Source organism: Trichocoleus sp. DQ-A3, assembly GCF_039961975.1.
Taxonomy (GTDB): Bacteria; Cyanobacteriota; Cyanobacteriia; order Cyanobacteriales; family FACHB-T130; genus FACHB-T130.
The window spans coordinates 1-48,587 of the sequence record NZ_JAMPKC010000033.1; the positions used below are offsets into that span (position 1 = coordinate 1).

General features: G+C 47.6%; 37 protein-coding genes and 1 pseudogene. 16 read left to right on the forward strand and 22 right to left on the reverse strand.

The window, feature by feature from the left end:
- Positions 1-252 precede the first annotated feature (252 nt).
- On the forward strand, positions 253-2,118 hold the full coding sequence (locus NDI44_RS25590) for a DUF3685 domain-containing protein (RefSeq protein ID WP_190410145.1): 1,866 nt from the start codon (positions 253-255) through the stop codon (positions 2,116-2,118).
- A gap of 237 nt (positions 2,119-2,355) precedes the next feature.
- Positions 2,356-5,118 carry an MHYT domain-containing protein gene (locus NDI44_RS25595; protein ID WP_190410146.1) on the forward strand — a complete coding sequence of 921 codons (2,763 nt, stop codon included), beginning with the start codon at positions 2,356-2,358 and terminating at the stop codon, positions 5,116-5,118.
- 163 nt (positions 5,119-5,281) lie between these two features.
- Here NDI44_RS25595 and NDI44_RS25600 read toward each other — a convergent pair whose 3' ends face one another.
- The 3 genes from NDI44_RS25600 to NDI44_RS25610 form a co-directional block, all read right to left on the reverse strand.
- Complete coding sequence (locus NDI44_RS25600; protein ID WP_190410147.1) at positions 5,282-6,106, reverse strand: type 1 glutamine amidotransferase; 825 nt, start codon at positions 6,104-6,106, stop codon at positions 5,282-5,284.
- A 103-nt stretch (positions 6,107-6,209) separates the two neighbouring features.
- Positions 6,210-7,550 carry a MurT ligase domain-containing protein gene (locus NDI44_RS25605; RefSeq protein ID WP_190410148.1) on the reverse strand — a complete coding sequence of 447 codons (1,341 nt, stop codon included), beginning with the start codon at positions 7,548-7,550 and terminating at the stop codon, positions 6,210-6,212.
- 273 nt (positions 7,551-7,823) lie between these two features.
- On the reverse strand, positions 7,824-9,668 hold the full coding sequence (locus NDI44_RS25610; protein WP_190410149.1) for a family 10 glycosylhydrolase: 1,845 nt from the start codon (positions 9,666-9,668) through the stop codon (positions 7,824-7,826).
- 369 nt (positions 9,669-10,037) lie between these two features.
- Between NDI44_RS25610 and NDI44_RS25615 the strand changes: the two are divergent.
- Positions 10,038-10,424: pseudogene (locus tag NDI44_RS25615) on the forward strand (SulP family inorganic anion transporter); the annotation flags it as partial.
- Between the two features lie 860 nt (positions 10,425-11,284).
- Entirely contained in the window at positions 11,285-11,812 is a 528-nt protein-coding gene (locus NDI44_RS25620) for a hypothetical protein (RefSeq protein WP_242036929.1), read from the forward strand.
- A 79-nt stretch (positions 11,813-11,891) separates the two neighbouring features.
- Here the strand turns inward: NDI44_RS25620 and NDI44_RS25625 are convergent, their stop codons facing one another.
- Both NDI44_RS25625 and NDI44_RS25630 read right to left on the reverse strand, forming a co-directional pair.
- Complete coding sequence (locus NDI44_RS25625) at positions 11,892-13,028, reverse strand: mechanosensitive ion channel domain-containing protein (RefSeq protein ID WP_190410151.1); 1,137 nt, start codon at positions 13,026-13,028, stop codon at positions 11,892-11,894.
- Entirely contained in the window at positions 13,003-14,001 is a 999-nt protein-coding gene (locus NDI44_RS25630) for a mechanosensitive ion channel domain-containing protein (protein ID WP_190410152.1), read from the reverse strand. The genes NDI44_RS25625 and NDI44_RS25630 overlap by 26 nt, the downstream gene beginning before the upstream one ends.
- A gap of 59 nt (positions 14,002-14,060) precedes the next feature.
- On the opposite strand from NDI44_RS25630, the gene mnmE reads away from it, so the two are divergent.
- Together mnmE and NDI44_RS25640 are read left to right on the forward strand one after the other, a co-directional pair.
- The gene (gene mnmE / locus NDI44_RS25635; protein ID WP_190410153.1) at positions 14,061-15,446 is read left to right on the forward strand and encodes a tRNA uridine-5-carboxymethylaminomethyl(34) synthesis GTPase MnmE; all 1,386 of its coding nucleotides are present in this window, start codon (positions 14,061-14,063) and stop codon (positions 15,444-15,446) included.
- A gap of 127 nt (positions 15,447-15,573) precedes the next feature.
- A complete protein-coding gene (locus NDI44_RS25640) occupies positions 15,574-16,167 on the forward strand; it encodes a class I SAM-dependent methyltransferase (RefSeq protein ID WP_190410154.1) in 594 nt (197 codons plus the stop codon).
- A gap of 24 nt (positions 16,168-16,191) precedes the next feature.
- Here NDI44_RS25640 and NDI44_RS25645 read toward each other — a convergent pair whose 3' ends face one another.
- Positions 16,192-16,572, reverse strand: a complete 381-nt coding sequence (locus NDI44_RS25645; protein ID WP_190410155.1) for a response regulator — start codon at positions 16,570-16,572, stop codon at positions 16,192-16,194.
- Between the two features lie 401 nt (positions 16,573-16,973).
- Between NDI44_RS25645 and NDI44_RS25650 the strand changes: the two genes are divergently transcribed.
- Positions 16,974-17,318 carry a hypothetical protein gene (locus NDI44_RS25650; RefSeq protein ID WP_190410156.1) on the forward strand — a complete coding sequence of 115 codons (345 nt, stop codon included), beginning with the start codon at positions 16,974-16,976 and terminating at the stop codon, positions 17,316-17,318.
- A complete protein-coding gene (locus NDI44_RS25655; protein WP_339380684.1) occupies positions 17,251-17,475 on the forward strand; it encodes a hypothetical protein in 225 nt (74 codons plus the stop codon). Before NDI44_RS25650 ends, NDI44_RS25655 begins: the two co-directional genes overlap by 68 nt.
- A 163-nt stretch (positions 17,476-17,638) precedes the next feature.
- Here the strand turns inward: NDI44_RS25655 and NDI44_RS25660 are convergent, their stop codons facing one another.
- The 3 genes from NDI44_RS25660 to NDI44_RS25670 all read right to left on the reverse strand — a co-directional run bounded on the left by NDI44_RS25660 (position 17,639) and on the right by NDI44_RS25670 (position 21,389).
- On the reverse strand, positions 17,639-18,580 hold the full coding sequence (locus NDI44_RS25660; protein ID WP_190410157.1) for a ribonuclease III domain-containing protein: 942 nt from the start codon (positions 18,578-18,580) through the stop codon (positions 17,639-17,641).
- A gap of 138 nt (positions 18,581-18,718) precedes the next feature.
- Positions 18,719-20,263 carry a SagB/ThcOx family dehydrogenase gene (locus NDI44_RS25665; RefSeq protein ID WP_190410178.1) on the reverse strand — a complete coding sequence of 515 codons (1,545 nt, stop codon included), beginning with the start codon at positions 20,261-20,263 and terminating at the stop codon, positions 18,719-18,721.
- A gap of 178 nt (positions 20,264-20,441) precedes the next feature.
- Positions 20,442-21,389 (reverse strand): DUF4349 domain-containing protein, encoded by a 948-nt coding sequence (locus tag NDI44_RS25670; RefSeq protein WP_190410158.1) that lies wholly within the window; start codon positions 21,387-21,389, stop codon positions 20,442-20,444.
- 228 nt (positions 21,390-21,617) lie between these two features.
- On the opposite strand from NDI44_RS25670, the gene NDI44_RS25675 reads away from it, so the two are divergent.
- Together NDI44_RS25675 and ilvC are read left to right on the forward strand one after the other, a co-directional pair.
- Positions 21,618-22,346, forward strand: a complete 729-nt coding sequence (locus NDI44_RS25675) for a DUF3891 family protein (RefSeq protein WP_190410159.1) — start codon at positions 21,618-21,620, stop codon at positions 22,344-22,346.
- 168 nt (positions 22,347-22,514) lie between these two features.
- Entirely contained in the window at positions 22,515-23,510 is a 996-nt protein-coding gene (ilvC, locus tag NDI44_RS25680; protein WP_190410160.1) for a ketol-acid reductoisomerase, read from the forward strand.
- A gap of 293 nt (positions 23,511-23,803) precedes the next feature.
- Here ilvC and NDI44_RS25685 read toward each other — a convergent pair whose 3' ends face one another.
- Entirely contained in the window at positions 23,804-24,022 is a 219-nt protein-coding gene (locus NDI44_RS25685) for a hypothetical protein (RefSeq protein WP_190410181.1), read from the reverse strand.
- A gap of 36 nt (positions 24,023-24,058) precedes the next feature.
- Between NDI44_RS25685 and NDI44_RS25690 the strand changes: the two genes are divergently transcribed.
- Entirely contained in the window at positions 24,059-26,719 is a 2,661-nt protein-coding gene (locus tag NDI44_RS25690; protein ID WP_190410161.1) for a CHAT domain-containing protein, read from the forward strand.
- Between the two features lie 116 nt (positions 26,720-26,835).
- Here NDI44_RS25690 and NDI44_RS25695 read toward each other — a convergent pair whose 3' ends face one another.
- Positions 26,836-27,657, reverse strand: coding sequence for an SDR family oxidoreductase (locus NDI44_RS25695; RefSeq protein ID WP_190410162.1), 822 nt, complete (start codon positions 27,655-27,657; stop codon positions 26,836-26,838).
- 266 nt (positions 27,658-27,923) lie between these two features.
- On the opposite strand from NDI44_RS25695, the gene NDI44_RS25700 reads away from it, so the two are divergent.
- The gene (locus tag NDI44_RS25700; RefSeq protein ID WP_190410163.1) at positions 27,924-28,130 is read left to right on the forward strand and encodes a chlorophyll a/b-binding protein; all 207 of its coding nucleotides are present in this window, start codon (positions 27,924-27,926) and stop codon (positions 28,128-28,130) included.
- A gap of 387 nt (positions 28,131-28,517) precedes the next feature.
- Positions 28,518-29,294 carry a beta-carotene ketolase CrtW gene (crtW, locus tag NDI44_RS25705; RefSeq protein WP_190410164.1) on the forward strand — a complete coding sequence of 259 codons (777 nt, stop codon included), beginning with the start codon at positions 28,518-28,520 and terminating at the stop codon, positions 29,292-29,294.
- A gap of 73 nt (positions 29,295-29,367) precedes the next feature.
- On the opposite strand, the gene NDI44_RS25710 is transcribed toward crtW, so the two are convergent.
- Entirely contained in the window at positions 29,368-31,176 is a 1,809-nt protein-coding gene (locus NDI44_RS25710) for a tetratricopeptide repeat protein (RefSeq protein WP_190410165.1), read from the reverse strand.
- Positions 31,177-31,470: 294 nt separating this feature from the next.
- Here NDI44_RS25710 and NDI44_RS25715 point away from each other — a divergent pair, with 294 nt between their 5' ends.
- From NDI44_RS25715 to NDI44_RS25725, 3 genes are all read left to right on the forward strand, one after another.
- Positions 31,471-32,523: an EndoU domain-containing protein gene (locus NDI44_RS25715; protein WP_190410166.1), complete on the forward strand. Its 1,053-nt coding sequence runs from the start codon at positions 31,471-31,473 to the stop codon at positions 32,521-32,523.
- Positions 32,524-32,949: 426 nt separating this feature from the next.
- The gene (locus NDI44_RS25720) at positions 32,950-33,561 is read left to right on the forward strand and encodes a DsbA family protein (protein WP_190410179.1); all 612 of its coding nucleotides are present in this window, start codon (positions 32,950-32,952) and stop codon (positions 33,559-33,561) included.
- A 112-nt stretch (positions 33,562-33,673) separates the two neighbouring features.
- On the forward strand, positions 33,674-34,426 hold the full coding sequence (locus NDI44_RS25725; protein WP_190410167.1) for an SDR family oxidoreductase: 753 nt from the start codon (positions 33,674-33,676) through the stop codon (positions 34,424-34,426).
- 99 nt (positions 34,427-34,525) lie between these two features.
- Here NDI44_RS25725 and NDI44_RS25730 read toward each other — a convergent pair whose 3' ends face one another.
- From NDI44_RS25730 to NDI44_RS25775, 10 genes are all read right to left on the reverse strand, one after another.
- Entirely contained in the window at positions 34,526-35,929 is a 1,404-nt protein-coding gene (locus tag NDI44_RS25730; RefSeq protein WP_190410168.1) for an amidase, read from the reverse strand.
- Between the two features lie 104 nt (positions 35,930-36,033).
- Positions 36,034-36,672, reverse strand: a complete 639-nt coding sequence (locus NDI44_RS25735; protein WP_190410169.1) for a Uma2 family endonuclease — start codon at positions 36,670-36,672, stop codon at positions 36,034-36,036.
- A 178-nt stretch (positions 36,673-36,850) separates the two neighbouring features.
- On the reverse strand, positions 36,851-37,678 hold the full coding sequence (gene map, locus NDI44_RS25740) for a type I methionyl aminopeptidase (protein WP_190410170.1): 828 nt from the start codon (positions 37,676-37,678) through the stop codon (positions 36,851-36,853).
- 215 nt (positions 37,679-37,893) lie between these two features.
- Positions 37,894-38,562: a glutathione S-transferase family protein gene (locus NDI44_RS25745; protein WP_190410171.1), complete on the reverse strand. Its 669-nt coding sequence runs from the start codon at positions 38,560-38,562 to the stop codon at positions 37,894-37,896.
- Between the two features lie 125 nt (positions 38,563-38,687).
- Positions 38,688-40,244 carry an HlyD family efflux transporter periplasmic adaptor subunit gene (locus tag NDI44_RS25750; RefSeq protein ID WP_190410172.1) on the reverse strand — a complete coding sequence of 519 codons (1,557 nt, stop codon included), beginning with the start codon at positions 40,242-40,244 and terminating at the stop codon, positions 38,688-38,690.
- A 136-nt stretch (positions 40,245-40,380) separates the two neighbouring features.
- Positions 40,381-43,350, reverse strand: a complete 2,970-nt coding sequence (locus NDI44_RS25755) for a peptidase domain-containing ABC transporter (RefSeq protein ID WP_190410173.1) — start codon at positions 43,348-43,350, stop codon at positions 40,381-40,383.
- Positions 43,351-43,634: 284 nt separating this feature from the next.
- On the reverse strand, positions 43,635-44,420 hold the full coding sequence (locus NDI44_RS25760) for a peptidylprolyl isomerase (RefSeq protein ID WP_190410174.1): 786 nt from the start codon (positions 44,418-44,420) through the stop codon (positions 43,635-43,637).
- A 142-nt stretch (positions 44,421-44,562) separates the two neighbouring features.
- The gene (locus tag NDI44_RS25765; protein WP_190410175.1) at positions 44,563-47,388 is read right to left on the reverse strand and encodes an S-layer family protein; all 2,826 of its coding nucleotides are present in this window, start codon (positions 47,386-47,388) and stop codon (positions 44,563-44,565) included.
- A gap of 9 nt (positions 47,389-47,397) precedes the next feature.
- Positions 47,398-48,249 (reverse strand): calcium-binding protein, encoded by an 852-nt coding sequence (locus tag NDI44_RS25770; protein ID WP_347276881.1) that lies wholly within the window; start codon positions 48,247-48,249, stop codon positions 47,398-47,400.
- Positions 48,204-48,407: a hypothetical protein gene (locus tag NDI44_RS25775; RefSeq protein ID WP_190410176.1), complete on the reverse strand. Its 204-nt coding sequence runs from the start codon at positions 48,405-48,407 to the stop codon at positions 48,204-48,206. Before NDI44_RS25775 ends, NDI44_RS25770 begins: the two co-directional genes overlap by 46 nt.
- Positions 48,408-48,587 lie beyond the last annotated feature (180 nt).

Consider the following 48,587-nt stretch of genomic DNA (forward strand, 5'->3'; position numbering starts at 1 on the left):
TGGTCTTGGCTCAACAGCCGCATCCGCAAACAACTCGACCAGTTTAATTGTTTGCGAGATGCAATCGAGCATGTCTTATGCTTGTCGTCCTAATTACCTTGGCGATTGCTATACAAGCGTGGCGAACTGACTTTTTCTGCGCGAGGCGTTAGCCTCGCTTCCAAGACACGCGATCGCGCTCTGTTCGCATCGCCCCTGGAATGAGTAATCTGTTATAGCAGGGAGAAAGCGGTGTGAAGCAGGAGGTTGTTGATGAGCGATCGCGTAGCGGATACCCTTGGGACTGTTCGCCGCTTCAAGTTGATGCTAATCGATGATGACCCGATTTTTCGGTTGGGTCTTAGCACCGCTTTGCCGTCGTTTCCCGACCTGCAAGTCGTTGCCCAGGCGGATAGCGTTGCAGACGCTTTGCAGACGCTGGCAGATGGAGTTGGTACAGACAACGCTCCAAATCTGGTGATTTTAGAACTAAACTTAGGTCGCTCTAACTTGTCTTTGGGGGGATCGATCGGGTTGCATCTGTGCCAGGAATTAAAGACGCAATTCCCGAAATTACCGATATTCCTTCTCAGCCAACGACTCACGCCAGAGGAACTGATAGCAGCCAGAACCCTAGGCGTCGAGGGCTATTGCCCCAAAGGCACCGATCTCTCGGTTCTGGTGCCAGCGCTTCGTCAGGTAGCCGTTGGGGAAGTTTACTGGTCAGAACTCGTACAGACGCAAAACGACGCGCCTGTAGAAGCCTCAGATGTCATACAAAGTCGTTCATCCTTGCTCTGGCAAATCCGTCAGTCGGGACTACGGCAAATCGATACCGCGATCGCCCAGGTGACAAACCAGGTACAAAACCCCAATCTTTCAACACTAGATTGGTTCATCCTAACGGGACGGCGACGAGAATTGCGGACAGCCCGTTGGCTGGTCAATCAGCTGTTACCTGTGGCGACGACCGGCGCAAGAAATCAGGTGGCAGGGACGGGTTTTACTGACCCCCCTGAGGAAAACTCGAATGACCTCCTCAACCCACCTAGATCGGGAAGTCGCGATCGCCGCAGTGGGACTCCTCTCCCTACCCCGGAACCGAGGAGAAGAAATAATCCCTCGTTAGACTCAATACTCGCGACTCAGTCCTCAGCACTTTCTGAATCCTCGATCCTCAGCCCCCTGCTAGACGCTACTTTAAATAAACTTCAATTCGGACTCAAGAATCTGACTGGCTCTCCGTTGGAAATTGATATTCTGCTGGAAGAAAAGAAACGGGAATTGCTCTATCTGATCTTGCGTAAATTCGAGGATGTCTTAGAGGAACTGCGCTTTTCCCAGCTACAGCCGGAAGCGATCGCTCTGAAGCACTCGCTGATTCTGCGGGATTTGTGGCAAGCGTCTACCACTGATTTTTTTGGCAAATATTGCACAATTCAAGTCGGAAACCTTGAAGTGGATATTGTCAATACTTTGTTACAGGATGCAACAATTATTCAACAATCTTTTCTAGATAAAATTCCTCTGGTTGCCGAAATCATCAACTATTTGCTTTTTCAAACTTCGCTGATGATTGATAATGTTTCCTACTCTTTTGGGACACCGGAAGCGCGGGATCGAGCAGAAGTTATCTTGGAGAATTTATTAATTCAAATTGCCAATAGCGTTGTCCAACCCCTGCTGAACTATTTCGCAGATGTGGAAGCAATTAAGCAGATTTTTTACGATAGACGGTTAATTTCATCGCGGGAAATTGCTCGATTTCGGAACAATCTATCGTGGAAATATCGTTTAGAAAGATATGTGGGTGAGCCAACCGCAATTTTTGAAAGCCGATATCTTCTGCTAGCGCTAGGTGGCATTGGAATCAAAAAAATCTCTATTTATGCCCCCCGCACTGATGAATTGCAGCAACTGAGGGGTGCCCAACTCGCTTGTACGCTAGCGCTAGAAACTAGAGATGCGATCGCGCCACGTCTGCGCTCAACGGTTGCCTTCCTAGGTAGCGGTGTTGTTTACGTCCTCACGCAAGTAATCGGCAGAGGCATTGGCTTAATTGGACGCGGCATCATTCAAGGCATTGGCACAACGTTACAAGAAACTCGGTTTGGCAAAAATGGCGAACGCCAGAAGTAAAAAAGGCAGGTGAAAAAGGACAAGTAAAAAGGGTAGGGGTGCAGGGGCATTCTACCTCGTTCTCTGTTCCTTCTCCTCGATTTCCATAAGATTAACTCATAGGAAGATATACTCAGGCTATTCCTGAAGGTTAAACAGTTTTCAACCGCTGCTCCGATAAAATTTAAACACTTGAATCAGGCAATCCGATCGTGAGAGATTGCGATTGCCACCACAATCTCAGCGTTCAGTATAGAGATGAAGGGAATCAATGATGCAGCCCAAGAGATGATAGCAACCTACGATTTACGTCTGGTTGTGCTTTCGATGGCGATCGCGATCGCCGCTTCCTACACGGCGCTGGATTTAGCGGGACGAGTCACGGCGGCTCAAGGACGTGGGCGGAAGCTGTGGCTAGCAGGAGGTGCGATCGCGATGGGAAGTGGCATTTGGTCGATGCATTTTATCGGAATGCTCGCCTATTGCCTGCCAATCTCAATGGCTTACGATTTCCCCACCGTCTTGGTTTCAATGGGAGTCGCAGCGATCGCTTCCGCCGCAGCTTTGTATATCGTTAGCCGCGAACAAATGGGTTGGCGAAGATTACTCGCAGGTGGCATTTTCATGGGCTGTGGCATTGCCGCGATGCACTATACAGGCATGGCGGGGATGCGGTTAGAAGCGACCGTTACCTATGACCTTAGACTGGTAGCAGTTTCGATGGCGATCGCCATTAGTGCTTCCTGGCTCGCCTTGTGGTTAGCTTTTCATCTGCGTACAGCGGCGACATTAACCGGGAACTTGCGAAAGATCGGCAGCGCGATTGTCATGGGATGCGCGATCGCAGGGATGCACTATACCGGGATGGCAGCGGTAAGCTATCAATCAACCAATCCCTCCGGGATGGAGTTGTCCTTGATTATGGACAATTCTTGGCTGGCAGTTGAAATTGGAATTGCCACGACGATCGTGCTAGCGCTAGCGCTGCTGGGTTCTGTCTTCGATCGACGGCTGAAAATTGAGCTTGCCAGAGCAGAGGCACTGCGGGAAAGTGAAGAGCGGTTCCGGGCTTTAGCGCAGAATGCCTCTGACATTCTTGTGATTGTTGCAGCTGATGGCACAATTCGCTACACCAGTGCCTCCATTCAATCGATTTTGGGCTACGAACCGGAAAATTGGCTCTCGAAAAAAGCAATTGAAATTGTTCATCCGAGCGATCGCTCTCAGGCAGAGAAACTATTAGCAGCTGCACTGAATTCTCCAACTAGCAACTCTCCAACTAGCAAAATTACCGCACAGTTTCGCATCCAGAAAGTCGATGGCTCTTGGCGAGATTTTGAAGCGATCGCCAATAATTTACTAGATGTGAAGAGTGTAGCGGGTATCGCGATCGCTTACCGCGACATTACCGAGCGCCAGCGATCGCAGGAGTCGCTGCGGGAAAGCGAACAACGATTTCGCCTGATGGCAGATATGGCTCCCGTGATGTTGTGGATGTGCGATTGCGACAAAACTTGTAATTATTTTAATAAAGGCTGGCTCGACTTTACTGGCAGGACTTTAGAAGAATCAATCGGCATGGGGTGGACGCAAAGCCTCCATCCTGACGATCTTCAGCAGTGTGTAGAAACATACCGCACTGCCTTTGATGCCCGCGAAAATTTTGAAATGGAATACCGCCTGAGGCGCTTTGATGGCGAGTATCGCTGGGTTTTCGATCGAGGCGTTCCCCGGCTGACTCCAGGCGGGAGCTTTGTCGGTTATATCGGCTCTTGTATAGACATTACCGAGCGCAAGCAAGCCGAACAAGAGCGCGAAAAACTGCTCGTTTATGAACAACAGGCGAGAATGGCAGCTGAAGAAACCAACCGCCTGAAGGATGAGTTTTTAGCAACCCTCTCTCACGAGCTTCGCACCCCCCTCAACTCAATGCTGGGATGGACTCAGTTGCTTCGGACTCGGAAGCTTGACGAAGCGATTATTGTGCGGGCAATGGAGACAATTGAGCGTAATGCTCGGTTGCAAACACAGCTAATTGAGGATTTGCTGGATGTTTCGCGGATTATTCAGGGGAAATTTCGCCTTTATGTCCGTCCGCTGGAGCTATCCTCCGTCATTGAAGCTGCGATCGCGACCATCCAACCGGCGGCTAGTGCCAAGTCGATTCGATTGGAGTCTTTTCTTGATTCCTCCGCAGGGCTAATCTGCGGCGATCCCGACCGCTTGCAGCAAGTTGTATGGAATTTACTGTCGAATGCAGTGAAGTTTACACCCAAACGGGGGCGAGTCGAGGTGCGGCTGGAGCGGAGCAACTCTTGGGTTGAGATTCAAGTCAGCGACACCGGACAGGGAATCGCTGCCGACTTTCTCCCCTATGTGTTCGATCGTTTCCGTCAAGCCGATAGCTCCATCACCCGGTCATATGGCGGACTGGGACTGGGGTTAGCCGTCGCCCGCCACTTGATAGAACTGCACGGAGGTACGGTCTTTGCCCAAAGTCCGGGAGAAGGAAAAGGCGCGACATTTACAGTGAAGCTGCCGATCCTCGCTGTCCTCATCGAGCCAAAGGATATCGAGCAGGGATTCTGGACAAGGGACAACGAAGGACTCTCAGAGTGTCCTCCAGGACTCAACGGATTGCGAGTGCTGGTAGTAGATGATGAAGCCGATGCCCGTGAGTTGCTGACGGTTATCTTGCAACACTACGGAGGCGAAGTGATGGCAGTTGCATCCGCAAAAGAGGCAATGGCAGTCTTAACTGACGATGCTTCGGATTGGCGTCCGGATGTCCTGGTGAGCGACATCGATATGCCGAACGAGGACGGCTATACTTTTATCCGCAAAGTTAGGGCGCTGGATGCACAACAAAAGGGAATTCCAGCTTTGGCTCTGACAGCGTATGCCAGAGAAGAAGATCGCTCGCGGGCTGTCAAAGCTGGCTTTCAGACACACGTCGCGAAGCCAGTGAAACCATTAGCATTGGTGGCAGCGATCGCCCATTTATCCAGACGATGCGGATGAATCGGAGAATCGTCTCCAGACGCAATCAATCTCGTCTGGAGACAGGGAGTTTAACCCCACCCCTGCCCGTCCCCGCTTTTCTGAGAGATAGGTTTAATATTCGCCCCTCTCCGTCAACGGAGAAGGGTTGGGGGTGAGGTTCCGAGTTCAAGTCAGAACTGTACTAATTTTTCGATCCCCGCTGTGCAGAAACCGCTGGCACCTTGACGCCCAACTTTTTAAACATCGCTTCTCGCCCCTGCATTGCCAAGACATCATTCAGCGGTTTTAAAGAAATTGGCGTTTGATATTTTTCTGCAAGTGCAGTTTGAATGAGCCAGTCAGCAATCGAGGGATTTTTGGGTAAAAGAGGACCGTGAGAGTAGGTCGCGATCGCATTCCGATAAAATGCTCCTTCCATCCCATCTTCCCCATTATTCCCATAACCGCTAATCACACGTCCCAAGGGTTCCACCTCACCTAAATAAGTGCGTCCGCCGTGATTTTCAAAGCCGATGACCAGAGGCGCATCCTCCGACATCTTTCGCAAATCCTCCGCCAATCGCGACGCCGTTATCTCAAACACGACATTCCCGATACAGCGACGGGCATCTGGCCCCGGATGCTTACTAACAAAATCCAATAAACCCAATCCTTCAATCCGTTGCCCTAAGGCGGGTTCGTAATAGTGTCCTAGCAGTTGGGGCGATCCGCAAGTAAATACCCCAGGCGTTCCGGCTTCAATTTTCTGAGCGATCGCTTCTGCTTTGCCAAGGCGCAAATCGCGCATGACTATTTCCTGCTGTCGGTCTTGTGCGCCGCCACCCACGATTACATCAACTTGGTGAAATTGCTCGGTCGGGGCGTCCCGATCTAAGGGCATGACGTTGACTTTGATCCCCCGCCATTGGGCGCGTTGTTGTAAACAGATGACATTACCGCGATCGCCGTAGGTACTCATCAGCGTCGGATAAAGCCAGCCAATTGTGAGTTCAAGTTGTTCGGTCATGGTGACAGTCAAATTTTTTGATTTTTAACGCAAAGTAGCGCCAAGGAAATCGCAGAGGTACGCAAAGGAAGGCTACTTTCTGCGTACCGAGAGCGTTTAACATCTACAGAATTTTTCGCCCCGTCAAAATACCTCGGACTTCTAGCATCGCTGAGTAAGTCGGTAGAATGTGCAGGGTTTCGCCGGTGGCGGTGTGTTCTAAAGCAGTGGCGATCGCTTCTTGCAAATCTTCTTTCACGATCAGTTTGCAGCCATGTTCCTCGTCTGCTTGGCTGTATTGCAGGCGTAGCGCCATATCGTAAACGCGATCGCCGCTGACTACCACCGTTCCTCCCTGTTCTACCAATTTTTCGGTGTCTACATCCCAAATCCAAGAGACATCAGTCCCATCTGGGGTGCGATCGTTTAGCACCATCAGCGTTGTGGAAGAACCGCCGTGGCTTCTTTGCTGATTTACTGCGCGGATGGTTTCATTCAGCGCTACGGGATTTTTTGATAGCAAAATCCGCACCTTTTTCCCGGCGACTTCTAATTCCTCAGCCCGTCCAAACGCTGCATGGAAGTTTTTAATCGTGTCCAGGATATTTGCGGTATCAACGCCAATTTCTTGCGCCGCTAAAATAGCCGCCAGCGTGTTGTATTTGTTGTAAATCCCAATCAGAATCTGAGGCCATTGGCGACTATCGATTGCCAAGGGGCCTTTTTCAAAGCCACAGCTAGGACACCGATAATCGCCCTGATGAGATAAGTAGACGCCCTGATAATCGAGAGAATGTCCGCACCGGGGACAATATATAGAATCTACTGCATGAGGAATTTCGTCAAGATAAGCTTCAGGTTCGCTTAAACCGAAGAATAAAACTCGTTGCGATAACTGCTGACCCAGATGAGACAAGGTGGGGTCATCGCCATTTAAGATCGCTACCGTATCTTTGGATTGGGCGATCGCTTTCTGCCAACGCTGGCTAATCGTATCCACTTCACCGTACCGATCCAGCTGATCCCGAAATAAATTTAAACACAAAATCAATTTTGGTTGAACTGGCGGCAAAACCTTCGGCAGAATATTTTCATCTACCTCTAAAATTGCATAGTCAGCGTTGAGCTGACCGATTAAATTGGTGTTGGTCAGCAGTGCGGTGATTAATCCATTCATAAGATTGGCACCCGCCGCATTGTGAACAACGCGCCATCCCTGACTTTCTAGCATTGTCCGCAACAGCAGCGATGTCGTTGTCTTCCCATTTGTCCCCGCAATGAAAATCACACCGTGCTTTACTTGACCCGACAGCAGGGACAACAGCTGCGGCTGAATGCGTCCGGCAATTTCTCCCGGTAAAACGCTAGCAGCCCCCAAACGCAGCAAGCGCACCAGCTGCGTCACTGTCTTTGCCGTCCCGACTGCTACGCCCAGCCGTAACCTATCTAAAAGCGATATTTTCACCACCACACTCCTGCCCCGGCTACACAAGCCGCACGCTTTCGTCGCGGCTTTACTGCTACTTACTGAGCTGTGCTTTGCTCGTCAGCATTCTACCGTACTTGGCTGTAAATCCCCTGTCAATGATGAGTAATAGTACTCAACAGCTAAGAAAAACAAATTTCTTGTCCGTACCGGCGATACAAACTCTCAGGGGATTTATAAACCGCGTAGGGGCTTTTTGATTGCCATGCCCCTACAAAACGGCAATGATTCCCGGTTATTTAGTCTTAATTCCTAACGAGATGCTTTCCACCCGTCCAAAAGATTGGGTCGCTCTACGGACACAGGGAAGAATCCTTTAAAGGCAGCTTGTCTCAAGTCTGGCTTTTCGGGGGTCATATTCCACAAGCTTTCGTAGAAGAAGAAGGACATCCCAGCAAATCCACGCTGACGCACCGCAGCAACTTGATCCCGAATCTGGGCAGCCTTAACCGGGTGAGGTTTCACACCGCTGAGAATGCCGATAGCGACGGGGATATGGCGCTTTGCTGCTTTGACTTCTGGGCGCTCTAATTCCCCAATAAAGCGACTCAGATCATCTCGATAGATTTGGACGATCAGTTCCTCTATGAGTCCCTGCTGTTCCCACTTCTGCCAGTCGGCTAGGAAGGAGTTGTAAGAGAATTCTTGGGGATTGGGAGAAAGGGCAAAAATAACGTTGGGTTTGCGGTCTTTGACGGCCTTGAACAACTGTTTCAGATAGGCAGTAATTTTGTCAGCCCGCCAGCGTATCCATTGAGGATCTTGGGCGTTGGCGGGAGGAGATTTCCCACCGTTTTCTTTCTTGTACAGTTCGACGGTAAAGGCGTCGTAGCCAAAATCGGCGGGAAAGCCAAAGTGGTCATCAAATTGAATGCCGTCAACATCATATTTGCTAACAATTTCGACCACTAAATCTTGGATGAAATTCTGCACTTCGGGACGCATTGGATTCAGCCAAACTCGGTTATGCGTTCCTTCTTTCCAAGTTTGGGAACCGTCGCGCTTTTTGAGTAGCCATTCGGGGTGGCGTTTGGCGAGTTCAGAATCAGCGGGTGCCATGAAACCGAATTCAAACCAGGGGATGACTCCTATGCCTTTTTGATGTCCCTGGTCTATGATTTCTTTGAGGATATCTCGTCCTTGTAAGCCTGGGGTGGGATCGAGCGATCGCCCGGTGACTTTTTGGGCTACCGCACTGGGATATAAGGTGTAACCCCAATTCCAAACGGTGGGATAAACGGTATTGAAATTTAGCTCATCAAGGCGTTGTAGGGCTTTGCTCAGGCGATCGCGCTCAAACAACACGTCACTATCAATATTCGTCAGCCACACCCCCCGAATCTCTTCGGACTGCGCGGTTGGCGGCGTCCCAGCGCTAACAATGTATTGGGAAGGGACTAATCCAGCAGTTCCGGTGGCTTGACACAAGAAAGCTGCAACTTCTGCACGACTGGCTAGCTGATTGGGATTGAGTGTCTTGACGTTGGGGTAATTGACCACGATTTGTTTTTCGGTCGCAGCAGCGATCGCATTCCGCGCATAGCTAGGAATTGCCGTTGCATCGGTAAATGCCCCAGACAACGTGCTACTCACCGCCTGAGTAGGCGAATACTTCAAACCACTCGCCAAAGATACCAACGCTTGCGATCGCGGGATTTTTTCGTTCGGCTTGAACACCCCACCCGGATAACCCGACATAAATCCCTTTTGATAGGCTTTACGAATTGCATCTACCGCCCAGGAATTTGCTGGGATATCCGCAAACTGACCGCCGCTACGAACGTCCGCTGTATTGGGGAAAGCTTTGCCAACCATCGCGGCAAACTCACCCCTGGTTACGGGTGCCTTTGGTCGGAAACTTCCATCCGGGTAGCCACTAATAATCTGCTTTTGTGCCAACTGTTCTATACAGGGTTGCGCCCAAAGTCCTTCCACATCGAAAAATTTTGTCTGAGCAAATGCGGCAGGGTTTACCAGCGTCATGGTGAAGCTAAAGGCAACCAGGAAGATAAACCAAGCTTGACGCCCAAAGGCACGGCTAAACCAAACTAGCCCGTCTGCGAAGCTCGTAAAAAGTCGTTTGACAGCGTATTTCAATCTCTACCTCAATCAGGGTGTACGAAAACTTCCCCAAATATTATGGAACCACAAATCATGACTTGGGCATTTCGGCAAAGGTTGCAGCAAGTTGACTGGGTAAAGGTTGTGGTGTCATGGAAATCATTGGGAATCGAAAATCGCCATCGCTCCCTTGAAGGATGCTGCAAGTGCAACCAGCATACAAGTTTTGAAGTGGCTGACGATTGAAAGAATGGCGGGGTAGGTCTTGTACCTGCCCTTCTCAATACCTGGGTATCCGCAAAATGTACCCTACATCGTCCGGCAATTAGGCAGCGTTAAACTTTTTGACTTGTTAGTAGAAACAAGGGGAAATGTCTTCAAGGACGAGAGTAAAATTGGAGTAATAATCGCACGATACCGGGTTCATTAATAGGATTGGTTTTAGCGATCGCGATCGCATCTTATTTTCATCTCAAAGTGCCCACAATTGCAGCCATTTCCCAATCTTTACCGATGCCGCAAGGAATTCCCCTCTGGAATGATTTTGGATTAATTCGAGAACCGATCGAGCCGGCTTTGGCACTCGCAGCACTCGGCAGGATCGAGTCTTTATTATCAGCCGTCGTGGCGGATGGGATGACCGTGAGTGAGAAACACAATAGCGATCGGGAACTCATTGGTCAAGGCTTAGTGAATATCATCGTTCCCTTCTTTGGGGGAATTCCGGCTACCGGCGCGATCGCCCGTACCGTCATCAATGTCCATTCTGGTGGGAAAACCCGTCTTTCAGGGGAACATAAGCCTTCTTGAAGTAGAGGCGCGATCGCTTCGTTGACGTTCAAATGTGGAAGGGCGAACCGACCGGTCGGCGCTTCGCTATCGCTTAATTACTAACTTTTGCGTACCCGCATCTACTATAAGTCTGGTTTTGGCTAAGAAAGCTGAAGATTACTTAATAAATCCCCCAAAGCTGCTGTCTCCTCTGCTACAGTTTTCATTTATACAGCCAAGGAAGAAGCAGATGTGTTTCTAAATCGCTCAAAAAGAGCCGAGTCTGCTGCTGTTGCTTTGTCAGCAATTTTTCATTCTTTCGGTAGTTTCATCAGGTAGGTGTGCAATGTTTGCATAGTGGCAATCAATCCTTATGGATTTTCTGCATAAAGCTCTTTAACTTAGATACAAGCTGTAGGTGGTTTCAAAAATTAGAATTGCGGCTTTTCGTAGGATACGCAACGTCTAGGACATTTGGATGTCGCCAGCATCCAGCAAAGCGAGAGCGCTCTTAGCACATCGTGGTGCGGTCCGATCGAGCTGTTGGCATTCCATGTCCAGAGCCAGCACTTGTGACTTTAAGAACTATAGCGATATGTTAAATTTTATTACATTTTATTCCTTGTTTGGGGAAAAGCCGAATGCCCCTGTGTAGCAAATAACCGGGTGTACGCATACATTCAACAACCCCTACAGGACTCTTAATTCAAGCTCAGCACTGTTCTAGCTGCCTTTGGACAGGCAAGCTGAGATCACTTAAATTAAGTGATAGAGATCACGAAGCCAAGAGATAGCAGTCATTGTCCTGTTAGAGCGCGATCGCCGGAACGCTCCCAAAATCACCCGATATAAGGAAGCAAAAAGAAACTTAGATTGAAAAAATGTTACTTAAACTCCCTTTGGTACTCGCCATGACTGACCTTTATGATTCAGAAGATGTTCAGGCAAACCACAAGCGATCGCTCAGAAGACTCGCCAAGGCGATCGCGCTTTCTCAAGGTGAGTTCTCGCTGATTTTGGTTTCCTGTAACTATCCCCAGTTACAAGAGCAAATGGCAAAGCTGCTAAAAGAAATCTCCACGGTCGAAATTCAAGAACTCGTCCTGCATCCTTCGGTAAAGACGCTTTATACAACGATTCAAAAAACAATTGAAGATCGGCAGCCGCAAGCCTTGATGGTCTTCGGTCTAGAATCTGTGGTGGACATTAATCAAGTACTTACCTCGACGAACCTCGTCCGGAATCAGTTCCGCAAGCAGTTCGCTTTTCCGCTAGTGTTGTGGGTGAGCGATGAAATTCTGCAAAAGCTGACTCGGATGGCACCAGATTTTAAAAACTGGGCGACCACCGCCATTCGATTTGAGGTTCCCAACAATCAGTCGATAGAGTGGACAGCCATCACCGCTTGAAAGAGGAGCATCCTGCAAGATGACTAACGCGCTGGCAGTCTCTAGGATGACCTATCTAGCCATAACTGTATAGGCGTCATTAAATAGTCACTGGTGACTCAACATAAATTGTTGGTTCCTGCATCTTAAACTCTATGCCATACTCGAGCAGATGCTTGGAGATTTTTTCGTTCGCCAATTCCAGTAGATGCTTTCGCAGTTGAATCGAGTTTTCACTGGAACCCAGAATAAAAAACGTTACCCTCGCTCTCGTTGTTTGCTTTTCCGCATTATTTATTAAAGTAATATTTGTACTACCTGGATCGATCCCGAACACAGAGTCTGTACTCTGATTAATGACTTGCTGTACTAGCGCCTGTTCCCGATCTTCTAGTAACCCAAAAAAATCTAGATAAAGTAAAACCATTACCTTCTTGCCCATCGTCACATTCTCAATTTCTAAATTTGCCAATGTGGAATTGGGCACAATATATAACGTACTTTTAGCCGCCGTGCGAATCTTAGTAGAGCGCAAACCAATCGATTCAACGCGACCAAACAAACCTCCAGGTACATTGCCAATTGAAGGCAGACGAATATAATCCCCAGGAACAAAAGGGCGATCTAAATACAAAACAATCGTCCCTAAAAGCTGCTCTAGAGTCTTTTGAGCCGCAAACGCCACCGCCAATCCACCAATGCCTAAACTTGCCATCAAGCCAACTAAATTGAATTGCTGACTTTGAGCAAAAGCCAGAATGGCGATGAAGCCGATCGCAACATTTACTAAAGTCTCAATTACCAAAATCAGTTCATCAAAATCTCGACTAAATTTCCCAAGTATATCAATTCCATAAATTCGGATAAACTGCCGAAACAACCGGGATATTAACCAAGCTACGCTAACAATGACAGCTAAATCTACAAAAGGTTTGATTAATTTATAAAGGGATTGATAATCTTCAATCCAGGTTAGAGAAAGAGAGATAAGGATAAATGTACCCGCCACTCTAAACAAGTGTTTGATTGGCTCGATTAAGTCTTCATAAATACTCGTTACTTTCTCCGATGCAAAGCGGCGGACGATTAATTTGCTGATCCCAGGTGTGTATCGTCCCAATAGCAAAGACAGGAGGACAAACAGCAAGAAAATAAGGGGTTTGGAAATATCAATTTGAAGAACCTGATAACGAATATCGGCAAGGTTTAGATTAGATAGTAATGGGTGAATCCACATAAATTGTTGGTTCTTCAATGTCGAAGACAATCCCGTAATATTTCAATTTATCTGTAATATTTTGACTCGCAATATCGAGGAGTTGACGCCGCAATCCCATCGACACTTCGCTAGAACCTAAGATAAAAAAAGTGATTTGTGCTTGCGTTTTGCTCTCGCTATCCTTGCTCAAATCTTTAAATGTAACTTCGGTGTTGCGCGAGTCGATTCCAAAAATATCCTCTGTACTGTCTAAGATGACTTGACGAATTAAGGCACGTTCTTCGTTCTCAATTTTTCGGTCGAAGTTTAAGTAGATGAGAGCCATAACTTTCTTGGCACCCGAAAAATTCTCAATATTCACCTGTGTTAAGGAACTATTCGGTACGATTACCAATGTTCCTTTGCCAGAGGTGCGAATTCTGGTGGAACGCCAGCCAATTGACTCAACTCTGCCAAAAATCCCATCTGGCAAGCCAATATAGTCATCGACAACAAAGGGACGATCGAGATAAATGACAATGCCTCCTAATACTTGTTCCAAAGTTTTTTGAGCAGCAAAGGCAACAGCTAAGCCGCCAATCCCTAAACTGGCTACTAAACCAAAAATATTAATTTTATGAGTTTCGGCAAAAATAACGATAATCAAAAATACAATAATGAAATTAGCAATTAATTTAGCCAGAATTAGCAGTTCGCTATTGATTTTACGTCCGCTGTTGATCGCAGCATCTAAGAGATAGATATCAAAAACCCGCTTAAACAGGCGAGAACCCAACCAACAGGCAGCGATCGCGAGAGATAAACTAACTGCAAATTCGATTAAACCCGACTGAAAAAAAGCCGGGATTAAGTGTATGGCAGTGTCAGCGATCGCTAGCCCAATGACAACTCCCAATAAACCCTCATAAGGCTTAACGACTTTTTGATAGGCTTCAAGAGCCTGGGAAGAAACTAATTGCACAACTTCTGAGAATTCTGGTAATTCTTCCACTTTATTACAGCAGAATGGAAATTGATAAGCTTTTCATTTAACCCGAATCTCAAGGCAAGATGTCTGAAACGTTTGTGCAGGGGGGAACAATTGCCGCGATCGCTACCGCTGTTGTTCCCCAGCAGGGGAGTGTGGGGATTGTGCGCGTATCGGGAGCGGAAGCGATCGCGATCGCGCGTACCCTCTTCCACGCACCAGGGAAGCAGCAGTGGGAATCTCACCGCATCCTCTACGGATATGTGCGCCATCCCCAGACGCATGATGTGGTAGATGAAGCACTGTTGTTGATGATGCAAGCGCCTCGCTCCTACACCCGCGAAGATGTGGTAGAGTTCCACTGCCACGGCGGAATTATGCCAGTGCAGCAGGTATTGCAGCTGTGTTTGGAGGCGGGGGCAAAATTAGCACAGCCGGGAGAGTTTACCCTGCGGGCGTTTCTGAATGGGCGTTTGGATTTGACGCAGGCGGAGAGTATTTCCGATCTCGTGGGAGCGAAATCGCCTCAAGCGGCTCAATCAGCGCTTGCCGGGTTGCAAGGGAAGTTGCAAAAGCCGATTCGCTCCCTGCGTACCACTTGCCTCGACATCTTGGCAGAAATTGAAGCCCGAATCGACTTTGAGGAAGACTTGCCACCGTTGGATGAGGCGGATATCATCGCCCAAATCGAGCAGATATTGGCAGAAACTACAAAAATCTTGGCAACTGCCGCACAAGGCGAACTCCTCCGCACTGGCTTAAAAGTGGCAATTGTCGGGCGTCCCAACGTCGGGAAATCGAGTTTGCTGAATGCTTGGAGTCGGAGCGATCGCGCCATCGTCACCGACCTTCCCGGCACCACTCGCGACGTTGTAGAATCGACTCTGGTGGTCGGTGGAATTCCCGTGCAAGTGCTAGATACTGCCGGGATTCGGGATACCGCTGATGTGGTGGAAAAGATTGGGGTTGAGCGATCGCGCGATGCCGCTCAAGCCGCTGACTTGGTACTACTCACCATTGATGCCCAAGCCGGTTGGACGCCCGCTGATGGAGAAATCTACGAACAGGTACAACACCGCCCCCTCATTTTAGTGATTAACAAAGTTGACCTGGTTGGGGAGATTCCAGAATTTTCCCTCCCAGACACTATTCATCGGGTTGTACCCACCGCAGCCGCCCATAACCAAGGCATTGACGCCCTAGAAGAAGCCATTTTGGATGCCGTACACACCAGCAACCTCAAGGCAGCCGACTTGGATTTAGCGATTAACCAGCGGCAAGCAGCGGCGCTAACGAGGGCTAAAACTTCTTTGGAACAAGTGCTGGCTACGATTACCGATCAACTCCCTCTTGACTTCTGGACAATTGACTTGCGGGGTGCCATTCAAGCTTTAGGAGAAATCACCGGCGAGGAAGTCACAGAATCGGTTCTCGATCGCATTTTTAGCCGATTTTGTATTGGGAAATAGGTAATGAGTTTTTCAGAAGTCTCTATTACCAAAATGCATTATTCTGTAGCCCCCGTAGGTAGGGCTAATTGTTTGTATAGCCATATTCAGGCTAAGGGTGTAATCACGATACAGACAATTTGAGATTATGCACAAGCACAAACAAAACTCAGGCAAATCCAGTTCTCCTAACCAGCTCCAAGCCATTCGGAAAGGATACGAACAATATAGCGTCCAAGGTTTCTACGAACAATTTGGAGATGAATACCGAAATCCTCAAGAGTCTGCCATTCAAAAAGTTTTGCAACTTGCAGCCAGTCAGTGGCAGCTAGATTTTCACAAAGTATTAGACTTAGCTTGTGGCAGCGGCGAAGTAACTTTAGCGCTGCAAAGTTTAGGATGTACCAACATTGATGGCATCGATCCCTATACCTACAACGCCTATTTAAATCGCACGGGTAAAGAAGCTGAACCCTATACTTTTGAGGACATTGCCTCTGGAATTCTCAACAACCGGCATTATAGTTTGATTGTGTGCAGCTTTGCGATGCATTTGCTGCCAGAGTCACGTTTGCCGATCGTCGTTTACCAACTAGGTCTAATTGCCCATTCAATGATAATTATTACCCCAAACAAGCGACCTCACTTGAAGCCAGAATGGGGATGGCTTTGCTTAGACGAAATCATGTGTAACCGCGTGCGATCGCGGCTTTATCAACGAACTTATGGACAAGGAGAGTAAGGCATTGCTCACCCTCTGCCCAACTTAGTTCCTCACACTTGTTTCTCGCAGCAATTGTTTAACGGTTCCGACTAGCTCGTGGGGTTCAAAAGGTTTAGAAATATAGGCATCTGCGCCTTGCTTCATTCCCCAGTAGCGATCGAATTCTTCCCGTTTGGCTGAACACATCACCACAGCTACCTTCTGGGTTTTGGAGTCGGCTCTAATTTTACGGCAAACTTCGTAGCCATTCATCCGGGGTAGCACAATATCTAGCACCACTAAATCCGGACAATTGCCCTCCATTTGCTCCAGCGCTTCGACACCGTCACAAGCCACAGTAACACTCAGCCCGCTCTCTTGAAGGAGGCGTGAGATCATCTCCCGTTGCGTGTGACTGTCTTCCACCACCAGAACTGTAGTCATAACTCCTACCTACTTACGAGGTTCAAATGTTCGCGGGAAAAAAATCAGCGCACCCCAAGTCGAATTGCCTTTGGTTAGATAAAACTTATCTACTTCCGCTCATTTTCGCTTATGAGTCTAAAAATTGTTTACGTAAATACACGTAATTTTTCCGGTTTCTTTCCGTTATATTTTAAGCGATCGCTCTGAAATCCGATTATCAATCAACGGACATCTTTGCTTAATCTTCAAAGTTCCTCCGAGTTTTTCCAGAAAAATTGTAAAGATTATGTAAATATCCGTCTAAATACGGAGAAGCCAAATTCCGGTCAACATCCTTATACGTAAGCATACAGAGTCGTGTTTGGGTTCCGATTTTTATTCAACTCTATGTATCGGTTATAACTAATAATTTTCAGTTCATGGAAGGAAAACTGCGATCGCGGCTGAACCGTCGTCGGTTTCTACTTGGCTGTACCCTGACTGGAGGCGGGATCGTTGCCGCAGATTTATTATCAAAATCTGGACAAGCACAAGTCGCTGCCCCTGCTATTGTGACATCGGATAAGATGCGTCCGCAAATCCCGTTTGGGGTTGCTAGCGGCGACATCACAGGTAACAGCGCCGTCGTATGGAGCCGTTGTAATCGCCCTGGACGCATGATTGTGAAATATTCGATATACCGAGTCATTCCGGAATGTGCAGCGGGTCCCACAACCCGCTGCCCTGGAAAACAGCGATTTCACAGCACGGATTTACCTGGCTGACTTGCCATTAGGTCAGCAGATATTCTACCGAGTCACCTTCCAAGATTATCTGATATCAACATCTACAGCGCCCCCGCACAAGGCAGTTTCCGCACTACAAAAGTCGTATATCCGCTCTATATTTTCTCTTCCAGACTGCTCCTGGAACAGAGAATAAGTCGATCAGTCCGCAAGTACGCCGCTACGCTAACAGTATCTAGCACTTTTAGGACTTACGCAAAAACTCTCTCAAACTCTTATTCCTTCGTGCCTAAGCGCTAACGCGCAGGCTCCGCAAACGCGGTTCATTTTTCCGTTACTCGTGCGTAAGTCCTGACTTTTTAAGAAACTTCCCGCTCCATCAGCTGATTAAAGCGTTCTACGCCTTCTTTGTATCGCTGACCTTCATATCCCATGACTTTCTTGATAATCCACTCCTTGTGTTTTCCGTCTTCCAGAAGTAACGGGATTGCCAGAGTAAAAACTTCATCTTCTTGGATAAAGCGCTTAAACCAATTACACGTATCAGAGAAGCTACGTTCATGGTAATTGTAGACTTCCCCTAATATTGCCTTGAACGATAAACTGCCAATTTTTTCCGACTCTCGCCCTAGTAAAATTGAGTCTTCCGACCTCAGATGAGACTTCAATTGAGCTAACTTGTGAGAGTTGATCAGCTGCTTTCGCAAAGTGGAGAGAATGCCTGTACGAATGTGGGGAAATTTGCGATACAGGTAATCGGAGACAGCAGCATTGATGATCCCGTCGCCCAAAAATTCTAACTGTTTATTCGGCTGCTTACGCTCCTTCAAGTTCTGAAGATGATGCTCCAGAACCGGAGCGATTAAGTGCTTGACGATCCATTTCTGCGTCTGCGAGAAACGACGATCGAGGTACATTGCACCTAATAACGCTTCACATGCATCTTTAAAGGGGTTATTCACCTTCTGGCGCAGCAGGTTCCAGTCTTCACCCGAACCCAGCAACAGGTCTTCTCCTAACCCTAATTGGAACCAAAGCTTGGTTAGCCTTTCTCCCTCAACGAGCTTGTCTTGCAAAACTGAAAATTTGCTGACCTCTAGATAGGGGCAGCGTTCGTAAAGGTAGTCAGCAACCACGAAGTTGAGAATCGCCTTGCCGAGGAATTCTAACCGCTGATTGTCTTGCCCAGATTCGCCGATTTGGGTGGCAAAGGAGGTGTGGGTTAGGGCGAGGCGGAGTAGGTTCTTGTCTTTGAAACGGAGGCCAATTTTATTTTCGACCGTTTCTGGGTTCCATGCCATCTTCTTTTTCCTCTATGAAATGCCTAATTAACGAAGGCAAAAGGAAAAAGAAATTTTAGATTTGAGATTGAAAAAATCAATGGGCAATCTTAAAATTTACAACGATTTTTTCTTTTTCCTTTTGCCTTTTACTTGCCTTTATCTCGGACGCCCTAAGGTGGTGATGTACACAACCGCTTCATCAGCAGGGATACCCAAAACTTCATTCACCTGGTTATCAAAGAAGCCGCCGATGCCGCTGACGCCTAGACCAAGGTGAATGGCGGCTAAATTCAGCCGTTGCCCTAAATGACCGGCATCCATGTGTAAATAACGATAAACGCGATCGCCATACTGCGCCACTGCTGTTTTCAAATCTGCTGTGTGGAATAGCACCGCTCCCGCATCTCTACCCAAATCTTGCCCCAGGCACAGATAGTGCAATTCCTGGCGGAAATTTTTAAAGCGGATTTGCCGCAATTCCTGAGCTTTCGGTGCGTAATAGTAGCAGCCTTCCTCCAGTCCTTCTACCCCAGACACGGCGATAAAGGTTTCGATTAAATTTAAATCAAAATAGTCTGGAGAGCTATCTAAACCTTGGTCGATGTAGTGCTGGGGTTGGTAGGTGAAATCTAATAAAGCTTTCAGTTCCTCTAGAGTTAGATCTTCCCCCGTGTAGGCACGAGTCGAGCGCCGCTTGAGAATGGTTGTTTCCAAGTCGTGCAAATTTGCTGCCCAATCAATTGGCGTCGTGACGGTTGAAACCTTGAGACAGAAGGGAAAGTTGTATTTATCATCGGGAGTTGGCGGTTGCAGGACATCTTGTGAGATGGGCGTTTTGCCCGTTATCTGCTGGGTTTCCTCAATCTGCGTTGCTTGGTGGCAGTAGCCGAGCAATTCACCATCGGGGATATTAGGATAGTCCGTTTGGGTGACAGAGGGCAATGCAGTTGGGCTGAGGGGCAAGTTTTGTTTCACATCCAGCAAGTCTGCCAGAGCGATCGCGCAAATTGCTCCTTCCTCCTTTGGATCGAGGTAAAGTAACTCATTCACTGCCCGATCCGCAAACCCCCCAATTAAGTGAGGGCGGTAGTCATTCAAGGCACTCGCCAGCTCAATATTGCCCAGCAGATGCCCCGTATCCAAAAAAATCCGCCGATAAGCTCGGTCTTGATAGCGCCAAGCAGAACGGTAGAAGACGGCTGTGGTGACGAGGCACAATTGGGTACTATCTAACACCGGATGCCAAAAACAAGCTGTTTGCAGCGCTTTCCAGGCATCACTTTCCCAAAAATGAATTAAAGAATGGCTCTGAGGCTGATAGTTATAGAGTCCGGGTGGTAAAAGCGGCGTCCCACGGGAAATTAAATAAATCTCCGCGGGGTACAATCCCCCGGCGGAGGGGGCTGCCCGCAGATACATCGGATTTCCCATTGTCATTACTTTAGCCGTCAAGCCATAGCTGCAAAACAGCAGCCGCGACAGGCGACGCCATGCTTGGGTTTTTTCGCCCTCATCGACTAACGCCTCTGGTATTTCTGTTAAATAGGGCTTCAGGTCATAGGTTGAGCCAATTTTGTAGTCTTTAAAAGGCACTGGTTGACGCTCCCAGTCCAGCCCCTGGCTCTTAGAGGCGAGCGTCTGGGGATCGTATTTAGTCCGCTCGTGATAGTGCTGAGCAATTGATACTCGCAATTCTGGCATACAGCTGTCTAGCAACGCTTCCGCTTCGCCTTCCATCTTGCCATCCCCAGCAGCAAACGTGTCGTACCGTTAAGTACAAATAAATCTGTGTCGTTCTGGATTCATCCTGTTTTAACGGTCTTTCGGGGCGAATAGCAGTTTCCCCAATTCCTAAAATTAAGATTGATAAACCCACAGATTAACCGGCGTGCGGGGGTTCGGACGGTTGAGGAGATGATTGCGATCGCTGCTGTTTGAAGCGGTGATAGCCAACGGGAACCGCCACTAACACCAGCAAAAACGGGCTGAAAACTGCTAACCAAATCGCCAACCGGATCAAGCTGGTGGTGAGTTCGCCCAAGGAGTGAGTTGCTTGGTTCCAAGTTTCCCGAACGTCTGAACCTAAAGGTCGCGCTGGGGGAATACCTGCGATCGCTTCTTCTAAAGTTAGGGTAATGGTAGAGTAGGCGACTCGGCTGCGTAAGCTTTTCAATTGTGCATCCAGCTGTTCGATATTTTGCCGCACGTTGCTGAGTTCGTTGGCAACTTTCAGGACATCCCCCACTGAGCCGGAGCGTTCCATAATTTTGAGTAAGGTGCTTTCCTGTTTCCGCAGGTTCCGCAGTCGGGCTTCGTTATCCACGAGTTGATCGGTAACATCTTCAGCGGTGAGGGTGCGGCGCTGTACGGTTCCCAGTTTTGCCAAGAAATCGAGACTGGTTTCGAGCTGCTCTTGAGGAACCCGAATTTGCATGGATGCAGTGTGACGGGCGTTTTCGTCTTTGGGTTTTTGCTCTTGGAATTTTAGTAAGTCCCCCTGCTGTTGTTTAACAATTTTGGAGGCGATTTCAGTGCTTTTTTCGATGGAGTTGACACTCACCGATAGTTCGGCATTTTTGCTCAATTGGGGGCGCTGGCGAGGCACCTGAGCCTTCGCCCCAGCAGGGCTTGCTATGTCTTGGGAGCGAACGGCTCCGGCTTCGGCTGCTGAATTTGCCATTGGCTCTGAATTTGGGGCGGTAGGCGCGAGTTGCGCCAGTTGTGTCTTTTGTTCAAAAGAAGAGGCACAACTGGTTAAAACGATGCCTCCCAGCAAGGCGCTTAAGAATAAAGAAGGTTTTAGCTTTGGATGAAGTGAGCCGTTCATTGCATAACCCCCAATTTAGTTATTGCCAGTATGCCTTACTGAAAAAAGGGGCACGCTGATTGTTGCGGTTTATGCAACACAGGGTGTTGCGGTGATAGGAAAGGGCGACGATACTTTCTCTAATCCGATGAGCGCGATCGCATCTAACGGCTTCCCTAAGCTAGATACGTGCTTTGTTAATTTACTTCACACTAGATCGAGAATTCGAGGAAAAAAGGACTGTTTTTCGTGATTGCTAACTTAGTTGAAAATGGTTGGGAAGTAATTTATCATCGCGCCCATGCCTTGCTAGCTGCTCAAATAGCGGGTCACTGGCACCAAAAAGATCGCCCAGAACGCTTGATCGAGACGGTGGCGGCAATTTCCCATCACGACGACTTAGAACGCGAGTGGGAAGGAAATCACCTCACTGAAGCGGGGGCACCCTTGGACTTTACCCTCGACAAGAAAACGGATCTCAAAAAGCTGGCTACACTGACGCAGAATTCCCGCTACCGAGGACGCTGGGTAGCTTTGTTGATTTCGATGCATACCAGCTTTCTCAATGAAGGGAAACGGGGAGAGTCGCCAGAATTGGACAAATTTCTGGATGAGCAAAAAGAGCATCAAAAGCAATGGATTAAGGGGTTGAAGATTACCCAAAAGGAAGCCGATAAAGCTTATGCATTTATGCAATGGTGCGATCGCTTCTCACTCATCCTCTGCAACCACGAGTTGCCTGCTGGTGAGCGGGCTTTGGAAATTAGCAAGGGGCCAGACGGAAAGCGCTATGATGTGGTGCAACGTAGCGATGGGAATCTCACCGTGAAGCCTTGGCCTTTTGAAGAGGAAAAGTTTACGGTAAATGTGGAAGCGTGCTATCTCAGCCAAGTGAAATTCGACTCAAATGATGAACTCACGCACGCACTTCAAGAAGCACCGATCGACCTTTTAGAGTGGACGTTAGTGAAGTCTTGACGAATGGATAATGGGTAATTGGTCATGGGTCAGTCGCAACAAACCAAGGACTCGCGACTACTAACAATTACCCATTACCAATTTTCTAAGCCTAGGGTGATCTTGACGTAGTTTGATAGAATTAAGAGTTTGCACTACTCAAGATGCTTGCTCCAAGGAGTTGCCCCTATGGCCCGGATGTATTATGACAACGATGCCAACTTAGATTTATTAAGCGGAAAAACCATTGCTATCATCGGCTATGGCTCTCAAGGTCACGCCCACGCCCTCAATCTCAAAGATAGTGGCATGAATGTCATTGTCGGGCTGTATCCGGGTAGTAAGTCGGCTCAAAAAGCGAAAGAAGCTGGTTTAGCTGTCCACACGGTCGCTGATGCTGCCGCAGCGGCTGATTTCATTATGATTCTGCTGCCTGATGAGGCACAAAGAACAGTTTATACCAATGAAATTGCGCCGCATCTAACCGAAGGAAAGGTATTAGCCTTTGCCCACGGCTTCAATATTCACTTTGGTCAGGTTGTCCCGCCTGAGAATGTAGATGTGGTGATGGTAGCACCGAAGGGGCCAGGACATTTGGTGCGACGCACTTACGAACAGGGTGAAGGTGTACCTTGTTTATTTGCGGTGTATCAAGATGCCACGGGACAAGCACGCGATCGCGCGATGGCTTACGCGAAAGGTGTCGGCGGTACTCGTGCCGGAATCTTAGAAACGACTTTCCGGGAAGAAACTGAAACCGATCTATTTGGCGAACAAGTTGTGCTTTGCGGCGGCTTAAGTGCGCTGATTAAAGCGGGTTTTGAAACGCTTGTTGCTGCTGGCTATCAGCCGGAATTGGCTTATTTTGAATGTCTCCATGAAGTCAAACTGATTGTTGACTTGGTTGTGGAAGGCGGTTTAGCCAAAATGCGCGATAGTATCTCCAATACTGCTGAGTATGGCGATTTGACCCGTGGACCTCGGATTGTCACCGACCAAACCCGCACTGAGATGCGGAAAATTCTCCAAGAAATTCAATCGGGTCAATTTGCTCGTGAATTTGTGCTAGAAAATCAATCTGGAAAAGCCGGATTTACAGCGATGCGGCGTCAGGAAGCCGAACATCCTATTGAGGAAGTTGGCAAAGATTTACGGGCAATGTTTAGCTGGTTGAAGAAAGTATAAGCCGTTAGACAGGAAACTTAACCTTGGATAAAAACCCGCTTTCTTTAAAGAGAGCGGGTTTTTAAGTTTTTGCAATACTAATTTATTCTTTTGATGCTTTAATTCAGCTTCTCCCCAAGGATTGCAGCACTAACCGGAAAGTATTGCTGCTTAGCAAGTATGTGTAAAGTTTTATATGGGAAAAAATCGGCTTACCGACAACTTTCATTTTTCTTTATGAATGCGCTCTGACGCCCTGTCATCGGTAATGGATAATGGGAATAAACATTCTCCACTAACCCATTACCAATTGACTATTTGCTTCCTTTTTCCTCTTGTTCAATCGCTTTTTCGGTTCGCTCGTAAACATTTCTGGGTTTCTTGGTGGGAAATAATCCCAGTAAAGAATTATTCAAAGCGGTTCGGGTGTTGAAACTAGCTGTGCTTAAGGGTTTGGGCAGAACGCGATCGCCAAAACCAATAAACATCAAAGCTAAAATAATCACCAATGGCGTAACTGTTTTTTTATCCACGATTGTATGAAAATTTTCCTAAGGTACTTTCTTCTATTGTTCCCTCAAAAACAGGAAAAGTTAAACAGTCAAAAGGGATTTTATCTGTTTTGGGCGGCTGTCTTGTCTTTACTCGCGCCTTTCTATTTATTCCCCCCCTTATCAGCAGCATCGGAACGAGAAAATATCCTGAAGAATTCCCAGGCGCAAGGAGACGAGGATTTTATCAGTGGTGTCAGGGCAAGTGTCAGGAAAAGCTTACAAACCGCCCGTACAGAGAAAGCAGCCATAACGAAACAGGTTGTTAAACCAGATCCCGTCACCATTGATAATCGATCCCAGACATCTGACAGGCAAAGCGCTAGCGAATTCAACGCAGACAAACTGCTGCAACTAGGAATTCGGCAGCATCAAACGGGACAATTTCAAGAAGCCTTAAAGTCTTTGCAAAGGTCACTCAGACTCTACCAAGAGATCGGTTCGCGCCCGGGTGAAGCGAATGTGCTGTTGAATATTGGCGAAACTTACTTCACGTTAGGGCAATATTTGCGATCGCTTGCATTCTACTACCAGAGCTTAGACATTCTGCAAGGCATCGGCGATCAACCGGGCGCGGCTAAGGTGTTGGATAATTTGGGGAATGCTTACTTTTATCTGGGGGATGAAAAACAAGCAAAAGATTTTCGCGATGCAGCGCAAAAGCTGAGACAAGAAATCGGCAACCCAAAACGAGAAGCAGCTTTTCTAGGGAATGTGGGAATCGCTCACGAATCAGAGGGAGAATATCCAGAAGCGATCGCCCTTTACCAAGAACAGCTAGCGGCGGCACGAGAAAGCCGCAATCCGAATGCAGTGCTGGATTCTCTCAATAACCTGGCAGAAGCTTATCGCACCTTGGGACAATACCCGGAAGCCATTGACTTTTATCAGCAGCAGTTGCTAATTGCTCGGAAAAGCGGCAATGTCACCGAAGAAGGGTATTTTCTCAACAGTATTGCGGACGCTTTCGAGGCACAGGGGCAATATCCAGAAGCGATTGAAGTCAGAAGACAGCAAGTTGCGATCGCTCAAAAAAGTGGTGATGCCGCATTGCAACTGATTGCCCTGAATAATTTGGCAAAAGCTTACCAAAATGCGGGGCAATTTGAGCAAGCGATCGCACTGTATCAAGAACCCCTGGAGGCGGCGAGGAAAACAGGCGATCGCTTAGCAGAAGGGACGGCGCTGAATAATTTGGCATTCGCGCTTCTCAAATCAGGTAAACCAGAAGAAGCCAAAGAAACCTTACTCAATTCAGTTAAAACTTGGGATGCTATCCGTGCCAACTTAGGCAGCACTAATCGCTATTTGGACGCGCAAACAACGACTTATCAGCGCTTGCAACAAGTTTTAATTGCTCAAAAACAGCCGATTGCCGCCTTAGAAATGGCTGAACAAGGGCGGATCAGGTCGATTGTCGATTTATTGCGGCTGCGGTTATCTACCGAACCCGTGGGATCGGGTTTAAAACCTGCGCCGAAGAAACTGACTTTCCCGACGATTGAAGAAATTAAAAAAATCGCCAAACAAGAAAACGCCACACTTGTTGAATATTCAATTATTCCCGATGAAGGACTTTATGTTTGGGTGATTCCGCCTAGTGGGGAAGTGACGTTTCGTCGCATCGAACTGGGTGCCCAAAATACAATTTTCCCCGTCTCTTCCATCGAAAATGTAATTGCCAAAATTCCTGAATCTCTAGGATTGCAAGCGCCTGCCAATCCTCCGAAACCCAGAGCAACAGAACCAGCGCCAGCCGGAAATGCAACTTCCTCACCGGCGAAAGCGCCAATCATTCAGCCCAAACCGTTGCTGCAACTGCATCAACTATTAATTAAACCAATTGCCGATTTATTGCCAGAAGATCCAAACGCCCGTGTTATCTTCATTCCGCAAAAAGAAATGTTTCGGATTCCGTTTGCGGCTTTAGTAGATGTTTATGGCAACTCCCTGATCGATAAACATACGATCTTGACAGCACCGGCAATTCAGGTACTTGCTTTAACCAAAGAACAACGAGGAAAAACTTCTGGGGGCAATCGTCTGGTAGTCGGAAATCCCGTGATGCCGCGAATTGCACCAGCACTGGGGCAAGCACCGAAAGCATTACCGCCGCTAGCAAATGCAGAACAGCAAGCCTTAGAAATCGCTGATTTTCTCAAGACAAAATCTTTGCTAATTGGCAATCAGGCGACAAAGGCGGCGGTTTTGGAACAGATGCGGAAAGCGAAGAGCGTTCATCTCGGAACTTATGCGATTCTGGATGATGTGAAGCGCCAAGGTGTACCCGGTGCGATCGCACTTTCTCCCGGTGGTTCCGATAATGGCTTACTTACTTCTGCGGAAATTCTGGAATCCTTTGCCCAACCCAAAAAGCAACACCTGCGTCCTGAATTAGTCGTTTTCACTGCTGTTGAAAACGGTAAGGGTAAAACAACTGGCGATGGAGTAATTGGTTTGTCTACTTCTCTGATTGCAGCGGGTGTTCCGACTGCGATCGTGCCTTTGTGGTCTGCGCCAGATGCTCCCACAGGTGCGTTAATGAGTGAATTTTACAAGCAGTTGAAGCAGAACGACGATAAAGCCAAAGCCTTGCGCCAAGCCATGCTCAAAATTAAGCAACAAAATCCCAATCCCAAAGACTGGGCAGGATTCACCTTAATTGGGGAACCCAGATAACTATCGCGGTTAGTATATACAAATATTTTTCGCGCGAAGGCGCAAAGGCGCAAAGACGAGACAGCGCCTTTGCGGGGAGGGGTTCTTCCCAGATTGCTGAATGAGGGTCGATATGGCTATGCTTCCTTATCTTTGAGCTGGAAGGTTTTCCGAAACACCCACTGCATAAAGCCGGGAAACATATTGTAAGAGGCTTTCGATAGATTGGCGGAACCCACCAACACCTCAGCCCGCTGATGCTTCACCGCCTCCCAAATTGCCTTTGCCACATCCTCTGGCTTCTCCACCACTGGGGTACTCAGCACCAGATCGAGCTGATCTCGACGCGCTTGGGCATCTTCTACATTCTTACCTCCAAAGATTGCCCGTTCCATCAAACTACTCTTGATTAGATTCGGGTAAATTCCACAAACATGAATGCCTTTGGGTGCGAGTTCTGAGTGCAGCGCTTCGGTCAATCCAGTTACCGCAAACTTGCTGGTATTGTAAGGCACAAGATAAGGAACGGGGACTTTGCCGCCGATGGAACTCAAATTAACAATCGTGCCCTGTTTCCGCTCCAGAAAATGAGGTAATAGGGCGTGAATCGTATGAATATATCCCCACAGGTTGAGGTCTATCGTCTGGTGCCAATCGTCTAGGGAAAACGAGTCTGCTGGCCCGGATATATAACGACCTGCATTATTGATCAGCACATCGATAGTGCCATATTCTTCCAGCGCCTTCTGAACGAGGGTTTTCACCTGTTCTGGGTCTCTCACATCGGTGGGAACGGCTAGAGCTTTTCGACCAAGCGATCGCACTTCCTGTGCTGCCGCTTCCAAGCGGTCAGCCTGACGCGCCGCCATTACTAAGTCATATCCTTTCTGGGCAAACAAGAGAGCAGTTGCTTTGCCGATGCCTTGAGAAGCACCTGTAATTAGTACTGTGGAAGCCATACGGTTATTTCAAATAATAGTGCTTTGCTCTCTAAGTTTGTTCAACAAAAACTGGGAAATCCTCTAGCTTTCGTCAGAGTTTTTAATAAAAACTGCTGTAGTTCTGCTCACATAAATCCGATGAACTTTGTGATATAAATTACTTTGTCTAAAACCCCTTACATCTTCCTTGAGAATTAAATGCAGTTTGGGACTATAGACAGAGAGCAGAGATTAATGGGGTAGTTAGGATGTATGCGTAATCAATTTGTTAAGGAATGTAAACGATGCAGACTCGCCCTACTGATTTACCACCTGTTGCTAGCGCCTACAATGGCAAAGACCGCAATGCCTTTCTGTTTGGCTGGAATCCTCAAGCTGAGCTATGGAACGGACGCTTGGCGATGATCGGCTTTTTAGCTTACCTACTTTGGGATTTCGCAGGCTACAGCGTCGTTCGGGACGTGCTGCACCTGGTTTCCTATACCCGCTAATGACTGACTTGCAAGATTCGTCTGGCTGGCAGTTGTAGATAAAGGCTTCATCTGCCAGCCAGACAGTCAAATATCCGATGAAGTTGCCACTGAGGTGCAGTCAGAGGCGGCGGTTAAACGTCTCTGGTTCGGATCGCAGTACCAGCTATCCTTTACAATAGTTATATTATTTTTACAGTATTTAACAAAAAGGAAGCGCTATCTCATCCAAACTACCGAGCATCAACAGGTTTTCTTCCCAGAGGGACTTGCACTCAACCGATTTTTGAAGGATGAGTATCGTTGTAAACCAAGCGCGATCGCAGGTTCTTCAGGATAAGGTAGCGATCGCTTCGCTATTAGCTCCTAAATTTTTGCTCGAAAGGAAAGCTACAAATTTATACAAGCATGATTCAGCTCGAACACGCACCTCTGCAACAAGCGAAACTTCCGCGAATACAAAGAAGTGAAAATCCAATTATTGGACTTGTAATTGCTTTTACTATTATTGGCATCTGGGCAAGCAGTCTGGTTTTCTTGATGTCTCTTGACTGGTCGCAAATTCCTACAGTGTGGAGAATCCCCGCGATCGTTTGGCAAATGTTTCTTTATACAGGATTATTCATTACCGCCCATGATGCAATGCATGGAGTGGTATTTCCTGAAAACCGTAAAATTAATAACTTGATTGGTTCATTCGTTTTATTGTTATATGGATTCTTTTCTTTTGACGAGTTATTGAAAAAGCATGGGGTACACCACCAGCACCCAGCAAGCGAATTCGATCCGGATTTTCATAACAGTCAGCATAAAAACTTTTTTGCCTGGTACTTTCACTTTATGAAAGGTTATTGGAGCTGGACACGCTTGTTTGCTTTAATGGCTTTCTATAACCTGATTGCTTTCACCCTGCCGATCCCAGAAATGAATTTGACTTTGTTTTGGGTGATTCCTTCAATTTTAAGTTCGGTACAGTTATTCTTTTTCGGTACTTTCCTGCCTCATCGAGAGCCACAAGAGGGTTATACAGATCCTCATCGCGCCAAAACTAATGCTCTGCCAGTTTTCTGGTCATTTATCACCTGTTATCATTTTGGCTACCACGAGGAACATCACGAACATCCTCATCTTCCTTGGTGGCAGCTACCAGAAGCTTACAGAATGAATCAGACCGCTTCTAGTTGACAAATCACCGTTTGTACTGCCAATTGCCATTGTAAATAGATAGAAGGGGCGTATTAGATACACCCCTTTTTTATTACTTCTTAATCGGTAATTTTTTAGGTGGCGGGAGACTATTTTTCTTTTTCTCTTCCAATTTTTGTTCTTCTAACTTCTTTTCTTCCAATTTTTGCGTTGCGAGGGTTTTGTTTTCCAACGCTAAAGTGTTTTTTGGATCGAGTTTCAACACTTCATCAAAGACAGCGATCGCTTCTTCTAACCGATCTAACAACAAGAGGGCAACCCCTCGACCGGCAAGAATATTCGCATCATTGGGCGTAATGCGAATCGCTTGGGCGTAAGCTGCGATCGCTTCTTCATACCGTTCTAAAGCGACTAACACGACGCCTCGGTTATACCAAGCTTGTGATAATTCAGGATTGAGGCTAATCGCGCGATCGCTTGAGGCGAGGGCTTCGGGGTTTCTTCCCAAATGCCATAGCACCACCGTTCGGTTCGCCCAGATATCGGCAAGCAGCGATTGATTGAAGTTCGGATCGCTACTTTTAATCGCTTGATCGTAAGCGGTGAGCGCCTTGGGATAGTCTTTTACTGTCCTAAGTATCCTGCCTTTGTTGAACCAAGCTTGGGCATAGTTAGGATTAAGGCTGGTGGCGCGATCGCTCGAAACGATGGCTTCGGAGTATCTTCCCAAAAACCACAGGGTAACGCTGCGGTTGTTCCAAGCTTCTGGGTAATCAGGGTTAAGACCGATGGCGCGATCGTGAGAGGCTAATGCTTCTTCGTACTTGCCTTGTCCGGCTAAGGCATTCCCCCGCTGATCCCAGGCTAATGATGGACTCGCCTCACCCCATCTCCCATCTCCTTGCAATGCTTTATCGCAGGCGGCGGCGGCGTCTTCGTACTTGCTGACTTTGTTTAGCGTCGCGCACTGGTTCGCCAACGCCAGAGAGTAAGTGGGACTCAATTTAACCGCCATTTCCTGAGAGGGGAGTGCTTGGGCGTACTTACCCACCAGGGACAGCAAAACGCCATGTTCAGTCCAAGCGGTGGCGTCTGTGGGATTCAGCGCCAAAGCTTGATCGTAAGAAGCGATCGCTTCTTGGTACTGACTTAATTTTTTCAGCGCCACGCCTCGGTTGTACCAGGCGACGGCTGGAGTCCCAGCGCCCCAATCAGCATCACTTTTCAGCGCCAAATCGCAAGCAGCGATCGCTTGCGAATATTGCCCAGACGCAGAAAGTGCGGCGCATCGATCCGCTAAAGCTAAAGAATAATCTGCTTTAATTTCTAAGGCTTGATCGAAAGAAGCGATCGCTTCGGCGTTCTGTCCCAGCTTCCTTTGCGCTAATCCTTTGTTATACCAAGCGATCAGCGGCGTATTGTTCTCCCAATTTCCATCGCCTCTGAGTGCTTTGTCGCAAGAGGCGATCGCGTCTTCATATTTGCCTAAGTTGGCGAGGGCGATACATCGATCCGCCAAAGCTAGGGAATAATCGGGTTTGAGACGGATAGCCTTATCAGCAGAAACCAGGGCTTCGGTGTATTTTGCTTGTCCTAGCAGCCCATCCACTCGGTCAGTCCAGATTTTCGGTTTTTTGGGATCGAGAGCGATCGCTTGGTCGCAAGCCGCGACGGCTTCTGCATATTTCTTCTCGTCCCCCAATAAATCACACAAACTCCCCCAGTAATCAATGTCCTTTAACTCCAGGGGTGGCTGCGGCGCTGGCTGCGCCAGTATCTGGGAGCCGTAAAAACTAACACTTACACAATAAAAACTTAACAGAAATAAACTAAAAGTAAAAAATCTTTGCTTCGCCTTTTTCTCTCTGCGGGATTGCCCTAGCAATGCGATCGCCTTCTTTAAACTGCCGTAGTCTGCCATAGCGAGAGCTGAATTTTAGACTTCAAGAATAGCATAAGCGCGACCATTTATTACCTTGCCAAAATTAATATTTAACACTTTATCTGTAAAGTAAAATAAACTCTTGCCAGGTTTAAAAAAATTAGAAAAGTATGATTATCTTATCCTTTCGGGAGCTGGCAATAAATGTCCGGATTTTTATAAAAAACGCTTGAATATACTCTGTCAACGCCCTCATCTATTAACGTAATCTTACGGGTTCTTACCTTAACAATTATGCAACGTAATTTTTTTATTAGTTTAGGCGCAAGCCCAATGCTTAGAATTGCCATTTTCTTGCTCGGAATCATTCCGCTACTATCAATCGATGCTGCTTACGCTCAAGTCCCGCCCTCTGGAACTTTCACCGCTACACGCACTTGTGTAGCACCACGAGCAATTAACGGGATAAATCCGGGTAATATCCAAGTCTCAAACGGTCAGCGTTATCAAGCAATTGGCTTCAATTCTCCAAAGCGAAAGTTTATTCAGCTTGCAGTCCCTGGTGCTAAGCCAGAACGTCGCTGGGTTAGTGCTGATTGCGGTAATTTTTCCCCCACAACAGATGCAAGTCCTGAACCGAACTCTGGCACCGTAACGCAGCCATCGACATCGGTACTACCCTTTTTTGATAATGTTAATAATCCAGAGCTTCATGGCTTTCCACGCGGGCAAAAAGCAGACATCACACCGCCATTACCCCAACTCAATGCTTTTGACCAAGCAGTGTTGAGAACCTGCGGAGCGATTGGCAGCAAAGTGACGCCAAGTGCTTTCAAAAGATTGATGTTAGAAAATCGAGATGTACTGCGTGAAATTCAACAAGCAGTGGGTGGGGAACTGCGTGCCGTCCGCAGTACAGAAGCAGAATTTCTCGACGATTTAACGGCTGCTTGGTCTGAGAGAGGCGGCTTTGAACATATATTTTGTGGTGAACTAGAAGGGGCAACGAAAATTGGCGGACTGCACTTTTTTGGCAGATACCGGGAACTGCAAGAGCAAGGAATTGGCGGACGACTTGCGAATAATTTGAACAAAGAAGAAGTCGTTCCAGGGTTAGTTTATACCTTAGGAGTATTCATCAAAAAGGATGGTCAAACTTGGAGAGATAATATCAAAGGATATGCTCTCGTCAGCGATGCCAAAGAAATGTTATTAGATGCGACAAAAGCATTGAAAGCGCAGGGGAATGCTCAGGGAGCTTGCATTTTAACAGTGCAGGATGATGAAACTAAAAAATCTTATAAGGCGGTTTTTGTCAAGAGTCGAGATGCAATCGTTACTTTTTATCCTGATGCGACTCCTGGGGGAAAAGCGTGCAAAAGTTAATTGAATAACTTCATCCCCGCCCCGTTGCTCATAGCGTATACACACACGTCTTCTAGAACCTATTATGTCCCGTTTTGCTCCCCCTAAATCCTTCTATAAATTGAGAGGATAGGGGGAGTATCAATATTCTGCAACTGATACCTCAGATGGAAGGTGGGCGGAAATAGCGCCAGTAGGATTTGAGGGGGATATTGAATGGGATGCAGACATTATTGAAGATTGGAAAAACGAATGGATTGCTTGGGCTTGAGTTGAAGGCGCAGACATGGCTAACCCTGGTTCTGTTCGCTTCCAGCTAGCACCTAGCAATTATTGATGCTTGTCCAGTACCTCGAAAGTCAAGGCGCGATCGCTCTTTTAGCGCTTGAACCCCCACGATTAGCAGTTAATCCCCCTGCGTCATCGTTTGTTGAGAGGAATATGCCATTGACTCTGAAAATAAAAGTTTTCTCCGACTACGTTTGTCCATACTGTTTTCTAGCCGAATTTCCCCTAGAAGCAGCCATTCAGGGAAAGGACGTTGAAGTTGAGTGGATACCCTTTGAGCTTCGACCATTACCACAGGCGACGCTGAAACCGGAAGACGATTATCTTCAAACGGTTTGGCAGCAATCAGTTTATCCGCTAGCGAGAAAAATGGGTGTTGAGATCAAGCTACCAACTATCTCGCCGCAACCACATACGCATCTAGCGTTCGAGGGTTATCAGTACGCGAGAGAACATGGTAAAGCTAACGAATACAATGACCGTCTTCTCCGGGCGTTTTTTCAAGAAGATCTGGACATTGGCAATATCGAGATTTTGACGCAGTTAGCGGGAGAAATTGGGCTGGATGGAAAAGAGTTTAGAGAATCCTTGGAAACTCGAAGGTATAAAACAGCTCATCAGCAGGCATTAGAACAGACTCGCAAAGAAGTCGGTATTACCTCAGTCCCGACATTTATGATTGGCGATCGCATTTTGCCGGGTTTGTTAAGTCAAGAAAGCTTGGAACGAGCCATTGATCAGGCATTGGAGGGCAATCTTAGTCAAAAATAGCGATCGCCTAAACTGCCCATTTTTCTAACCATTGGCGTGAATTCCCTAACCGACAAATTCATCCCCATCGGGATGGGTAAAGTACGACTCTAATCATTACAGGAGATACAATATGGCAATTCTTTCAGGACGAGCTTGGATTACGGGTGCCAGTAGCGGCATCGGTGCAGCAACCGCCAAAATATTGGCTCAGAACGGAGCGAAAGTCGTTTTGTCGGCACGCCGCACCGAGCAACTCGAACAGCTTTCCCAGGAAATTGAACGTGCAGGCGGTCAGGCGATTATCAAACCCTTGGACGTCACTAATCGGGAAGCTGTGGCACAGCTTGGAGAGGAACTCGAAACAATGGGTGGCGTGGACATCCTAATCAATAACGCTGGTTTAATGCCTCTGGCACCGATGCTGGAAGGGCGCGTGGATGAGTGGGAGCGGATGATTGATGTGAACCTGAAGGGACTCCTCTACACAATTCATGCTGTCCTTCCTGGCATGGCTAAGCGCAAGCACGGTCATATTGTGAATCTGGGATCGGTGGCTGGACGTTTTGCCTTTAAAGGGGCGGCTGTCTATTGCGGAACCAAATTTGCGGTACGCGCTATCTCAGATTGTTTGCGCCGAGAGGCAATTGAATATGGCGTGCGGGTGACAGACATTGAACCAGGGGCAGTGGCGACTGAACTTGCCGATTCAATTAAGCACGAGGCAACGAAAGAAGCTGTGACCGGACAAGGCGGTTTTTATGCTCCGGGTGCGGATATTCTGCAAGCGGAAGATATTGCCAACGCGATTCTTTACGTGGTGAGCCAACCTGAACACGTCAATATCGGTGAGTTGTTGATTCGTCCGCGTATTCAGGAACTCTAACGAATTTAACCAGCAGGATAATCCCAGAGCATAAACTGTCTTGGGGCTAATTAGCCTCGTTCCCCAGCTGAGCCGGGGAACGAGAAACAGATATCGCTTTTATTGCGCGGCAAAGTCAGGACGGCGATCGCTCCAAAGTTTTGCAGCTTCTAGTTGTGCGGCGAGGGCAATCAACGTGGTTTCGTCAGCGGGGCGTCCCACCAACTGCACGCCGATTGGCAACCCGTTGGCGTCAAAACCAGTCGGAAGTGCGATTGCAGGCTGTCCGGTGGCATTGAATGGGGGACACGGAGCGATCCACTGAATGATTTTCTGCAATCTTTCCTCCGGATTCAGGTGCGCCCACTCCCCAACCCGAATTGGCTGATGCATATAAATGGGCACTACCAAAACGTCATAGTTGTCAAAAAAGGCAACAATGCGCCGCGCCATAATTTGCATCTGAGCAACCGCTTGCAGATATTCACCCGCAGAACCGGATTTCTCTAGCATCCAGCGATTCATCGGTTCCAAGTAGTCGCCGGGAATCCCCGTCGCCGCCACACCAGCTTGCCAAACTTTGGAAAAAGGTTTGATCAAATCGGTAAAGTCTGGACAACCGGGTTCAACGGTATGACCCATTTCTTCTAGCAATTGCACAGTTTTTTGGACGGCTTGCCCAGATGCCGAATCGGCTTCGCCTATCGGGGGAATTGTTGTAGAAAAAGCAATCCGCAAAGACCCCAATTTTTGGGCAGTTGCGGCAAGAAAAGTCGTTCCTGGGTCGGGCAACCAGTAGGGATCGCCCGCGACATAACCAGACATGACATCCAGAAGGGCGGCAGCATCGGCAACGTTACGCGCCAAGCAGCCATTGGTTGCAATGCCATTTAGATGATCGCCCACAGGTGCATAAGACACCCGACCCCTGGAGGGTTTAATGCCGACTAAACCACAACAAGCGGCGGGACCGCGCACCGAACCGCCGCCATCAGAACCTTGAGCGATCGCACACAACCCCGCCGCCGTAGCCGCCGCTGCGCCCCCACTCGATCCCCCTGGTGTATAGTCGAGATTCCACGGATTCCGGGCGGGTGGAAACGCCGGAGGTTCTGTATAAGGGAAAGAACCTAGTTCAGAAGTCGCCGTCTTACCGAGAATCGTAAACCCCGCCAGCTTAATCCGCGTCACCACGGCATCATCATAAGCGGCAATTTTGTCCATCAGCGCCGCTGTTCCGTAGGTACAGCGAACACCAGCAACGGGGTTGAGGTCTTTAATTGAAATGGGTACCCCAAAAAAGGGCGGAAATTCTTCTGTGTTGCCTGCCAATGCTTCCGTCTTCGCCTGGGCATCGGCAAGCGCCATATCTGCCATGACGGTAAAATAACTCCCCAGTTGGGAATCCAGTCTCTGAATACGTTCCAGGTAAAGTTCCACCAACTCTAGCGGTGATACTTGTTTGCTGCGGATGAGCCGCGCCTGTTCTATCGCTGGGGTAAAAGCTAAATCTGTTTGATTCATGGGAACTTTGGGCGATCGCTATTTAATCTTGAACGCCTGAGCGCGTCTAGGCAATAAAATCCTAGCTTGCCAATAAACATTGTTTCACGCGATCGCTTTTTCGCTTAAGTATCCGGATCGACACCGAGCGATCGCAGTTGTTCTGCTAGTCGTTCTGCTGCCTCTTCTGGGGTAAGAACTAGAGAACCTTCTGGGATAAAGTAGCGCAATTTTCCGGCTGCTATACCCAAATACAAATCTAGAACCTCACTCCACAGACAGCCTTGAGGGTTGGGCGCGATCGCTTGATATTGTTCTCCTACCAACCGGAAACCCGCAAACTCTAAACTTTCGGGATCGAACCAAAAGTACTCTGGCGTGCGAAAGCGGTTTTGATACAACTCTTTTTTGAGATTTCGGTCAATACTAGCAGTCGTATTGGACAGTAATTCGATAATTAAATCGGGATATTTGCCTTCTTCTTCCCACACTACCCAAGAGAGACGCTCTTTTTTTTCCGTGTTTTTCACTAGGAAAAAGTCTGGTCCTCTAAAGTCTCGATTTCGCAGTTGTTGCCGACTAAAATAAACTGTCAGATTAGCGCCAATAAAAAAATCATTCCGCTTGCGCCAAAACCATTCTAAGCAACTCACCAATAAAGCTAGTTGCTTGTAGTGCAAAGAACTTTCCATTTCTGGTTCATCGCTCAAAAGTTTTGTAGCATCTGGCATTTGTGCTTCTAATTCTTGCGCTGTTTGGTACATATTGCCACCTGCTCATAGCTATTTTAAATTTCAAATTTTAGAGATGAGAATAGAATTTGTATCAAGATGCGATCGCTTTATCAACTTATTCTATAAAAATAAACAAAGCCCGCATAGGCGAGCTTTGTTTGTATAGTCCCAGCATTTTATGCTGCGGGTCAATCAATGTAACGATGCGTTAAACTTTCGAGCGGTCGGTCAAAATCTCATATCCATCTTCCGTCACCAGTACGGTATGCTCAAACTGAGCTGACAGGGCATTATCCACCGTCACTGCCGTCCACTTGTCGGATAAGATGCGGGTGAACTTTGAACCAGCATTTAAAATCGGCTCAATTGCCAAAGTCATTCCAGCCCGAAGCTTGACATTTGGCATCTCGCGGGTGCGGAAATTAAAAACAGACGGTTCTTCGTGCAAATTCCGTCCAACACCGTGTCCGGTGAAGTCTTCCACAATACTAAAACCATTGCCTAACACATGGTCTTGAATGGCACCTGCAAGGTCGAGCAAGTAGGCTCCAGCTTTAACTTGTTCAATTCCTTTAAAGAGCGCTTCTTCTGCCACGCGGATTAACTTAGCCGCTTCTGGTGTCACCTCACCCACAGCAATAGTGATGCAGGAATCACCGTGATAACCCTGGAAATAAGCACCTGTATCAACTTTCAAGACATCGCCAGTCCGAATCACTTTTTTGGCGTTGGGAATGCCATGTACGACTTCGTTGTTGATGCTGGAGCAAATAGAAGCGGGGAAGCCGTGATATCCCTTAAAACTCGGTGTTGCCCCCATTTCGCGGATGCGCTTTTCGGCATAAGCATCTAAATCCGCAGTTGTCATACCAGGCTGCACCATCTCTTGAATTTCTTTGAGCACGGTTGCCACAATCTTCGCCGCCTGTCGCATGATTTCAATTTCACGCTGTGACTTAATTTCAACGCCACGACGTTGTTTTTTCTCGCGGGGAGGTTGAGCGGGTTGGAAAAGCAGATTGTTCAGGATGTTCATTTGACAGATGGCGAGTGGTGGGATGTCAACAGGGTAAAGCGATCGCTCCTCCCGCCTGCTTCTGGGGTGATTGACGACTGAGGAAGCACTCTCCCTGTTAATTTGTCAGGTATTTATTATCTTAAGTTAACTTTGTTGAAACCATTCCGAGGGCGGGAGACTCCACGGTTGTTCTCTCATCTGAATTGTTTCAGGATTACAGCTACCAACTGCTATTAAGACTGGTTCTGCCGTGCTGCCATCAACTCTTTGAATCGAGGCTTAAAGGCTTCAATTGCCTCCTGAGTGGGCTGGGTTTTTTGCCATGCAGGACGCTGCGTCAAGTTCTCACACCAGGCACTCAGTTTGGGATGGTTATCCAGCGATACGCCTAGCATAGGCAACAACGGCACCATCGTTCCGGCGACAATCTCAGCGAGGGTGAGACTAGCGCTACCTGCAAAGTATCGATCGTCGCCCAGTAGACTCTCAAAAAAGTTCAGCACTGTCAGAATTTTCTGCTTTGACTGCTCCAACTGCTGTGCGTCTGCATCCAAGCCCATCATTTGATTGGCGAATGGGTTTATGGCAGGCAACAGTTCGTTGACAGTCACCATTTCCACCATCCGCACGGTTGCTAGCGCCTTGGCATCCGTAGGTAGTAAGGCAGGCGTGGGATATTTTGCCTCTAGATAGTCAAGGATGGCTAAGGATTCTATAACGTTAAAGCCATCATCCACTAAAACTGGAATGTGGTGGAAGGGATTCATCGCTAGAAATTCTGGGTGAAATTGATCGCCATCCATATTCAGCGATACCAGCTCAAAGGGAATTTCTTTCTCCAGTAGCGCCACCCATACGCGCCTTGAGTTAGCGGAAAGGGGAGTGTGATAAAGCTTCAGCATGAGGATACCTCTCCAGAACTTATTTCCCAGGATACTCCGCTCCCTGGTCTGGCAACGAGCGCGATCGCGCCTGTAACTTTACCGCAGACTTCCCTCTCCCTATTCCATCTTTCTGCTTAGAAACACTAGCGAACCGTCTTTAAGCCTTCAACTTTATCCATAAATAAATCAGTGAAAATGCTCATGATTGTACGTTTACGTACCTTCAGGTTGACACTTACCGACATCCCTGATTGCAGCGGGACTTCTCGACCCTTAATTAAAAGGGACTGATTATTTAAGCTAACTTTGGCAGGAAATGTATAATAAGGGCGGATTTGTTCGGGTGGTAGAGCATCCGATCCAATCCAGGTTAAACGACCTTTCGTATCGCCAAATTCTCGGAATGGAAAAGAGTCAATTCTAATATCTGCTTCCATTCCTTCTTTAACAAAGCCGATATCTTTATTGGTGATAAAAACTTTAGCAACTAGGCTGTCACTTGGAACGATTTTTAAAACGGGTTCGGTAGAATTAGTAACAAAACCTGGCCCATGAGGTTTTAGCTCAAAGATAGTTCCATCTACCGGAGCTTTAATTTCTTGATATTTTAAATTTTGTTCCGCTTGACTCATTTGGCTGTCAATTTCTGCAAGGCGCTTGTTGTTTTCTACAATTGCCTTGTTTAGCTGATCGTCAATTTCTGCCAAACGTTTTTCATTCTCAGCAATTTTGGTTTGCAAATCTTGTTTAGTCAAAGCGATGGTATTTTGCAGCTTTTCATTCGCTTGCGCGATCGCTAGCTGTAACCGCTTCTGTTCCTGAGTCAGTTGATCCACCTCAGCTTGGCGAGTACGTACATCCTGCTTCTGCTTCAGGTATTGCACGCGGGAAACTGCTCCTTGCTTCATGATCGGTTCTATATCGTCGAGAATTCCCTGATTCACCTCTAATAAGTCTTTGGAACTCGCTATCTCTACCTGAGTTTGACTTAGCTGTTTTTCCAATTGCTCAGCTTCCAACCTAGCAGTCGCAACGCGAGAATTTAGTTCTGCTATACTCGATTGAAAACGTTGCTGTTGATCTAAGCTAAGACTTGTTCCTTTGGAAGAACCTCTTAGTTGAGCGCGATACAGTTGATTTTCTGAGGCTAAAGAGGAGCGCACTTTAGTCAGAGAGACTAACTCTAATGGTAGTTTTAGTTGAGCAGTCTCTCCATCTATTGCAGCGGGGAAACCTGCGCCTTTTATTTGCGATCGATAAAACTGATTTTCTTGCTTTAATGCTGTCTGAATTTTATTCAGGGAAGTTAACTGAGCCTGAGCTGTTTCGGAGTCTAAACTCAGCAGCTTATCTCCTTTTTTTACTCGTTGTCCATCCTTGACATAAATTTCTTTCACTACCCCTGCTATTGGAGCTTGAACTTCCTTAACAGCACCTTGAGGTTCCAGTTTTCCAGTCGCAGGGATGGCTTCTTCAATTTGGAAAACAGAAGCCCAAACTATCACAAAAGTTGTCATTCCCATGATTCCCCAAATGATGGCGCGAGACCAAGTTGGGGATTGTTGAAGAATAACGGCTTGATCGAAGTTGTTTGAGGTAGAAGCGGGTGGCGTTACTTCCTGATTAGGATTAGGAGTTGGAACTGTTTTGGGCACTAAAGAGAGATGCTGGTTAGATTGTTTTCCATTTTGTTGAAGCATAGCTGACAATAGTTTTGAGGGCTGAGGACTGAGGAGTGTTAGCGAAGCGGTGCTGTGTTTGCAGACTGAATAATAGAGAGTGGGAGTGGGAGAGGGGGAGTGATTAGCTACCCATTAGCAATTCCCATTCAGATTTCTATAGTTGAGCTTCTTGTTGTTGATACAGACAGTAGTAGCGACCTCTGAGAGCCATTAATTCATCATGAGTGCCCTGTTCAACGACTGAACCTTGATCCATCATCAAAATCAGATTGGCATTTCTAATTGTAGTTAAACGATGGGTAATAAAAAACACAGTGCGATCGCGGAATGTCGAGGCTAGATTTAAACACACTTGTCGCTCGGCGTTGTAGTCTAAAGCGCTGGTGGCTTCGTCTAAAATCAGTAACTGAGGATTTTGTAAAACGGTACGCGCGATCGCAATTCGCTGTCTTTGTCCCCCGGATAAAGCCGAACCTCGTTCTCCGACGCGAGTGTTGTAACCGTTCGGCAAAGCCATGATAAAGTCGTGGGCAAAAGCAACCTTGGCGGCTTCAATGATTTCCTCATCGCTAGCATCTGGATTGGTTAGCGCGATATTTTCCTGCACCGTCCCATCAAACAAGAGAGTATCTTGAAGCACCATTCCAATCTGACGCCGCAGGGAATAAAGTTCTACCTTACTAATATCGTAGTCATCAATGATAATCCGCCCCGATCTTGGCTCATAGAGTCTGGGTAAAAGTTTTGTCAAGGTACTTTTACCCGATCCGCTTTGTCCTACGATGCCGATAAATAGCCCTGCTGGAAAGTCCAGATTAATATTACTTAGCTGAAGAGCGCCGCTAGGATTGAAGCTGAAAGAAACATTTTCAAACTTCACGCTTCCTTGAATGGCTGGCATGAGAATGTTGTGGCGATCGGTTTCATCTGCTTCAAGATTGGCGTCGAGAACATCGCCCAGTCGCTCAAGAGATAAAGCGGTTTCTTGAAAGTTTTGCCACAGTTGTACTAATCGCAATAACGGACTTGTTACATAACCGGAAAGGATGCGGAAAGCAATTAATTGTCCTAATGTTAATTCTCCTTTTAGGACTAAATAAGCTCCAGCCCATAACACTAACAAACTGGAGAGTTTATTTAGGAAACTGCTAATTGAACTGGCAGTCGTAGAGGTGGAAACTGTTTTAAATCCAGCACTGATATAACGACCATAACGCTCTTGCCATTGCCAGCGCGATCGCAATTCTAAATTTTGCGCCTTAACTGTTTGGATTCCTGACAGAACTTCTACTAAATAAGATTGAGTTTCGGAGTTACGCTCGGCTTTCACCCGCGACTGCTGCCGAATGATCGGTGACACTCCAAGTGTTAGCAAAGCAAACAATGGCACTGTTGCCAATGCGACTAGCGTTAGCACTCCACTGTAAATTAACATCACCGCAATGTAGATGACTGAAAAAATAGCATCTAACACTACAGTTAACGCAGTTCCAGTTAAGAAGGAGCGAATATTTTCGAGTTCATGAACGCGAGTAGCAAGTTCCCCGACAGGTCGCCGTTCAAAATAGGACAAAGGCAGGCGTAAAAGGTGACTGATGACCTCTGAGCCTAAAGCCAAGTCCATCCGGTTAGTGGTATCAACAAATAAATGCGTGCGTAAACTGGTCAAAACAGATTCGACGGCAGCGACTACGACTAAGAAAATGCCTAAAACAGATAAAGTATCAATACTGTTTTGTACAAGAACTTTGTCAATAATCACCTGAGTCATCAGAGGATTTACTAAACCAAAGATTTGTACAAAAATGGAAGCAATTAAAACTTCTATTAAAACCTTACGGTAGCGATAGATAGAAGGTAAAAACCAACGCAGGCTAAACCGCTCTTTAGAAGCTTCTTTTGTGGGTCGGAGCAGCAGAACTTCCCCTTCTGGCCCCCACGCTTCCATAAATTGGGCGGGTTTTTTGCGTAAGATGCCAACTTCTGGCACCGCCAGCACTAACTCGCGATCGCTAATTTTGTAAAGAATCGCAAAACTATCTTGCCAGCTAATCATGGCGGGAGCTTGCAAGCGACACACCGCAGCCGCAGGCACTTTAATTAATTGCGTATTTAACCCCGTTAACTCAGCCACCGCACCGCAAAATTGCAGAGATAAGTTCTCGGTGTGCTTGAGGTGATTGACTAAGACTCTCTTGATAACATCTCGCCGGAAAGGTATCCCCAAGTGCTGAGACAGCATTTGGAAGCAAGCTATTGTTGCATCCAGACGACCTCTCCCGTAGATGTAGGGGTGTTTCTCGTGTTTATAAGTCGTCGCCGTTTCACCAGATGGAGGCTGTTCTGGCGCGTAGGGAATCGCTTCCCAGTCAGTTGTAGCGGCAAGGGACGCCGATGCTAACGCGATCGCGCCTTTCGATTCCGAGGGAAACAGGATGGACTTCTGCAAGCCTAATAAACGAACCCCTCTCCCGCCTTCTACGTGTAAATTTCCGGGTGTACTCGGTATCAAGCGGCTTCCGACAGGGAAATCAGCGGCGGTTCCGCCACTCACCAGCCATACCCAGTTAGGATCTATCTTGCTGAGGGGAGTTTTTCCGGGGGGTAAGTTGAGAATCGTTGCTTCTGAAACCGCTTTTAAAGCGAGTTCCTTGAGATTGGTTGTCCCATCAGCTTGACGCGCCAATTCTTCCCCAATCAGATCGAAGACTTCAATCAAAGAACAACGGTTTTCAAAAGCAGCCGCAAATGAGCGTTCCTGGTTTAATAAAGCTAAAAAATCGGTGTCTGGGAGGATTAAACAAATGGTTTCTGTCGAAGCGATCGCTGTCTCGCAAGCTGTTCCCCGAATCAAGCTAACCCATCCGAGAATTTCTCCGGGTTCTAATAATTTCAAGGTGACAGGTGCTTGGCTCCGGGGGTCATAACCTAAAAGGCGGGCTTGCCCTTGATAGATGATGGCAATTTGCGCTGGCATTGTTTCTCGCACAAACATTGCCTGTCCCATGCGGTAGCGCAAAAATTGAAATTTTGTTGCGACTCTTTCTAAGACAACCGATGGCAGTTGATTAAACGGAGATATACCAGCGAGAATTTCTTTGATACTAATTGTCGTATGGGTCATCCCGTTTTGCGGCTACGCTCTCCATCCAAGCTGCTACTTGATGGGAAAGAAAGCCACCCTCCTTGTTCAAATATTTACAATCTATTACAGTTAAAACCGATGCTTTTGCTGAAAAAAACAGAATATTTTAATAAGTGATGCCTCAGATCCGTTTGAATCATTTTGACAGGTTTAGCACCACTCTTCTGTAGTTTATCAGAATAGTTCAATGCAAGAAAAATGCGTATTCTTGAAGTTGTTTTTAACACCTAAATAGAGCGATGCTCTACTTAGCGATCGCTCGTTTACGCCGCTGCCAGTTGACCGCTTGGTTCAACTTTACGATTTGTTGCAGCTCCCAGCCAAATTTTGTCTGCTTCGGGTAGGTTCCCGATTTGCTCTTGCACCCACGATTCAAAAAGTTCTCGCAGCAATCGTTGACGCATGAATTCATTTAATTGGGCGGGAACTAACTTTTCTAGGCGCACAATGACCATCCATTCACCTAAAGGTCTGGGCGACCAAAGTTGATTCTTTTGACTGACCGATAGCAGTCTCGCCAGATGCGGGTGGAGAGTTCCGATCTCTACCGGGCCGATGGTTCCACCCGTTTGTGCTTCAGGCCCTTGGGAATACTCAGCCGCCAGTTCGCTAAAAGACTGCTCTTGTTCGGAAAGGCGGAAATAAAGTTCTTGGGCAATGCCTGGATCTTTCGTCCGAATCAACGAATAAATGGCTTGATCCAATTGACCTTTGCGCTTGAGAAAATAAGATTCTAGTTTGTTCCCCCAAGTCGCTTGTTTAAATTTTTCAATTCTTAACTTCCGGGTTGTCAAGGCTTCTAAATGCTCTTGGCTCATCCCGTAGCGCTCTAGCCAAGCTTGCTGTTCGGCTTCAGAAGTCAGTTGATTTTGCTGGTAGAAATTCCCGCAGGCATGAGCAATTTCTTCAGGCGTACAGTTAAAAGGAGCGATCGCGCTATCAATAATGCTCTCACGCAGCAATTGAGGAAACATTTGGTAGCTAGCCAGTAGGGGAATGATTTCCTCAGCTGTGAGGGTGCGATTACCGATTTGTAAAGCTGTAGTCATACCTGAGTCCCTTTGAATTTCTGGTTTGCGACTGATATTTTGAGCGCGATTGCACGGACAAAATCTGCAAATCTCTAAGGATGTATCAGCCGAAAAATCAGGAATTATGCAATATGTTACAAAACTTTACTTGTACCCCTCTCTAGGAGCCAGCGCAGGAAGTGGAGTGAGGCACCCCTGTGGGCGATCGCGCGGTGAGAACAACCTCGCCAAAGGTATTCTTCACCCATCCTTGCGCTTCTATCAACTGCTCGGTAGTCTGCCCGGTAGCCGGATGGCTGGGAACAACCGCAGGATTCGGAAGATTCCCGGCTTGCTGAGCTATCAGGCGCAAATCGCTCCAAACGAGGTTGCTGCTGAGGGTTTCGCCGGGATTGGGTGGAATTCCACCGCGTCCGGTAACGACCAATTCACTTTTTTGTTGCCCAACCGTGGCTCCACAACTTGATGCAATCAGTCCAGAGGCATCCACCAAGTCCGTCGGTAAAGCGACTACACCGCGACTGGGGTCAACATCCGGCGTATTGATTTCCACCACACCGTTCACGCCAAACTCAGAACTGGCGGTGATGTCGCTCAAGAGAGTTTCGTCTTCCCGAAACTGAATTCCAAAGATGCCTTGAGTCGTAATTTGGATATTCCCCCCATTGCCAGTAAAAGCATTGGCAGTAATGTCGCTATTTTCCCCAGGGACGGCGACGATGAATGAGCTGTTAATCGTGATGTTGCCACCATTGCCACCCGCCCCTGCAATGCCTGCGGTACTTGAGATTTTACTGTTGTGGCGCAGCAGCAACAAATCCTGCACTAGCACCATATTTCCCCCATTACCGGATGCAGTTGCTGCCGTAATCGTTGCCTGGTTATCTAAACTCAGGCTTTGAGCAGTCAGCTCAAGGTTGCCAGCACCTTTGGCATCGTTCGCTGGATTAAAACTGCTCGCGGCTACGGCTGCTCCATCCCGGAGCGTCAACTTTCCAGTATTAACCCTCAGACTTCCCCCGCGACCTGTGGCGTCAAAAACACCTGGAAAGCCGGGAATTCCCCCAGAAACAGCAAGCAAGCTACTGGGAAACTGACTGCCTTTAGCAGTACCCGCTAATTCCACAAACTCGGAAGCTTGAACGGTTAAATTTCCCGCATCCCCTGCACCTAAAGTAGAAGTCTGGATGACGGCTCCATCGCGGACGCGCAATCGTTCAGTCTCAACGCTTAAGGCTCCTCCATCTGCCTGGGAACCGATACCGCTTCCAGAAAATAAGCCGCTCGGAAAAGGCAAACCGAGCTGATTTGTCAGCAATTGACCGTCTGCGGAAACCGCAACCCCCGCCAGTTCAACGTCTGAAGCTCGAACTATCAAAGTGCCTGCCTTGGCTTGGCTAAACTTGCTAAGCGTCGTCACTGCAACTTGTGCCCCATTTTGAACGCTCAAGCGATCGCTCTCTATGGTTAAATTTCCTCCAGTTCCGGTGGCGTTTTGTTCTACTTGGGCACGCAAACTGCTTTGCCTGAGCGTATTGTTTTCGTCGAAACCATAACCCATCGCTTGCACTTGGGTCGCTTTTACGGTCAAATCTCCGGCTTTCCCTTGCCCAAAAGTAGAAGTTGTTACTTCGGCTCCATCTCGGACAATCAATTGTCCAGTTTCAACAGTTAGATTTCCCCCATCCCCTGTCGCTCCCCCTTGGACTGTAGCCCGCAATCCACTCCCGATTTCGCGATCGCTCGATCTGCCACTGACTTCTACCGAATCCGTCGCCCGCACCGTTAAATTCCCGCCCTGCCCTTGACCAAAAGTAGAAGTGGAGACTTGCCCCCCGTCCCGGACAATGAATTTTCCGGTTTCAACAATCAAATTTCCCCCAGATCCGGTGGCTGTTTTTGAATTAACCCTGGCAAATAAACCACTGCGATCGCCACTAGGCGAACTGCCACTAATTTCCACCAACTCCGAGCCAGCGACCGCTAAAGTCCCTCCGGGTGCTGAACCCAAGGTATTCGCCAGCATCTGAGAACCCCCTGTAAGCGCGATCCGCCTACCTTGGACGTGGATATCGCCTCCCCCATTGCCGCTGGTCGTTACCGTCGTTTGCTGGGACTGGATGTCTTGGAAGTTCTGGATATTCGGATACCCCAGCGCATAGCCTTGGGCCATTGGGGTGAGGTTAATTTGTACGGGGGAAGTGGGTGTGATTGCTCCAGCGACGCCGCCTAATTCAATCCGTCCCCCCGCCGCCTGTAATCTTCCTCCCACGAGCGTCAAGTTACCACCCACTAGCCCCAAGGTTTTCCCAGACGGCACTTGCAGCTTAGCCCCCTGCACTTGAATGCTGGCTGCTGGTTTTCCAAATTGCAAACCAATCGGGACGCTTACTGTCAGCAGCGGTGTCGTTTGGGGATTCGTGGCGCTGAACGAAGTTCCATCCGCCAAGCTGAGGCTAGTCGCCGTACTCGCCAAAAAAGATCCGCCAATCTTCAGCGCCGCATTTGAGCCGAAAGTAATCCCATTGGGGTTAATTAGAAATAGGTTGGCTGTCCCGTTGGCTCGAATCAAGCCGTCAATCTTAGACTCCGAGAAACCCGTGACGCGGCTGATAATGTTTTGAATATTGGCAGCATTGTTAAAGTAAGCACTGCCGTTAGTCGGAATCGAAAATTCCTCAAAGCTGTGGAACAAGTTGGAGTTAGCTTGCGTACCTCCGGTAATTATTCTGCTGTTGCCACTTTGAGTAACGATGGAGGGCTGGGGTAGGGTTGAATCCTCGACAATTTGCGCCTGCATGGGGCTGGTTGTCACCAGACAGAACCCGGAAAGACTGCCAAAAAGCCAAAATGACAGAGAACGCAGTTTCATACACAAACCCCACAACTGGGTCGGATTCAACCATTTGCCTGAGTAAAAACGTATCCAGACGTCTGTCAGGATGAAAAAGGCGATCGCTTCCCAGAATAGCGTGCCATTTTGCACGCACGATATTTAAACAATAATCATGTCTGAGGCAAGGACAAAACCCGAATCGATTTGCACAGACGCCAACTGTGTCTGCTCAAAGAACAAAGCACCTGTGCTGCTGTCGTAGCTGAACTTATCGGATTGACCTTTCCCAATGCCGAAACCACTAGCAGAAATCTGAATCTTATCCCCCTCTAGGGAATTGAAGTCCAGGATGTTATCAATTCCCTCCCCCGGAGAATTAAAGACAAATTTATCCGCCCCCTCACCACCCGTCAGCCGGTCATTGCCAAAACCGCCGACGAGAGTGTCCTTGCCAACCTGACCCTTGAGGACATCATTCCCGTCGCCGCCAGATAGCCAATCGTTCCCAGACCAGCCCATCAGAAGGTCATCGCCAGCATCCCCATAAAGGCTGTCATTCCCATTTAAACCATCTAAAATATCATTTCCGGCTTCGCCGTACAGCTTGTCTTTACCGTAGCCCCCATTCAGATAGTCGTTGCCAAAACCACCCAGTAGCGTGTCCTTCCCGGCTTTACCGTAAAGGCTATCGTTGCCGTTCCAGCCATTGACGTAGTCTTTCCCGGCTTTCGCATAAACAACGTCATCCCCCTGATCGCCATATAGAGAGTTGTTGGCGGCATTACCGAAGATGGGAGTAACAATACTGTTAGCCTCTTCGATGGTAATAACGGCAGTTTTAATATTCGAGTTGAGGCTTAGCTGAATTGGAACAACGCCGTTGTTCTGATTGTTAGCATCGTTTTCCTTGAATGTATAGGTCTCCTGCGTAAACCCAAAAGGAGCTGAGTCCTTAATGGTCCATACTAGGGTGTCATTTCCATCAACGACATTATCGTTAAAAATTTGCAGGGGATAGACGCTTGCCCGTCCACAAACTTGACATCAGCCTTGGCAAACCAGGGTTCGTCGAAGTTCTGTTCCCACTCGTTGAAGTTCCCTTGTCCTCCTGGAAGATCGTAGTCACCGCTGCCTTCGGTAGCTAGAAATACAGCAGATTGCAAGTTCATGAAGTACAGTAGCAGCAGTTTGTGAACCAGTTGCGTAGGTGTTTTGGATTGACTAAATCAAGTGCAGTAGCAAGCAAAGTATCAACCATTTTTGTTGTGGTTGGAGAGAACTGTCGTAAAAAAGACTTAAGGTGTGACCACCAAAGCTCAATCAGGTTGAAATCTGGAGAGTAGGGTGAT

Coding starts and splice junctions, on each gene's coding strand:
- NDI44_RS25590 (WP_190410145.1), top strand. CDS start 253: ATGAGCGATCGCGTAGCGGATACCCTTGGGACTGTTCGCCGCTTCAAG.
- NDI44_RS25595 (WP_190410146.1), top strand. CDS start 2,356: ATGAAGGGAATCAATGATGCAGCCCAAGAGATGATAGCAACCTACGAT.
- NDI44_RS25600 (WP_190410147.1), bottom strand. CDS start 6,106: ATGACCGAACAACTTGAACTCACAATTGGCTGGCTTTATCCGACGCTG.
- NDI44_RS25620 (WP_242036929.1), top strand. CDS start 11,285: ATGTTACTTAAACTCCCTTTGGTACTCGCCATGACTGACCTTTATGAT.
- NDI44_RS25625 (WP_190410151.1), bottom strand. CDS start 13,028: ATGTGGATTCACCCATTACTATCTAATCTAAACCTTGCCGATATTCGT.
- mnmE (WP_190410153.1), top strand. CDS start 14,061: ATGTCTGAAACGTTTGTGCAGGGGGGAACAATTGCCGCGATCGCTACC.
- NDI44_RS25640 (WP_190410154.1), top strand. CDS start 15,574: ATGCACAAGCACAAACAAAACTCAGGCAAATCCAGTTCTCCTAACCAG.
- NDI44_RS25645 (WP_190410155.1), bottom strand. CDS start 16,572: ATGACTACAGTTCTGGTGGTGGAAGACAGTCACACGCAACGGGAGATG.
- NDI44_RS25650 (WP_190410156.1), top strand. CDS start 16,974: ATGGAAGGAAAACTGCGATCGCGGCTGAACCGTCGTCGGTTTCTACTT.
- NDI44_RS25660 (WP_190410157.1), bottom strand. CDS start 18,580: ATGGCATGGAACCCAGAAACGGTCGAAAATAAAATTGGCCTCCGTTTC.
- NDI44_RS25665 (WP_190410178.1), bottom strand. CDS start 20,263: ATGCCAGAATTGCGAGTATCAATTGCTCAGCACTATCACGAGCGGACT.
- NDI44_RS25670 (WP_190410158.1), bottom strand. CDS start 21,389: ATGAACGGCTCACTTCATCCAAAGCTAAAACCTTCTTTATTCTTAAGC.
- ilvC (WP_190410160.1), top strand. CDS start 22,515: ATGGCCCGGATGTATTATGACAACGATGCCAACTTAGATTTATTAAGC.
- NDI44_RS25695 (WP_190410162.1), bottom strand. CDS start 27,657: ATGGCTTCCACAGTACTAATTACAGGTGCTTCTCAAGGCATCGGCAAA.
- NDI44_RS25700 (WP_190410163.1), top strand. CDS start 27,924: ATGCAGACTCGCCCTACTGATTTACCACCTGTTGCTAGCGCCTACAAT.
- crtW (WP_190410164.1), top strand. CDS start 28,518: ATGATTCAGCTCGAACACGCACCTCTGCAACAAGCGAAACTTCCGCGA.
- NDI44_RS25710 (WP_190410165.1), bottom strand. CDS start 31,176: ATGGCAGACTACGGCAGTTTAAAGAAGGCGATCGCATTGCTAGGGCAA.
- NDI44_RS25715 (WP_190410166.1), top strand. CDS start 31,471: ATGCTTAGAATTGCCATTTTCTTGCTCGGAATCATTCCGCTACTATCA.
- NDI44_RS25725 (WP_190410167.1), top strand. CDS start 33,674: ATGGCAATTCTTTCAGGACGAGCTTGGATTACGGGTGCCAGTAGCGGC.
- NDI44_RS25730 (WP_190410168.1), bottom strand. CDS start 35,929: ATGAATCAAACAGATTTAGCTTTTACCCCAGCGATAGAACAGGCGCGG.
- NDI44_RS25735 (WP_190410169.1), bottom strand. CDS start 36,672: ATGTACCAAACAGCGCAAGAATTAGAAGCACAAATGCCAGATGCTACA.
- map (WP_190410170.1), bottom strand. CDS start 37,678: ATGAACATCCTGAACAATCTGCTTTTCCAACCCGCTCAACCTCCCCGC.
- NDI44_RS25745 (WP_190410171.1), bottom strand. CDS start 38,562: ATGCTGAAGCTTTATCACACTCCCCTTTCCGCTAACTCAAGGCGCGTA.
- NDI44_RS25750 (WP_190410172.1), bottom strand. CDS start 40,244: ATGCTTCAACAAAATGGAAAACAATCTAACCAGCATCTCTCTTTAGTG.
- NDI44_RS25755 (WP_190410173.1), bottom strand. CDS start 43,350: ATGACCCATACGACAATTAGTATCAAAGAAATTCTCGCTGGTATATCT.
- NDI44_RS25760 (WP_190410174.1), bottom strand. CDS start 44,420: ATGACTACAGCTTTACAAATCGGTAATCGCACCCTCACAGCTGAGGAA.
- NDI44_RS25775 (WP_190410176.1), bottom strand. CDS start 48,407: ATGAACTTGCAATCTGCTGTATTTCTAGCTACCGAAGGCAGCGGTGAC.